The sequence below is a fragment of the Marinobacter suaedae genome (assembly GCF_030519635.1).
GTDB lineage: Bacteria > Pseudomonadota > Gammaproteobacteria > Pseudomonadales > Oleiphilaceae > Marinobacter > Marinobacter suaedae.
In genome coordinates, this window is record NZ_JAUMIS010000002.1 from 285844 (window position 1) to 342969 (window position 57126).

The window sequence follows — 57126 nt, forward strand, 5'->3', positions numbered from 1 at the left end:
AAAGGAGAAAGCTGGCGAACAGTGTGATCAGCACCGAATCTCCATAGCGGCTGATGCCCCGGCTATCCTTCCGTTTTGGTGCCAAGGACAGCTGGCGCCCGGGAACCAGGGCACTGTCCATGCCTCGACGGAGCGCGAGATACCAGAGCGTGCCACAAATAACCAGCTGAACGATCGCCAGCATGGCTGCCCTGGATGAATCAAATTCGAACCTTAATGCTTGATAGATCGCCACTTCCAGCGTGGTGGCCCCGGGGCCGCCTCCGAGGGTCATCACAATTGCGAAGCTGGTGAAGCATAGCGTGAAAACCAGGGTGGCAACGCCGGGCAAAACATTTTTTATGGCGGGCCATTCCAGTGCGCGCCAGAGCCAGAGGGATCCGAGACCCAACTGGCTGGCAATTCGTCGTTGGGGAGCCGGTACGCGATCAAACGCCATGAGCAGGATGCGAGCAGCCATTGGCGCATTGAAGAAGACGTGAGCCAGAACGATACCGTTGAGACCATAGAGTGACCAGCCAGCATCCAAGCCTGCTGCCTGAAGCCACTGGGTAAGCCAGCCCTGGCGGCCGTAGATACCTACCAGGCCGGAAACCGCCACGATAGTCGGAATGACCAGACTCAATTCCATCAGGCGCAGCAGAAGGGAGCGCCCCGGAAATTGGCGGTGGCGAACCAGTGCTCGCGCGACAGGGATTGCCAGCAAGATGCTGAGCAGTGTTGATAGCACAGCTTGCCATACGGTGAAACGAAGGACGTTTCGCAGGTAGGCGCTTTGCCATAAGTCCGGCAATGGCAGGTTCGGCGATTGCCAGAGCAGGGCACCGACGCCGCCGAAGGCCAAAACAAGGATTCCCGCGCCCACCATGAGACCGGGCCAGCGAAGCCAGTTAGGGTTACTCAGGGGTGGGGTGGTTTTCAATTCCAAAGCTCGCATCCGCCAGCGTCAGCGCGTCATGGCATCCAGCCATTCGTCCACCCAGGCCCGCCGGTTTGCGGAGACGGTGGCGGGCTGGAAATACCGTGTGGTGCCGGGATTGATTAGTCTGTCGAAGACCTCTGGCATGGCGTCGCCCAGTTCGATTGCCGGATACATGACATTTTTGAGCGGGATATGAGACTGAAATTCCGGGGTCAGCATAAAGGCCAGGAACTCTCTCGCCAATTCCTTCTGATCCGATGCTGCGACCAGGGCTGCAACCTCCACTTGCAGGTAGTGGCCCTCTTGAAATTTTGCGGCCTGATAGCGATCGGTCTTGTCGATTGCCATATGGTAGGCCGGTGACGTGCTGTAGGAGAGAATCAGGGGGGCCTCACCGTTCATGAACAGCGAAAAATAGCCATCGCTCCAGCTCTTGGTGGTGGTGAGAATCTTGTTACTGAGTAACTGCCACTTCTGCGGCGCCTGTTCGCCGTAGATGTGGCGCATCCAGAGCAGCAAACCCAAACCCGGTGTGCTGGTTCGCGGGTCCTGGATGATGATTTTCAGGTCTTCCGGCGCGTTTATCAGTTCCTCCATGCTTTGAGGTGGCTCGGACAGCTGTTCTGTGTCGTAAACAAAGGCGAAATAACCCCAGTCATAGGGCACGAACAGCTCATCCTGCCATTCAATTGGCAGACTTAAGGGAGCAAGGTCGGTGTTGTGAGGGGCGAGCAGGCCGGTTTTTCGGGCAGCCTCCATGGTCCCGGTGTCCAGGCCGAGCACCAGGTCCGCCTCGGTGGCGTCGCCCTCGAGGCGAAGGCGCTGATGGATGTCGCCACTGCTGCCCAGTGCAATGAAATTCAAATCACACTGACAGGTTTCTTCAAACGCTTTCTCAATGGCCGGGCCGGGCCCCCATTCTGCAACGAAGGATGGGTAGGTATAGATATTCAGGGTAGCTGTCTGAGCGGTGGGCGAATATAAAACTGACGTAGCCAGAACAAGGCTCAGTGCGCGAATGACCATACCTCAAACCCTCCAGATACTTGGTGGGGTATGACCATACAGCGTGTTTCAGCCTTAAAGCGGTACTCAATCCCTTCGCCGGCATGACCCGGATCAGGTTCCGCGGGTATGGTCTCAGCCCTACGTTTAAAGTTCGGGCACCCCGTTGAGAAAAACAAAGTCTAACATGGCTTTAGGGGGAGTGGTGGTTATTCCTCCTGCACTCATATCGGCCCGGCAGGACGAAAAATAGGCAAAGTCGAAGACGGAATAAAAACTTCAAAAAAGTGGTTGACGCGTTCGGCCGAATCCGTAGAATACGCCCACGTTGTCGAGCGGGAATAGCTCAGTTGGTAGAGCACAACCTTGCCAAGGTTGGGGTCGCGAGTTCGAATCTCGTTTCCCGCTCCAATTTTTCTCCGGCCAGACTGGTAGAAAATGAACGGCGACAACCAAGTCTCTCACAGCCCACCTGAGAGCAGCTAAGCCTAAATCCTTCAGGCTTTTCCCCGGCGCGGTGGCAGAGTGGTTATGCAGCGGACTGCAACTCCGTGTACGCCGGTTCGATTCCGACCCGCGCCTCCATTACTTCCCTTTGTAGTGAGTCTTATCAAGCAAGGCTTCATCGAGTGTCGTAACATCCGGCATGAGGTTTAGTAAGGATCCAGCGGCTTCACTCTTCTAATATGGCAATGACGTGGATTAGTGCTTACCTCGTCGCAAGCAGGTGGTGATCCACCAAATCCGCTAGCTCTTCGGTCCTATCCTAAATTCATTTGATATTTCAGGCAGCAGTTCCTCACTTTTCCTTTATTTGCTAAAGTTCGAACCTTTGGTGGCGCCCCTGGCGCTGCGCGCGCTTGCGGGAGAGATCGGTCCATGTAAACAGGGGATCGGCGCCGAAGGAGCAACTGCCCCGGAAACTCTCAGGCAAAAGGACCGCTCGCGTGAAGAACTTTCCGAAGAGTTGCCGGCGACTGCGTCATCCGGCACACCGAAGGAGCAAGCGGGCCACGCTGTTATTGGTGGCGCGTGAATCTCTCAGGTCCCGTGACGGAAGGGGTGCTTTCTGCCTAACTTGAGGACGGCAGAGAGGGAACCCTGGGCGCGTCATGGAGACTTTAATGAAACGTATTGCTGTTATTGGTGGTGGTATCACGGGTATCACTACGGCTTATTCTCTCGCCAAGCGCGGACTCGACGTTACCGTTTACGAAAAACACCGCTACGCCGCGATGGAAACGTCGTTCGCAAACGGTGGCCAGCTGTCTGCCTCGAATGCCGAGGTATGGAACAACTGGGGTACGGTCATGAAAGGCATCAAGTGGATGTCCCGCCGTGACGCCCCGTTGCTGGTAAACCCTAAGCCGTCCTGGCACAAAATGAGCTGGTTTGCAGAATTCATCGCTGCCATTCCCCAGTACGAAAAGAACACCACTGAAACAGCTCGCCTTGCGATTGCGGCACGCGATCATTTGTTTGCCTGGGCAGAGGAAGAGGGCATCGACTTCGATCTCAAGAAGCAAGGCATTCTTCATATTTATCGCAATAAGGAAGGGTTCGATCACGCTGCCAATGTTTCCCGACTTCTTGCCGCGGGTGGACTTGAGCGTCGCCCGGTAACTCCGGAAGAAATGCGCTCTATTGAGCCAACGCTGGCGGGCACCTATTACGGCGGCTTCTACACCGAGAGTGACTCTACGGGTGACATTCACAAGTTCACCAATGGTCTTGCAGATGCCATCAAGCGCTTGGGCGTGAAAACTAACTACGGCCACGATGTGATTGAAGTTAGCGCGGATGAAAAGAACGTCTGGATTACCGCGCACGATGGCACCGAGCAGACCCGCGATACTTTCGATGGCGTGGTTATCTGCGGTGGTGTCGGCAGTCGTGCACTTGCCGCCAAGCTTGGCGACCGCGTCAACATCTATCCGGTTAAGGGTTATTCGATCACTGTCGAGCTTGATGATGAGGCTTCAAAAAAGGCGGCTCCGACGGTTAGTTTGCTTGATGACGAAACCAAGATCGTGACCAGCCGTCTTGGCGATGGTCGATTCCGGGTAGCGGGAACGGCTGAGTTCAGCGGATATAACCGCGACATTCGTGACGACCGAATCCGCCCGCTGACCCGCTGGGTCGAGGAATGCTTCCCCGGAGTTTGTACTCGCAAGGTGGTTCCATGGGCAGGTCTTCGCCCGATGCTGCCTAACATGATGCCCCGGGTAGGCGGTGGCAAGCTGCCGACCGTGTTTTACAACACCGGTCACGGACACCTCGGCTGGACCCTTTCTGCCATCACCGCCCATATGATTGCGGATGAGGTGGAGAAGAAAAAGGCGTAATCCCTTGAGGGATTGAATGTTCGCACCAAGACTCCGGCCCGCCCCTCGGGCCGGAGTGGTTTTGAATCGGTTACTGCCCCTCAGAAGGCGTAAGTGACTGCGCCAAACCCCTTTAAGACCCGGTCATCTGCCACGATTGGGCTGTCAGTGATGTCGTCACCCAGTTCTTCCACCCCCAGATTCAGGACAACGCGCCAGCTTTCGGTGATCTCATAAAAAGCCCTGACGCCAACTTCCGTTGTAAACGTGTTTCCGACATCGTAGCCATTGAGGCCTGCTCTTGACGCACCGGTTGCGACACCGAAATCGTGATTAGCCAGGTCTGCGCTAATCCAATTAATGCCCAATTCCGGTGTCAGGCGCAGGTTGCCAATCTGGAAGCCGCGGGACACGCTGGCGGACGCGGCGCCACCACCAATTCGATCCAGCACATCGTGCTCGTAGCCCAGATTAAACTCCAGCCCATAGGCCCATTCATAAATAAGCCCGAAGCCAGCCATCAGGGTGCTGTCACGATCACCCAGCCCCGCCAGAACCGGGCTGTCTTTCTCTTCATACGCGCCAACCCGATAAGAGGCTGTCAGGGCCAGCCGCAGGTCGTCGCTACCCAGGATGCCGAATCTCAGTTCGGGCCCAATCCATTGCAGACGTTCGCCAAAGTACGTGATGGCAGGGATAGGCTGAATCACGCTGGCATCCGAACCCACGTAGGGGCTGCTGCGACCAATCACGCCGAGACCCAAACCCCATTGCCCGAATTCCCCCAGTACCCGATATAGCTCAATATCCAGATTGGCGGTGCCGGTTTCTTGCAGCGCAAAACTGGCCTGACGGAACGTTGGAGGGCCTTTCGGCTGGTAGTTGTTTGAAAGCCCGACTGGCTCGCGGGGAATGCCAAAAAAATTCCTGTCGAGTGCCCCGTTATTGTTCTCATCCAGGTAAACCAGAACCGCGACTTCTCCAGTTGGTGTATCTGGGATCAGAAAGGTCCTCGCATCCTGAATTGGGTAGCGAACTTCCGTGGCCGGGTTTCGAAAATCGCCAAAGGCGTCCGCATCATCGTATACCTGCAGTACAACCGTGCCTTCGTCCGGCAAGCCGCTCACCGTAACAGAAATGTCTGCACCAGAACTTGCGGACGCAAAGAGCAGGGCGCAGAGCCCGCAAAATCCGGAAAGGTGTTTTGCGCCAGGGGATCCGGTTCGCCTGGCGCAAGGCTTTGCCTGTATGGAGGGCATCTTAGCCAAAATGGAAGAAAGCCAGTTTGTTGCCATCAGGGTCCCGGACATAGGCGCCGTAGAACTGTCCTGGAATCCGCTGACCGGGTTCCCCATCGCAGGTTGCGCCCAGCTCAATGGCTTTCCGGTAGTGCGCGTCAACGGCATCTTTTCCGGGGAGTTGAATCGAAAACATGTTGCCGTTGCCCGGGTGGTTTGGTTCCTGATTGTAGGGGATGCACACGGCCAGCATCGGGGAGCCCATGTTTTTTCCAAGGAACGCGATGCGATCCATGTCGAGCAGAACCTTGGCGCCAATGTCGCTCAGCAGCTCCGTATAAAAGGCCTTCGCACGAGCCATATCACTGACGCCAATGGTGACGTATCCAATCATTTTTATTTTCTCCAGACTATTTACGGGGTTTGTTCTATCTACGAGCGACTTTATAAAAAGATCCCTTCGCAAATAATTCGCGATGAGGGGGCGCTCCAACTAGGATTTTCTAGATCGCGTCAGCAATGTAACAGGAAGAAGACAATGCATAAACGTGCTGCTTTTGTTTTGCTAGCGGTGTTGTTCGCGGGATGCTCGACAATGGGAGAGGATGCTGAAACAGGAGTCGATGAAGCGATGACTGCCGACCTCAATGAAAACGAAGTGGTGTACTGGGTGAATAGTATGAAGAAGGAGTGCGTGGGTGTTGGCCCCATGCAGTGCCTTCAGATTCAGAAAGGAGAAGACCTGGAGCCCGGTGGCTGGTCGTTGTTTTACGACAATATTGCCGGCTTTGAGTACGAGTCCGGTTACATTTACCGCCTCATTGTTCGTGAGGACGAAATACCGCCTGAGCAGCGCCCGGCAGATACCTCGTCCATCCGCTACACACTAGTGAGCGTCCTCGACAAAGAACCAGACACCAAGCTGAGGCTCAATGACCTTTGGGTCCTGGAGCGCGTCGGCGGCGAAACGCTGGTGCTGGAAAACGAACGGATGCGTCCCCGCATGGAATTAAACCTGCGCGACATGGCCGTTATGGGGTTCGATGGCTGCAACAATTATCGAGGAGCCATTCAGCGGGTTGACGCTTCAGAACTGGTATTCGGACCTCTTGCGAGCACCAGGAAAGCCTGTATCGATATGCGCATTCCGGCGCAGTTCGGCGCTAATCTGGACCTTGTTCGCAGCTACACCATTAAAGGCACGCAGCTGTCTTTGAACGATGGCGAGGGTCGTGAGCTCCTTGGCTTCCAGAAAACCGATTAGTCAGGGCGGGGCGACGCTCCTGTACGGCGGGGTTTCGTAGTGGCCTTCACGGAAGACGAACCTGCGTAAAAAATGGATAATGGCCGCCCTGTTTTTCAAACCCCGCCAAATTCTCCAAACCGGGTGCCCTCGCCATGGAAATCAAAGTTAACTTTCTCGACAATCTCAGACTTGAAGCCAAGTTTGACGACTTCACCGTCATTACGGATCAGCCCATTCGCTACAAGGGCGACGGCTCAGCTCCCAGTCCCTTTGATTACTTCCTGGCATCGTCGGCTCTGTGTGCCGCCTACTTCGTGCGGGTGTATTGCCTCGCTCGGGACATCCCGACGGAAAATATCCGCCTGTCCCAGAACAACATCGTTGATCCGGAAAATCGCTATAACCAGATTTTCCGGATCCAGGTGGAGTTGCCAGAGGATATTTCCGAGAAGGATCGGCAGGGAATTCTTCGCTCAATAGATCGCTGCACCGTCAAAAAGGTTGTTCAGACCGGGCCTGATTTCCAGATTGACGTGGTTGAGAGCCTGGATGAAGACGCCCAGGCACTGCTGATGGTTGAGCCAGACGGTGAACACCGCACGTTTATCGAGGGTAAGGACCTGCCGCTGGAGCAGACCATTGCCAACATGACGAAGATTCTCGAAGACCTGGGGATGAAAATCGAGATTGCGTCCTGGCGGAATATTGTTCCCCACGTCTGGTCCCTGCACATCCGGGACGCGGCTTCGCCAATGTGTTTTACCAACGGCAAGGGCGCCACCAAGGAAAGCGCCTTGTGCTCCGCGCTCGGGGAATTCATCGAGCGCCTGAACTGCAACTTCTTTTACAACGACCAGTATTTCGGGGAAGAGATTGCCAATGCTCCGTTTGTTCATTACCCCGACGAACGCTGGTTCCAGCCGGGCCCCGATGACGAACTGCCGGAGGGGATATTGGACGACTACTGTCTGCCGATTTACAACCCGGATGGTGAGTTGGGCGGGTCAAACCTGATCGACACCAATTCAGGCAATACCGAGCGCGGGATCTGTGCGCTTCCGTTCACGCGACGCTCTGACGGTGAGACGGTGTATTTCCCCTCCAACTTGATAGAGAACCTGTTTCTCAGCAACGGCATGAGCGCGGGCAACACGGTGTACGAAGCTCAGGTTCAGTGTCTGTCCGAGATTTTTGAACGCGCCGTGAAGCGTCAGATTATTGAAGAGGAAATCGCACTGCCGGACGTGCCACAGGAGGTGCTGGATAAATACCCCGATCTGGTGGAAGGTATTCGCGCACTGGAGGCCCAAGGATTCCCCGTCTTGGTGAAGGATGCGTCGCTGGGTGGCCAGTTCCCGGTTGCCTGCGTAACGCTTATGAATCCGCGTACGGGCGGTGTGTTTGCCTCGTTCGGGGCGCACCCCAGCATGGCGGTTGCCCTCGAGAGAAGCCTGACTGAATTGCTTCAGGGGCGAAGCTTCGAGGGCCTCAACGATGTTCCGCCGCCCACGTTCAACAGCCTGGCGATTTCGGAACCCAATAACTTCGTGGAGCACTTTATTGATTCCACCGGCGTGGTGTCGTGGCGGTTTTTCAGTGCGAAATCCGACTATGAATTCAGCGAGTGGGATTTCTCCGGGACCAATGAAGAAGAAGCGGAAACCTTGTTCTCTATTCTGAGTGAGCAGGGTAAGGAAGCGTACGTTGCAGTTTACGAAGAGCTGGGGGCGCCCGCCTGCCGGATACTGGTTCCGGGGTATTCCGAAGTTTACCCGGTTGAAGACCTGGTTTGGGACAACACCAACAAGGCACTGGATTACCGGGCTGACATTCTCAATCTGCATTCTCTGGCGGACGATCAGCTGCAAGGGCTGCTCGATCGTCTGGAGGAAAGCCAGATTGACGACTACACCGATATCATCACCCTGATTGGCATTGAGTTTGACGAGAACACCGTGTGGGGGCAGCTGACGGTTCTTGAGCTGAAACTGTTGATTAATCTGGCGCTGAAACAGCATGAGGAAGCACTGGAACGGGTAGAAGCGTTCCTGCAATTCAACGACAACACCGTCGAGCGAGGCCTGTTCTACCAGGCCATGAATGCGATTCTCGAAATCGTCCTCGATGAGGATTTGAAGCTGGAGGATTACGAAGCCAATCTGCGTCGAATGTTTGGTGATGAGAAGCTTGACGCCGCTATTGGCTCTGTGACCGGCGATGTCCGCTTTTACGGGCTGACACCAACCAACCTGCGCCTGGAAGGGCTGGAAAAACACCTCCGGCTGGTTGAGAGCTATAAAAAACTGCACACGGCTCGTGCCAGGCTGGCGGGTGTGAGCCTCTAGGGGCAGAGCTGGCTGGGAGTTGAATGAGGTGGCGGGGCAGGTGTGTGGTCAATAGGAAGGCGGCAAACCTGCTCCAATTCCGAGTCGTCAGAGATTCAGCGATTCCGTCAGCCGCTCATTCAGCGCCTGCCACCGCTTGAGTTTTTCCGGCTCACCAATTCGTTCGTCACCGCCTGACTTGGTGAGCCAGAGACCATTGCCGTTAAAGCTGTAAACGGGTTCCAGATCAGACCGTTGTGACGCAGGTTTGATGTCGTTTATCAGGTTGTCGAGAATCAGCGGATCGCTGTCCGGCTGTTCGTACCAGGCTAGCACCATGTGGGCCTGGTTCAGCTCAAGTGCCTTAACGTAGACGATTCTGAGCTGGTCATCCGGTACCCCCAGGGTTTTGAGGGTCAGGTATTTTGCGATTGAAAAGTCCTCACAATCCCCGCCGTTTGTGGCCAGCAACTCGATAGGCGTGGCCCAGTAGTCTTCCTCGCCCCAGTGGTGAATGTCACTGACAAATTTCACCCGGTTAAAAAAAGTATTCACCAGCTTTAGCTGTCGCTTAACCGGTGCATTCTGGGCGAGGGTGTTCAATCGCTGCCAGTTCTCCAGGCGCTCTGCTGCCTCGTCACCAAATTCTTCCTGTACGTAATTGACTAAACGGGTAGTGATTTCGATGGCACTGGCCAGTGCTGCGAACAGCATAAGCACGGGCAACAGTCTGGCACGGCGGGGCGCTTGCAACGCGGCCGTGCTCATCTCTGGCCTCAGTTACTGTTGTTCCGCAGCCGTTCCCGTAACTGCTCCAGACGGCGCCGGATTTCTTCACGCCGTTGCTGGTCGTTCTGGTTATTGCTCGGCTGTGACGTGGATTGTGTGGGAGGTGGTTGCGAGTTTTGGGTGGATGAGCGAGAGGGCGGCGCACTGTTGTTTGACGCGACAGACAGGCCGGAACGGTTATCGTCTTCAGGGAAAAAGAGGTTTTCGAGTTTTCCAGAACGCTCGATGATTACCCGGTTCGGGTGGACGGAACGCAGGCTGGCGTTCCCGGGCAGCTCATCGCCAACCAGATAGGCGTCCGTATTGCCTTTTGAGTCTTCAATCAGAGCGCTTCCCGGGAACTCGCCATCGGCGGCCAGGACACCACGAAGAAACAGGCGAAGGTTTGTTTTGGGCAGGTTTTCGGTGTCGGCCGCTTTGATTTCACCGTCTTTGGTGGCCGTTCCGAATAGCTCCAGTGAGGCCAGGTTGACTTCCGGTGGTTCACGACGCTCCTGAGACGAGTTCATGCTGTCTTGCCCGGATGGATCGACTATCTCCTGCTGGGTTGATTGCCAGAAACTATATCCTTGCCAGGCGGTCACACCAAGCATGGCGCCACCCGCTAAAATGGCTAACAGGAGCGGGAGTCGTTCGTTTTGTACGGGCATTGATTATCCTGATTTTAATGCGGTGAGCCTGTAAAAGGCTCACAGGTTATCAAACTGCAAACCATAAATCGCAGTATAGTGTATAGAGTTGTTCAGCGGTTCCCATTCCTGTGGTAGCCTTTCTGAATTCTTTGAATCCCATAAGAATTTTATACCGGGAAAGACCTTGACTACAGAAACCGACACCCAGCAGCAGGAGGCTCCTCTCGGCCGTCTTCCTTTCACCTTTGCCAAACGCAACGGTGTCATTCTTACCCGCTCAGAGGAAGGTGAGGCAGTTATACTCGTGCGTCCCGGCGCATCTCATTCTGCGCTGGCCGAGGCCAATCGGGTAAGTGGTGGTCGGGCAAAATTCTCAACGATCGATCCAGATCACTTTGATCACGCCCTCAATGCGGCGTACCAGAACGATTCCGCGGAAGCCATGCAAATGGTGGAGGGTATCGGTGATGATATGGATCTGGCGTCCCTCGCCGAGTCGGTGCCTGAAACCGAGGATCTGCTTGAGCAGGAAGACGATGCCCCTATTATCCGCCTGATCAATGCCATCCTGACCGAGGCGGTGAAATCCAGCGCGTCGGACGTTCACATCGAGACCTACGAAAAGCGCCTGGTCGTTCGTTTCCGGGTTGATGGCGTGCTTCGCGAGGTGGTTCAGCCAAAGCGCGCACTCGCTCCATTGCTGGTCTCGCGCATCAAGGTTATGGCGAAACTCGATATTGCCGAAAAGCGGGTTCCCCAGGACGGGCGTATCGCCTTGCGTGTCGCTGGCCGGGAGGTGGATATCCGGGTATCCACCATGCCCTCATCAAATGGCGAGCGGGTAGTGCTACGTTTGCTGGATAAGCAGGCGGGTGCGATTCGCCTCGAGTCGCTGGGTATGACCGGCGACGATCTGAAAGTCCTGCGTAAACTGATCAAACGACCTTACGGCATCTTGCTGGTCACCGGTCCCACGGGTTCCGGGAAATCCACCACACTGTATGCGTCGCTTCAGGAAATTAATGACCGCACCCGCAACATCCTGACGGTCGAGGATCCCATCGAGTACGACCTGCCGGGTATTGGTCAGACCCAGGTTAACGCCAAGGTGGACATGACCTTCGCCAGAGGACTTCGGGCCATTCTGCGGCAAGATCCGGATGTGGTGATGATCGGTGAGATCCGTGACCTGGAGACCGGTGAAATTGCCGTGCAAGCCAGTCTGACGGGACACCTGGTACTGTCGACCCTGCACACAAACTCCGCCGTTGGCGCGATCACGCGGTTGATGGACATGGGCATTGAACCCTTCCTGATTTCCTCCTCTCTGGTAGGCATCGTCGCCCAGCGCCTGGTTCGGGTACTTTGCAAGGAATGTCGGGAACCCTACACGCCGACCCGTGAGCATTGCGAGTTTTTGCAATTGGATCCGGAGCTTCCCCCGACCATTTACAAATCCAAGGGCTGCGAGCATTGCAATGATCTCGGGTACCGGGGGCGTATTGGTATCTACGAACTGGTAGAAGTGACCGAAGAGATTCGGGCACTCATCCATAGGCGGGCTGGGGAGCTTGAGCTTGAACACGAAGCCCGCCGGCGCGGGCCCAGCATTCACGCCGATGGCGTGAGAAAGATTCTGGATGGTGTGACCACCGTGGAAGAGGTTTTGCGCGTTACCCACCGGAGCCAATAAGCCATGCCCGCATACGAATACAAGGCCCTGGATTCCCGAGGAAAACAAAAGCAGGGTGTGCTGGAAGGTGATGCAGCAAGGGCTGTTCGCCAGCAACTTCGTGAAAAAGGACTCACCCCGCTATCGGTAGAGCCTGCAGCCCAAAAGCAGGCCCGCTCGAACCCTCTCAGTAGCCGGGGTAGTTTGGCAGCGGCTGATCTTGCCCTCGTTACCCGTCAACTGGCAACGCTGATTCAGTCTGGCATCCCTATTGAACAGGCACTGTCGGCTGCGGCTCAGCAATCCACCAAACCGCGCATTCGCAGTATGCTCATTGCCATACGGGCAAAGGTTATGGAGGGCTATAGCCTGGCGGACAGCCTGGGGGAGTTTCCCCGCGCCTTTCCGCGCCTTTACCGCTCTACGGTTGCGGCAGGTGAGCACGCCGGGCACCTGGACCTGGTGTTGAACCGGTTGGCGGATTACACAGAAGGACGCCAGGAAGCCCGGCAGAAAATTCAGCTGGCAGCTATTTACCCCATCATTCTGAGCATCGTGGCGATCGCCATCGTCGTGTTCCTTCTGACATACGTTGTGCCGGACATCATTGACGTATTTCTCAAGCAGGGACAGGAGTTGCCGGCGCTGACGATGGCCATGCTTTCGGTGTCTGAGTTTCTGGCTGACTACGGCATCTACCTTTTGATTTTGCTGATCATTGCCTTCATCGCCTTTCGGGTGGCGCTTCGAAAACCCGCTTTCCGGGAACGTTTTCATAAGAGCCTGCTCCATATGCCTTTGTTCTCGGGCATGGTGAGGGGCGTGAATACGGCCCGGTACGCCAGTACCCTCAGCATTCTGACAACGAGCGGGGTCCCCCTGGTTGAGGCCATGCGCATTGCCGGCGAGGTGCTTTCCAACGATTTCCTCCGGGGGGAACTCCGCTCAGCGGCAAAATCGGTCAGCGAGGGCGGCTCACTGCATCGATCACTGGATCAGACCGGGTATTTCCCGCCCATGATGCTACACATGATTGCCAGCGGAGAGGCCAGCGGAGAGCTCGATGATATGCTGGAGCGGACCGCCAGGATGCAGGAGAACACACTTCAGTCCAAAATAGCGGCCATTGTTGGCCTCTTCGAGCCGCTGATGCTTCTGGTTATGGGCGTGGTGGTTTTGATCATCGTACTGGCCATCATGCTGCCAATACTTAATATGAGTAATCTGGTGGGTTAGGCCTTGCGGAGGCTGACTCAACAGACAGAAAGAGAAAGGACCGTAAACCAATGACGAGTAAAACAGTGATGACCGGAAAAGCAACTGCACGATCAGCCCGACAGCAGGGCTTTACGCTTATTGAAATCATGGTGGTCATGGTCATTCTTGGTCTTCTGGTGGCCATCGTCGCCCCGAACATCATGGGCCGTAGTGACCAGGCCAAAGTAACGGTTGCTGAAACGCAGCTCAGCAATATTGCCAATGCACTGGATCTTTACCGGCTGGATAACAGCCAATACCCCTCCACCCAGCAGGGCCTCGAAGCACTGGTCACCAAACCTAGTGGCAGCCCCGAACCCAAAAACTGGAATCCTGACGGTTACCTGAAGAGCGTGCCGGAAGACCCCTGGGGTGCCGAGTACCAGTACGTGAGCCCGGGCACTGAAGGCCCATACGACCTTTACTCCTACGGTGCAGACGGCCAGGAAGGCGGTGAGGGCGATGCCGCCGACATCACCGTGTGGGAAACCAAGGAATAATCGATTGTGCCGCCGGGGAAACGTCATTACGGCTTCACGTTAATAGAGATACTGGTTGTCCTGGTTGTTGTCGGGCTTCTGGCCTCTCTGGCCGTAATGACACTTGGCGGTGGCTCTCAGCAGAGGGAACTTGAGGGGGAAGTTCGGGAACTGTACCTGTTGATGCAGACGGCGTCCGAACAGGCGATCCTGAATAACGCGGAACTTGGTCTTCAAATCGAGTCAGAGGGATACCAGTTTTTCCTGTATGACGACGAAAAAGATGAATGGACGCCTTCAGATGAACGCCTATTCCGGGCTCGCACCTTTCCCGACTGGATGGTCGTAACCCGGTTCAGCGAAAACGAGGCCTCATCCCTATCTTCCGATAATGACACGATCCAGCCAGATTTGATGTTTTTCTCAAGCGGCGAGTCGACCCCGTTCGAGCTGGAATTTAACATTGGCAGGGATTCGGATTACGTGCACGTACTTGCCTCAGATGGATTCTCCGACGTTGAATGGCGCAAACCGGGCGATGAGGACGAACTGTGAAGCGAGAGGCCGGTTTCACGCTTATCGAAGTTCTCGTGGCCCTGCTGGTATTTGCCCTGATTGCGACCGCAGCCGCCGACGTAGGCAGCCAATACATCAGTAGTTATGAACGGGTGAGGGATAAAACCCTGGCCGCATGGCTTGCTGACAACCGCATCAATCAGTTGCGCCTCCAGGAAGAGCTTCCCGGCGTTTCTGAAAATTCACAAGATCTGGATTATGGTCCCCATCGCTGGCGAGTCACGACGAAAGTGATCGGCACAGGAAATCCCTACTTTCTCCGCGTCGAGGTTGATGTCGAACTCTACCGCGGGGCCGGCGAAGAGCCGAGGCAGGTACACACTTTGTCTGCATTCCTGGGAGGATACTGATGAGTTCCTCCTTCCGTACCGGCTCGCATCAGCTTGGCTTTACCCTGATGGAAGTTCTGATTGCCGTGACCATCACTTCCGTGATCGGGCTTGGCGTCTGGCAGATTTTGAGTGGCATCATGACATCCAGAGAACGAGTCGACGTGCTCGCTGAAAGTTTTGACGACCTCCAGCGGGCCATGCTGATGCTCGAAAGGGACCTGACGCAGGCAGTGAACCGGCCGGCGAGAGACATCTACGGTGATTTCCAGTTCTCGCTCACGAGCCGTGAAGACGACTTCGCTCTGATTTTGACGCGTCAGGGTTGGCGCATCCCTCCCATTGACACAGGAACAACCCGAAGTACGCTGCAACGGGTCGCCTGGGAGTTCACCGGCGACGAACTCCGGCGCCGCTTCTGGCCGCTTGTAGATCAAGGCTACGAAGATAACAGCACAGAAATCCTGCTCTTGGAAGACGTGCTCGCGTTTGACATCCGCTTCCTCGGAGACGAAAACGCCTGGCAATCCGCCTGGCCACCTGACCAGGTACTCGCGAACCTTAATCCAATGGCACGGCCCGATGTTCCGCTGCCGGCAGGCGTAGAGATTACTCTTGAACACGAAAGATTTGGCAAACTCGTTCGCACCTTTGTGCTGCCCGACTTTGAGCCGGAAGCTGCTCAGGCCATGCTGAACCAGACCAATCAGGCGGCGGAGCAGGCGGATGAAGAAACGCCGGAGCCAGAGGAAGGTGCTCCTGAGGGCACGGAGCAGCCAGGTGGAGCCGGGTAATGAGCGTACCGTTGTTTCGCCAGAAAGGTATTGCGTTGATCATGGTGCTGCTTGCCATGGCGCTTGTCGTGATGCTTGCGACCGGAATGACAAAACAGCAGACGATTCGGGTTTTCAAAGCCGGGCACTTTTTGTCACAACAGCAAGGAACCAGCATCGCCCTCGGTGCTGAGGCCTATGCTCGGGTTCAGTTATTTACTGACCATGAGAACGATCAGGAAGACAGCAGTCTGGTCGACACCCCGTTTGAGGATTGGGCGGGGAACTCGGCCATCCTTCCCCTCGATGACGGGCTGGGGGTTGTCCAGGCGCAGATTGACGATTTGGGTGGGCGCATCAACCTGAATGATCTGGTAAACGAGAATGGGGAAGTTGACCTTCTCACGCAACAGCGATTGGAGCGTCTGCTCATTGCACTGGATATAGATTCGATTGAAGTGGCGAAGTTAATCGACTGGATAGACAGCAACGACCAGCCCGTAATTCTTGAAGGCGGGTATGGGGCAGAGGATGGACAGTATCTATCACAGGAGCCCGGATATCGGACAGGAAATCAACCCTTTGCCAACGTCTCAGAACTCCTGTTGATCGAGGGTGTGGAGCCTGAGGATGTTGCTGCTCTCAGGGAACATGTTACCGCGCTGCCGGTAACCGGATTGGGAATCAACGTTAATTTTGCGTCTCCGGAAGTGTTGCAGTCACTCCATGAAGACCTGACCCCAGGTCATATAGCAGATATAGAAGAGGCGCTGGAAGAAAGCCAAGGTTTTGACGACCTTCAGGAATTTCTTGCCCTGAATCCGTTTGCGGGCCTCGGTCTCAACCGACAAGGTCTCTCAGTTCGCACTCATTTTTTTGAGGTTGCCGCGCGGATTACATACGATAACCGTATTGTTTATTTGCACAGTACCATTTATAGAAATGGCGAAGGGGAGATGCAGACGGTTTCCCGTGACTTCGGCAGGAAGATCAAGGATGACGATTTCAAAGATCCCGTGAATTTTTCAGAAGGATAACCATGTCTTATCGCCTTTATGTGCGGCCCGTCGCTCCCCTGGCGGACCTGAGACAGAACCCTGAGGCCCAGCTGTTCAGTTGGGCATTGCTGGATGCCAGTGGCGACACTCAGGCTCGGGGAACCGCTGATACCCGCGAAACCATTGAGCACACACTTGCCCAGAATGCCCTCGACAATGTTCTGCTGGTGGGCCTGCTTCCCGGTGAGGAAGCCTTGTTCTGCGTAGCGGATATTCCCGCCAAGCAAAGCCGCTTCATCCATCAGGCTCTCCCGTTTGCAGTCGAAGAGCAGATTGCGCAGGACATCGACTCGGTGCACCTGGCGCTCGGCAGGCGGAGCGAGGCCGGGTATCGCGTCGCCGCGATTGATGAAGAACGGATGGATCAGTGGGTGGCGCTGTTCACCGGGTGGGATCATTCAAGGCTGGACGCCATTTATCCCGATGCCTCTTTGCTCCCTGTGACGGAGGGTGGCTGGTCTATTTGTCTGGATGGCGAAACCGCGCTTCTGATGAATGAGCGGGAAGAGTGGTTCAGCATGCAGTCGGCCAACCTGGCCATTTTCGCCAAAACACTGGCTCTCCCGCCCACGGAAGACGTGGTCGCCGAAGTGCCGGTGGCGCTCTATGGAAGTGAAGATGACTTCAGTTTCCAGCAAGCGGTGATAGGCGAACTCAAAGCAGAAGGCCGCATTGCGGTCCGTCAGGAAACCCTCGAAGTAACGCCGCTCGAACTGCTGGCGCACAGTCTCCACCATCACCTCTCGCACCCCATCAATCTGTGCCAGGGCAGCTTCAGCCCATCGTCCGGAAAATCCAGTGCCTTCAAGCCCTGGAAGCCTTTGATTGCGGTTGCTGCCGTTTGGTTTGGTATACAGGTGGCCATGGAAGTAGGCATGGGTATCTATCATGAGCAGGAAGCGGACAAACTCAAAGAACAGGCGATGGGCATCTACCGCGAGGCTTTCCCCGGGGATCGGCGAACCCATTCAGGTAACGTTCGCCGAGTTATAGCTGGCCAGTTAAGAACCGCCGGCGCCGAGGGGCCAGAGCTCGATTTCATCACGCTGATGAAATACACCGGCCAGGAATACTCCGAATTGCCGGGCACCAATTCCGTTCAATTCAATTCGGTGAACTTCAGTCGGTCCCGAGGCGAACTGATCGTCGACGTCAGGGCGGACAGCTATGACCGGCTGAGCGCACTGCGAAATGGCCTGTCCAACCAGGGCCTGGAAGCGCAGATTGGATCTGTTGTGAACGAATCCGATGGCGCTCGCGGTCGGCTCACGGTTTCGGGAGGTTAACCCATGTTTAAAAAACTGAAAGAACAGCCGGCCGTAGGCAAGCTCATTGCCCAGTATGATCAGCTGCCTCGCCGGGACCAGCAGGCACTGACGGTTATGGCGATCGCCATTCTGCTGGGGTTGTTGTATTTCATGGTCTGGCGTCCGGTGTCTGACTTCCACGATCGGGCGGTCGCCGATCACGAGAATTCCGCCGACCTTCTCGCCTGGATGGAGGCCAACGAAGCCACCATTATGCGTCTTGGAGGAGCTGACGGCGACACCGGGGAAGCAGCGGTCGCCGTTGCCGATGGTCGCGCCTTGATGGCGCTCGTTACAAGGTCCGCCCGGGAGGCCGGACTGTCGTTGCAGCGCTTTGAACCCAGTGGCCAGAACGCCATTCGGGTCTGGCTTGAAGATGCCGCGTTTGCGGAAGTGGCAGCCTGGCTTGAGCGCCTGAACAGTGGCCATGGCGTTATAGTGGATCAGGCAGCCATGGACCGGTCCCGGGAACCAGGGCGGGTATCGGTTCGACTGACGTTAACCATCTGATGCTGATCGATTGAAGGGGCATCGCTGTAGCCGAGAAAAGGATAATCCAATGCGCAAGAACAGAGCAGACACTCCCACAACAGAGCCTGCCGTTGTTCGGCTGGATGTGACCGCCTCCAACGAGGCTCGCTCCATTCTCTTTCACGCCTATCGGGATGAGCCCACGTTTCAGTACCTTTTCAATCATCGACGCCCCGGATACGAACAGCGGGTGAGGGCGACCATTCGCGAACTGATCGACCTCTACTTCAGCCTTGATCAGGAAGCCGTTGGTGTGATGGTCGACGATGTTCTGGTGGCGGTGGCTTTTATCGGCGATCCCGAACTTCGCATGAACCTGACTGATCAGTTAAGCTGGCGCATTCGCATGGTACTGACCGCCGGTTTTAAGGCCACTCGCCGTTATCTGGATTACCATGAAAAAATTCGGGAAATGCTGCCACAACCCCTCGCTCACCAACTTCCCCTGATGGGAGTCAATCCCAAGTACCAGAACCGTGGCTACGGCCGGCTCCTGCTTAAAGCGGTCGAAAAGCTCTGCGCCGAGAACCCTCGTGGCAGTGGATTGGTTCTCGATACGGGGAATAGCCGGTATCTGCCATTCTATGAATCGGAAGGCTTCCGGAGTCTGGGCAAGATACAGCTGGGGAGTTTCGAGGATCACGTCCTGTTTCGGGAAGTGCATCCGGTCGTGAAGGATGCGACGGCCCAGCAATAACTTTGACTAACAGCAACCAGTACGGGAGAAGTCGTGTCTGACAATCAGCAGTTTGACCTCATTGTTATCGGAGCCGGATCCGGAGGCGTTCGGCTTGCGCGCATGTCCGCTCAGCGTGGCGCGCGAGTGGCCGTTGTCGAGTCCCGGTACCTCGGTGGCACGTGCGTCAATGTGGGATGTGTACCCAAAAAGCTGTTCGTCTACGGTTCCCACGTCCACGACGAGATGGAGGATGCCGCCGGTTATGGTTGGCGCATCCCCATGGAGAATGTTGAGTTTGACTGGCCAACGCTCGTCGCCAACAAGAATACCGAGATCGATCGGCTGAACGGCATTTACGGGCGGATGCTCACGAATGCGGGCGTGTCCATTATTGAGGGGACGGCCCGACTGACAAGTGCAAATACCGTTGTTGTTGGTGACCAGACCTATACAGCGAAATACATTACGATCGCAACCGGGAGCTGGCCGGTGATTCCGGAGATTCCGGGAAAAGACTGCATCCTTACGTCCAACGACATGTTCTATCTGCCCCAGCTGCCGAAACACGCGGTCGTTTGGGGCGGTGGCTACATTGCGGTAGAGTTCGCCGGCATCCTTGCCGGGCTGGGGGTGGAAACGACGCTGATTTATCGCGGTGAACTTTTCCTGCGTGGATTCGACGACGATATTCGCCGGTTCGTACACCAGGAAATGTCCAAGAAGGGCATTAACCTGCGGTTTGGTGTCACGATCGACTCGGTTGAGACTTCGGGCACCCACTACCGGGTGAACCTCAGTGACGGTAACAGTCTGGAAACCGGTCTGGTCATGGCCGCCACGGGCCGCAGGGCGTTAACGGAAGGCCTGGGTCTTGCCGAGCTGGGTGTTCAGTTTGATGACGCTGGCAACATTGCCGTCAATGATCATTTTGAAACTTCGGTTCCGGGCGTTACCGCCCTTGGGGATGTGATTGGAACGCCCCAGCTAACGCCTGTTGCGCTGGGCCAGGGCATGGTGCTATCCCGCCGCCTGTTTGGTGACGGTCAGGGGGAAATGGACTATTTCGCCATTCCAACGGCCGTGTTCTGCCACCCCAACATCGGCACGGTGGGCCTGACCGAGGCCGAGGCAAAAGACGCTGGACATACTCTGCGCATTTTCCGCTCCGAATTTCGGCCCATGCGGCACACCTTGAGCGGACGGGATGAGCGCTGCCTGATGAAGCTGGTTGTCGATGCTGACACGGACCGCGTGCTGGGAGCGCACATGGTAGGACCGGATGCCGGGGAGATCATCCAGGGTATGGCGGTGGCCATCAAAGCGGGCGCAACGAAAGCGCAGTTCGACGCAACCCTGGGCATTCATCCCACCTCGGCGGAAGAGTTTGTCACAATGCGTGAACCGGTCGCCTGACGGCCGCTGAGCGAAACGCGAGTCGCCAGTGGTTCTTAGGCTTCGAGCTCGAACCACTGGCTGAGAACTTTTTCCAGTCGTTCACGCTTTACCGGCTTGGCCAGGTAATCGTTCATTCCGCTCTTCAGACAGTTTTCCCGGGTTTCTGGCAGCACATCCGCCGTCAAGGCGACGATAGGAACACCGTGTTGCCCCACGTCTTTCTCCCAGCTTCGTATTTGCCGGGTCGTTTCGTAACCGTCCATCACCGGCATATGGCAATCCATCAGAATGACGTCGTAGCCAGTGTGATTCCGCCGAATCTTTTCCAGGGCTTCATTGCCGTTGTTCGCGGCGTCGGCTTCGAACCCTAGACGCCTCAGCATAGCGGAAGCCACTTTCTGGTTTACCGGGTTATCCTCGACGACCAGAGCATGAATAAGTTGCCCGTTCGGGGTTGTTGTAGGCCGCACGGGTTGTGGCTTTACAGGTGATGCCAGTTCAAATGGCAGCTCGAAACGGAACGATGAACCCTCGCCGATATTCGTATCGACCTGTATGTGCCCTCCCATCAACTCAACCAGTCGTTGGGTAATCGACAGACCGAGCCCGGTACCGGCGTGTTTGCGGGTATTGCCGTAATCCAGTTGCTGGAAGGAGTTGAAAATATTCGTCAGCTGATCACTGGGTATGCCAGTTCCTGAATCCGTCACCGAACAACTGAAGATCATGTTGCCGGGTTCCTGAACGAAACAGTTTGCCTGAATATTGATGAAGCCATCAGCGGTAAATTTGATGGCATTATCCACCAGCCCTGCCAGAGCTTGTCGCAATCGTGGCGCATCGCCCATGACCATGGCATGAGGTGGCCAGTCACCGTTGAAACTCAGATTCAGCGTGAGCCCCTGCTGCTCGGCGACGAAACGAAAAGTTGAGACGCAATTGCTGATCAGCTTTGGCAGGTCAAACGCCTGGTGATCAAGTTTGATGCTCCCGCCATCAATCTTTGAGTAATCCAGAATATCGCCAATGACTGTGAGCAAGTCTTCGGTGGATTGCCGTGCCGTCGACAGGTAGTCCTGCTGCCGGGCCGTCAGAGATTCATCCTGTATAAGCTCAATCATTCCCAGTACCCCATTAAGGGGGGTACGCAGTTCGTGGCTCATGGTTGCCAGGAATTCAGACTTTGCCTGATTGGCGCTATCTGCTCGATCCCGGGCCGCTTCAGCCGCCGTCAGGTTCTGTTCGTGCAGGCGTCGTAAATCCCCGAGCTGGGCGGCCAGTTCATTGATGTGCTCTTCAATCTGCACCACTTCCCGCGAATTTGGAGCCCGCTTTACAGGCTGCTCGGAGTAGTCGCCCTGAATCAAGCGGGCAACCCGGTCCGACAGCTGGCGAATGGGCGAAAGAATGGTACTCAAATAGTGATGGGCAATGAGCAAGGTAAACAGAAGGACGGCTAGACCGACGGCGATTGATGTCCAGAGAATGTCCTGGCGACGGTGATCGAATACCGCTGTATCTACGCCAACCTCGATCGTTCCCACGCGAAGGGCACCAGCGCCAAAGCCGTACTCAGGCGCAAACCAGACCTGAGTATCGTCGGAATTCAGCTCCAGGGGTTGCTGGAGAATTTCGGCCTCGTAAACCAGGTACTGATCCGAATCGAAAGGCGAATTCAGAGTGCCATTGGAGGCAAAGCCGAGTTGCTCACCCACAACGTCGGTCACACGAATCCAGGTCGCCGAGCTGTGACGCAGGGATTCACTGAGGACGCTTTGCAGTGCTTCATTATTTCCCGCCACCACCGCGTATTCCAGGGCCGGGGAGAGGCTGTCTGCCAGTAACTGGCCGTTGGTGGACAGCTCCCGGCGAGCATCGTCAATTCGCGCCGTCGTGAAAAACACAATCAGGACAAAAAACATCACCGTTGCCGGCAGAGCTCCAAGAATCAGAAGCTTGCGTACCAAAGGTGCCGGCATCGATCTGGTCTTACTGCTCACTCTGTCGTCCTCCCTCGCCATTCAGGGCGTCATTCACGGACTGACGAATGTACTCATTTTCAGGAACCGGAATATTGAGTGACCGTGCGACCTGGTTGTTGACTTCGACCGCAAAGGTTTCCGGGTATGCCGGAGCCGGGAAAGCTCCTGTTTCAAAAAATGTCTGCAAAAACTGGGCCCCAAGATCCGCCATGGTCGGGAAGGGGGCATAGCTGGACGCCAGCGCACCCGCTCTCACATAAGCCTGACTGGGCCCAATGACAATTCGATTGCGGCGGTAGGCGGTCAGCAGGATGTGCTTTATGGTGCGCGGGTTATAAATATCTTCGTCGGGAGTGGCCAGGAGGAAATCACCATAACTGAGCGCACGCACCAGTGCGGGGATCAACTCCTCTTCGCTGGATACAATAAAGAACCTGGCTTTCATGCCATAGTCCATCAGTTGATCAGCAACGGGCTCATAAAGCGCGACCGATTCGGGTGTTGCCAGCAGGGATACGGTGTTGGCATGGGGCAAAATCGCTTTTCCGGTCAACGCCTGTCGAAGTAACGGGACATCAAAATACACGCCGGAGACCTGGCCGAACGACTTGAAGTCATCAAGAAAATCTTTTTCGACCAGCAACGCCAGAATGGCCGCATTACGGTTATCCTGCCAAACCCTGGTGAATGCGGAGGGGCCAACAGCAATAACCGGCGCATTGTTCAGGGAGGAAATACTGGAATCGGTAACGGGATGAAGTACCACAGACTCGCCGAGCCGGGCCCGCAGAAGCTCCTGAACGTGTTGATCGAGAGCCGGGTTGCCCGAGCCGATAAAGTGCACAACCCGCGATGACTCAGTTTGAGCAAGCGTGGAATGGGCCGGTAGCAGGACACTGAGTAGGAAAAGCAACCAGACAAGACAAGCAGAACGGTCACGCTGTCCGCCTGCCTGGGGATGTCTGAATCGTTTTTTACCGTCCTGGGTCACACAGTTTCCCTACATGATGATGCTCAGAATCTTACGCCGGCCTCGACGAAGTACTGGTTATGGTCGTCAATAATGTTGTCGGGGCTGATCCAGGGATCCCGCTCCAGGTAATGCTGGAGTGTTAGAGCCAGCACATAACTGTAGTCGTTCTGGTCAACTTGGCGGGCCAAACGCAAATCCGCCCGCTTGAAGCGCGTGTTTCGGACTTCTTCTGCGAAGTAGAAAGCGGCAGATGAGGTCAGTTGCAACGGGAGTTCCTGAATCCAGGCAACACTTCCCGAATGGCGGGCCGAAAGTCGGCCGAGGAGATCAACGGCTTTCCTGAAAAACCGCTCCGGATCGCCGGTGTAACGTCCTTCCTGATCCAGATAGCCATAGGTGGCTCGAACCATAGTACCGGAAAACTGCAGCGCCGTTTCCAGTTCAACACCTTCCTGTTCCAGCGCAACGTTATTATCGAGATTCCATTCATCAGCGCTTATGAAGCCGCTGATCATGTCCCGAAGATAATCGTTGAAGTAACGCACTTCAACGCTCATGAGAGCACGGTCGAGGTGAAACTGTCCGAAATAACTAACTTCGCGGGAGGTGATTTTTTCCTCTTCCAGGGATTCACCGAGCGTTGAAACGTCTGGGTCCACGAAATCCGCCACCGACAGGCGCAGCCCTTCCAGATCTTCATAGGGCGCACGGACATTGTGGAAACGATAAGACCACTCCTGGTCCTGTTCGAACGCATCGGGGGTGCGAACCGCGCGGGAGAAGACGAATCGCACCGCGTGGTTGTCATCGAGAATAAAGTTGGAGGCCACACGTGGCGAGAAATAACCTTCGTCGGTGGTCGTGGTTTTCTCCCAGTTACCACCGGCATTCAGCGTAAGCCAATCGAACGGAGAATACTCTGCGTTGGCAAAGACACGAGTCTGGTAATTGCTGCCTTTGCCGTTGAAGAAGGTTTCGGATTCGTAGCTGTCCTTACGGTATCCCAAACCCGATACCAGCTTCAGTGAGGAACCCAGAATCAGCGTGTCCTGTATCTCGAATTCCTGCCGCGACTCCCTGGAATTCTCGTTCAGCTCGGCTACGAAGACCTCATCCCCCAGCAGGGCCCGGAGTGGATCCGGGAACTCCTCGTCGGCACTGGAGATAATCCAGTCCTGCCGGCGCTTCTGGTTCTGGAAGCTGGCCTGGACGTAGTAAAAGTGGGCGTTTGAAGTGGCGCCGTTAAACCGGGCCTGCAGGTAGTATTTGTCCTGCTCAATATCGGGATTGGTGATCGCGCCGAAATTGCCGCTCTTCAGGCGATCCTCCTCGTTGGTGCCGTCCAGGACTCCGGTTCGAATCTCCACGGAGTGCAGGTCGCCCAGGTTGACGATTCCGTCCAGGTTCACGTTGTTGACGTCGAAACCGTCGTGAAAGGGCAGTCGCTCTCCACCGTCGACCTGTGCATCGAATCCGTCGGATTTGCGCTTTTCGTAGGACAGGCGCCAGCTACCGTCACGACCGGCATCGCCTACCGAGGTGAATGCCCGCAGATGGCCGCGGGTACCTGCCGAGGTGTAGAGTTCAACGCCAGCGGAATTCTCAGGGGATCGGGTGATAATGTTGATGCTGCCAAGAAACGCGTTGATCCCGTAAGCTGCGGAATTCGGCCCACGACTGACCTCAATTCGCTCTATGTTCTCCAGAGCAACCGGCATGGCAATCCAGTCGACATCGGCAAGACTGGCGCGATAAGCCGTTCGACCATCCACCTGAACCTGAAGCCGCCGTTGTTCGTACTGAGACGTACCATGATAGCTCGTAACCGGGTTGTTACTGCCGTATTCACCAACAACCATGCCTGGCACCAGCCTGAACACCTCCACCAGATTCATGATGCCGAGCTGCCGAATCATGTCGCCATTGATCACGGTTGTTGTGCCGGGAACCTTCAGCTTGGACTGGCGAAGGCGAGTGGTGGTCAGCACCTCCGAGGGCACTGCGAACTCGCCATCGGCAGTAATAAGGCCTGGATAGAGTGGCTCTGAATTTTCGTCAGCCCATGCCGGCGAAGAGGAAAGTCCACAGGCTAATGCGATGAAAAAGATGGAACCCTTTAAACGCGCGGAGCGTGTATTTATTTGGTCAGTCATGCGAATAGTTACAATCTGCCGAACGGAAGCTTGAAATTATTTTTAATGTCCTCGATATCTTAATGAAAGGCAAGGATTTTGTCTTTGGAAATATTGCAAGAAAGCGACAACGCACGGAGTAGCGGAATCCATGAATTGCTGGGAAATACTGGGCATCGAACCAACCGGTGACCACCAACGAATCCGCGAGGCCTACAATCAGCAAATGAAGTTTGCCTCGAAAGAGGAAGCTGAGCGGCTGGAACAGGCTTTTCGTGAAGCGACAGGCGAACAGGCGGCTCCGGACCCTTCTGTCAGCGACAATGCAGTGTCGAACCTCGAGCCCTCGGGTGATCCGGCACCGGTCGGCCTGGAGGAGTCATCCGAAAACCGGGCTTTGAGTGCGACAGAGGAACAGGTTGTCCGTGAAGTGATCATCCAGGTGAAAGCCCTGCTGAATGATCATCGAAGAGCGCAGGACCCCGGTGTGTGGAAGGCAATTCTCTGCGAGCCTCCGGCGGACCAGGCCGCCTTGCGAAGGGAAGTGGCCCAGCGACTTGAATCACAACTGCGCCCCCTGGCGGAGAATGGCAATTTCCCGATTCCGGTTACCCGATTTATCGGTGACTGGTTTGGCTGGTTCAGCCTGGCGGAAACCGCTGAGCAACAGAGCAGCCAGCAGGAAGATGAGACCGAACAGGAAGTGGAGCAGGCCGGACAGCCCCGGCACACGAGCAACTTCTGGCCGGCCGTGATCGGCTGGATTATCGTGCTGGTTGTCCTGACCAGTCTGTTTGGTGGTCTGGGCGGAGGTGGCTAACCGCGTTCCGCCGCATCAATTTTTGCGCGGTATTTTTGCGCGAGCATGGCACCGACAATAACCTGAATCTGGTTGTAGCACATGATTGGTAGCACGATCATGCCAAAGCCAGGGTGGCCGGAAAACAGCACCTTCGCCATCGGCAGTCCCGATGCCAGGCTTTTTTTGGAGCCACAGAACACCACCGCCGCCTCATCCTGAAGACTGAATCCGAAACGGCGCACGAGAAAGCGCGCCAGCACCATAAACAGCCCAAGCAAACCAAGGCACAACGCGACCGTCAGCACGATGGCTTTGACCGGCAGCGTCTCCCAAAGACCGCTTTCCACCGAATGGGAAAAGGCCGAGTATACAATCAGCCAGATCACGCACTGATCATAGCGAGCCATCAAACTCTCGTTTCTGGCCAGATAACCGCCAAGCCAGGGTCGGCAGGCGTGGCCAAGTGCAAAGGGCAGCAACAGTTGCAGCACAATGTCCTTGAGTGCCTCTGCGACCGAAAAATCACCAGTGCCAGATGTGCTTACCAGCAAGAGTAACAGGAAGGGGGTGAGCATCATGCCAAAGACATTGGAGGCTGCTGCGCTGCAGATTGCAGCGGGCACATTGCCTCGGGCCATGGCGGTATAGGCTATGGATGAGGAAACGGCTGATGGCAGTACGCCAAGATAAAGAAAGCCGATCCCCAGATCCTCCGGCATCCAGGAGGGGGCTATTTTGCTCAACTCATTGATAGGAAGAACCATTAGAGGGAAGAGCACGAAGGTGAGGGCAGTGATCACAATATGAAGACGCCAGTGCGTCGCACCCGCAACGATCTGCTCCCTCGATAATGCCGCGCCATGAAAAAAGAACAACAGTGCGACGGCCACGCTCCCGCTCACACTGACCCAATCTGCGGCCTGACCGGTTACTGGCAGGAAAGAGGCTAGCACTATCGCCCCGATCAGCAACAAGGTAAAACGATCCAGCCGCACCCTCATTGCCCGGAGGCTCCACTACGAAGCTTGATCAAGCTCGGCTTTAACAGCTTGTCGGCGAGTTTCTTTGCTTTTGCCGCATCGCCCCGGCGAATGGCGGCCAGGAGCAGCTCATGGTCTTCCTGGGAAGGTTCCGGCAAATCCGGATCCGTTTCCGTACGACGGATGGTTTGAGCAATGGCGCCGGAAAACACGCCGTAGAGCTCGCTAAGTGCTGCGTTGTGGGCCGACCTTACAAGGGCGACGTGAAAGGCTTCGTCATGACGAACTCGTTGATCGATATTCTCCCCGGCTCGCGCCCGAGCATCCAAAGCGTCGGCCATCGCCTGCAGATCCTGGGATGTTCGGCGTTCCGCCGCCAGTGCTGCCGCTCCGGACTCAAGCAGTGTTCGCACTTCCAGTTGATCGGCAAGGGCAGAGGCAGAGATTCGCTTGAGGGCATCGCCATCGTCACGGGTTGCGCGAACGTAAGTGCCATCACCCTGGCGAGTCTCAAGCATGCCGCCATGGGCGAGGACGCGCACCGCTTCACGAACCGTGTTCCGGCTAACACCCAGATTTTCTGCCAGGTCCGACTCCACTGGTAGCTTCTCGCCCAGGCTCCATTGGCCTGTCTCGATCGCCTGTCTAAGCCGGTCGATCGTTGCCTGAACAAGGGAGGCTTTTTTGATAGGTTTCAACATAGAATTATCCAGTGATCGGACGTCCAATCATCCTATGTTTTTGGTTAGAGCGCAAGATTAGCCAATTCGGCGTTCCGGTTGGGGGGCTGTCGCGATTCGATCAGTTTCGATTGGGAAACCGGTAAAAAGAATAATTGTCCGGGTCTACCCGACGGGTAGACCAGCGATACGTAAACGTAAAACCTGGCCAGTTGACGGTATTTTTGCCGCTGGCGTCGAGATACCAGGAATGACAGCCGGAGGACCAGACGCTGCCTTCCAGGCCACTTTGAACTTCCGATACGTACTGGTTCTGTCGGTCCCCCGCGACCTCCATTACCATCCCGGGATTTTTTGCCAGTAGTTTGACGGCGTCCAGCACATAGCTGAACTGGGATTCCAGCATGTAAATAATCGAGTTATGAGCCAGATTCGTGTTGGGGCCGTACAGCATGAAAAAATTTGGAAATCCGTTGACGGTAATTCCCTTGAATGCCGATGCACCGTTTGCCCAGGCTTCATCCAGACTCCTGTCGTTTTTGCCGATGATGGATATAGGCGACAGAAATTCCGATGCCCTGAAGCCAGTTCCGTAAATGATCACGTCAACCGGATAGTGGGCGCCGTCTTTGGTGACCACGCCATACTGATCCATGTGATCAATGTCCTCGGTAACGAGCGTCACATTGGGACGATTCAGGGCGGGATACCAGTCGTTCGAGATTAAGACTCGCTTACAGCCGATTTGATAATCCGGGATGACGTGTTTGAACTTTTCCGGATCGGTCACCTGCTTTCGAGCTTCCCGCTTCCCCTGCCAGGCGTAAATGTCCAGCAGCCGGTTAAGCCGGGTAAACGCCAGCGCGCGACTTTCATTTTTCCAATAGATCAACCAGCGGTACAGGCGGTCCCAGGGTGGCAGGACCTTGAACAAAGCCTGTTCCCAGCGGCGAAAGGGTCGATCCGGTTTGCGGAGCACCCAGGGAGCAGAACGCTGAAACAGCACCAGTGACTTCACTTTGCCAGCGATTTCAGGAACAAACTGGATGGCACTGGCACCGGTGCCAATCACCGCAACCCGCTTGTCCGCAAGATTACATTCATGATTCCAGCGGGCGGAATGAAACTGATCGCCGGAAAAATCGTCCATTCCGGGTATGTTGGGCAGGGCAGGAAGGTTGAGTTGTCCGGTGGCGCTGATCAGCACATCGGCAGACAGGGAGCCGCCATTTTTAAGCTGGATAATCCATTGGCTGCTCTGTCCATCAAATTTTGCCTCGGAAATTTCGCTATCAAATTTCAGGTGCCCTGCAAGGTCATACTTGCGGACGCAATGCCGCAGGTAATCGAGAATCTCGGCCTGCAAGCCGAATTTCCGGCTCCAGTCGTGTTTTGGCTCAAAGGAATAGGAGTACAGGTGGGATTGGATGTCGCATGCGGCACCGGGGTAGGTGTTGTCGCGCCAGGTCCCGCCAATATCGGAGGCCTTCTCCAGAATCTGAAAGTTATGGAAGCCGGCCTTTTTCAGGGTGATGGCCATTCCAAGGCCGCCGAATCCGGTACCAATGATCAGTATGGAGGGTGTATCGCCGCTGCTGGTTTCTGGCATAATCTCTGTTCCGAGTCGTTGTTTTTTGGAACTAACAGAACCGAGTATAAAACACGCCTGCCACACCTGGATTGGCTGCCATGGCAGGCGTTTCCTATAAAGAGAAGAGAATCGGGCAAAAGCCCTGCTATGAAAAGAGGATCACTCCGGGCTGGCGTTCAGGAGATCGGGCTTTTTCAGGGCCTTCTGGAAAAGATCCCGCTCTTCGGCAATCGCCATAGCACAGGCCTCAGCGTGTTCTTCACTCAAGCCTTCCACTTTTTTGGTCAGAAAGACCTGTATTTCCTCTGCCAGTTCAAGAATGCGATCCCGGGCATCCGCCTCGGCTTTGGACGCAAAAAGCATGGTGTCAGGATGTTTTAGTGCCATATCCAGGCCGTCCCTATCGGAAAAATAGACTGCTTGTACCGCCATGGTGATTCCCCGCAGTGAGCTAATTTATCTGTATAAAAATACAGTATACGGAACAAGCAGTAACCCTGACAACCGGGTTGCTAGCTAATTAATAACGGATGAGGGCAGAGCCCCAGGTGAATCCTCCGCCAAATGCCTCAAGGAGTAATACCTGCCCGCGCTGGATACGACCATCGCGAACCGCCACATCCAGAGCAAGCGGGATCGACGCTGCAGACGTGTTGCCGTGTTTGTTAACGGTAACGACAACCTGATCCATGGACATGTTCAGTTTCTTCGCGGTCGCTGAAATGATTCTCAGGTTTGCCTGATGGGGAACCAGCCAGTCGATGTCCGATTTCGCCATCTGGCTGGCCTCAAGGGTTTCATCCACGATTTTACCCAAGGTGTTCACGGCCACTTTGAATACCTCGTTACCCTTCATTTCCACGAAGGCGCGGCCGGCTTTCACCTGTTCGTATTCATGGGAGATACCGCAGGGCACCTGGAGAAGATCCGAGTAACGTCCGTCCGCGTGTAGGTGAGTGGAAAGCACCCCGCATTCATCGCTGGCTTCAAGGACGACGGCACCGGCGCCATCCCCAAATAACACGCAGGTGGTACGGTCATCCCAGTTCAGAATGCGTGAAAATACCTCGGCGCCGATCACCAGGGCCTTTTTGCTGCTTCCTGACCGGATGAACTTCTCTGCTGTCGCCAGAGCGTAGATAAACCCGCTGCAAACAGCCTGGACGTCGAAGGCAGGGCAACCATGAGCGCCGAGCCTGGCCTGAAGAAGACAGGCACAGCTCGGAAAGATTTTGTCCGGTGTAGTGGTTGCTACGATGATCAAATCCAGTTCGTTGGGGCTGATGCCGGCGGCCTCAAGGGCATTCCTGGCTGCCGGTTCGGCGAGATCGACTGTACTTTGCCCATCTGCGGCGATGTGACGCTGCTCAATGCCTGTGCGCTCTCGGATCCACTGATCGGTAGTATCCACCTGCCGTTCGAGGTCTTTGTTAGTGACTATCTTTTCCGGCAGGTAGGAGCCAGTACCGGTAATTCGTGCAAACGTCATTGGTGCGCTACTCATAGTCTGACTGTGTCTTGAGCAGTCATGCTATACCGGTGCCGGCCCGGGTGTTATTAGCGGTTTGTCAAAGAACCCCTTAGTTTGCGAGGCTCGTCTATTATGAATAGTCCGGCAGTTCGTCACTCAGAAAATCGCAGGAGGACAAATCAATGGGCATATCCAGCCATGAACTTCAGAAAGAATTTCCTCAGTTCAGTGACCTGATCAAAGAACTTAAAACCACCGACACTAAGTTTGGCGAAAGCCTGAAACGTTATACAGAACTTGATCAGGAAATTGAGGGGCTCGAACGGCGGGATTCGCCAATAGGTGACGACAAGCTTCATCGTCTGAAGCAACAAAGGGTGGAACTAAAAGATCAACTCTACCAAACGCTGGTGCAGAACGGGGGTTCCATATAAGGGTATTTTTCTACGTGGTTTCAGGTATTTAGTCGTTCGCTTTGCGTCAATACAATAGCCGCATATTGATTAAGGGAGCTCAGACATCCGGTTTGAGCTTTCCGGTCCGGCAGAAACTGGAGGTAAAACGTGAAGCGGGCGGCGACACTCTATAAAGGATGGCGAATGAAGCGCAATTTTGTCCATATGGTCATGACCATGGATCGGCACATGCTGAATGACGTTGGGTTTTCTCCCGATGTGATTCACCAGAGACTCTCAACTCCGTTCTGGAAGTTCTGAGTTTCAAGCTAAGCCCGGGGTTATCTTTCGGTGGCTCTCTCAAGCCCCGGGCTGAAAGTTCTACCCTGCACCCCCGGTCACCTTTCTCGTGCCCCCCGTCTTTCCCTGACGTACACCAGGCTTTCAGCACTTCTTTAAGCACTTTCCGTAACCACACTCCTGTTCACTGTGCGCGCCCACGAAAGCGTGAGCCCGGGAGTATTTCAAACGTCTGTAAATTGAGTTTCCCGGCCAGCATGACTGTATCTTTGCCGAATCCGAGGGGCGGGCACCATGATCAAGCAACAATTGCTATTGCCTGGCGAGACGGTTAAATCTTTCCTTGAAGATGCGTGCCAACTCCAGCTTAACCCGTTCCAGGAGCCGGCAATCCCAAGCCAGGTGGGTTATTTCGGGAACAGAAACACCAGGTTAACCCGCGCACCCCAGCCTTCGGGGCCGTTATCCGGGCTTTCGACGTAATAACGGGGGCCTGCACCGATTTGCATGATCTGATTCCCCGCCTTGAACACCTGGGAAACGAAAACCCCAACGGGAACAGTCCAGTCTTTAGTGTCCCAGTTGTAGGTGGAGTCAGCAGTAAACGTCAGCGTTGTCGCTGTCGGCGTGTTGTAGGAAAAGAAGGGTTGGATGAACGACTGGTTGATATCGGGCCGATCGCTATCACCAGCCACAGACCAGATATGGTTTACCAAGCCACCGTTGGTCCAGGCCCCTGACTGTTTCAGGGCGACAGCTGTGGGCCCAAGCCCCCATTGATCAGTTCCCAGAAGGTCATCGGAAGCCGTCGGCAACAGAAAAACCGGACCCGCACCCCAGATCCAGCCGTTTGATGTTGGTTGGACAGGAGAGAAAAACAGGCTTTGCACCGTATCTCCAATTCCTGACTGACTTCCCGCTCCGGGGAAAATATCGCTCTGATCAACGACCGGTAATATTGTTCTGCTTATCAAATTCCAATCTTCGTTGAGGGAAAACGGGATGACCGGTTGCACGTTGAGCGTGAACCTGTCCCCGCGGTCGCCCGGCCCGATATTCCCGTCAAAATTAGCCTGAAAAGGCACAGAAACCAGGCTGGCGATCGGATTCGACAACTGCTTGGCCAGAGAGGAGGCATCGCCCTGAGCCCACGATGGGCTACTGAGGAGCGCTAGCGTCACAAAACCGAGCGGAAGTTTACAGCCGGCTTTCATGTCTAACCTGTTCATGTGTTGCGGCCCTCAGGGGAGCGGGGAAGCTAAACGCGATCAATCATCAAAGATAGAAGGCGTCAGTCACAGCCGCAAGAAAGAAGGCGCAACCATCAAACAAGATGACGAAGATCCAGGCTCAGAATGGTAGGGCAAACAAGTACAAAAAAGCTTTGTCAGAGTTACCCGACAAAGCTAAAGACGCAAAGCAAAGGTAATAGCTGGCTGTTACACGATCCAGCCGAACAGGAAGTCAAACAAATTGGAAAAGAACCCGGAAATTCCGGGGTTGTCCGTCGAACTTTCACCCTGTTCGTCAGCCAGTTGCGCATCACCGTCCTCACTAGCTCGCTGAGCCTGCGGCGATTCGTTTGTTGCCGGTGCCACCGGGTTGCCGGTTATTGCACCCAGCTTCTCCAGGGAGGACTGGGTTCCGTCGGCCTTCAGTTCATACCGGCTCCGGGACGCAACGCTGACGCTTTTTTGCGATGCAGGAGTTGGCTCAGCGGCCTCAACAGTCGAAACCTGTTTTACATCCTGCTCAGGCTGACTGGGCTTTGACATCTCTGGTTTGGCTACGATCGGTTTCGGTTCAGGGGGCGGGGTAACGGTCGGCTTTTGCTGTGCCTTCGCGACTTTCTGAGGTTTTGGTGCATCTGGTTTCCGTGATGTCAAAGCAGGGGCGGCTTTTACCTCTGGGGTCGCGACGGTCTCAGCCACCGGCGCGGGCCTGGGCTTTGCCACCAGGTCTTTTTTCTTCGGCTCAACTTCGGGTTGCTTGGCGGGTTTTACGGAAGGGGAAGTGGTCGCCGGACTTTTTTTACTAGCTTTGGAGAAACCCAATTCCGCCTGGGCAAGAGCGGGTGATGCGACGTCGTTACCGGAAATGGACGTGCTCGGAGGTACAGAAACGCCAAGAGCCTTGAGCGTTTGGGCATCAAGCACACCGGTTGACGTCAGTCTCTGACTTTGACCCTGAAAGCGGCTGATTGCTGCGCGCAGGGTATTGTCCATCCAGCCATCCGCTTTTCCGATATCGTAACCGGAGCCGTACAGCGCATTCTCAGCCGCGAATATGATCCGGGCATCGCCGCCGTTGGCAAGCGCACTGGCGGAAATTGCCAAAGAAAAAACAACACTGTTTCTGAACATGCCGGAATACAGGCAGCCCATGAGATCCCCTCCCTGGTTATTGTTGTCGAGTCCTATCAACCATGATTAGGAATCCAACATATCAGCATTCCTAACAAAACCCCTTGATCGAGTTAACACAATGGGGCTCGGTTCCAGATTTCAGGCCAGTTATCAGAAAGCTAGTACAGTCCGTTGTTTTAACTCATATTTAGGTCCATTCTCAGGAATTCAGGTGGGCACTGCTGACGATAAAATGGAGGGACCCTGAACGATGGAACCGAGCGCCCCTGCCAGATACTGGAGGAAACCGGAGAACAGACGCCAGTCCCGGGTTCGGGACGGCTGATAGTGGCCACGACAGGCCCAGCCAGAGAGGGAGAACGGCAGGGTCACCCGCGGCACTTACAATTCGTTGGATTCCGACCAGACCCTGAGATCGTCCAGCACCTTGAGGGCACTCCTGCCGAAATCGGTGAGCTGATAACTCACAGTCACCGGGCGGTCACTGATGACCTTTCGGAGCACCATGCCCCGGGATTCAAGCTCCTTCAGCCGTTGGTCAATCATCTTTTTGCTGGCACCGCCAAGCCGCAACCCTGACCCAGATGGCGGACGAGATCCTCACAGCCAGGGGCCACAGCACCCGAATCGTTGAAATTGACGCTGGCTGGAGTGTCGATGCCGAATTGGAGAACCACCAGTGGGCCGACATCATTCTGCTGCAGACCCCGGTTAACTGGATGGGCGTCCCCTGGACCTTCAAAAAGTACATGGATGAGGTGTACACCGCCGGCATGGGCGGTGCCTTGTGCAATGGCGACGGTCGACGCGAAGATGCACCCAAGGAAAATTACGGCGCCGGGGGCACGCTTACGGGCGAAAAGTACATGATCTCTCTGACCTTCAACGCTCCCGAGGAAGCGTTTAACGACGCCAACGAATATCTTTTCCAGGGCAAGAGCGTGGATGATCTATTCTTCCCAATGCACATGAACTTCCGGTTCTTTGGCATGGACGCAATGCCAACCTTCGCCTGCTACGACGTCATGAAGAACGCCGAGCCAGAGCTTGATTTCGAGCGGTTTCAGGCTCATCTCAACGAGCATTTCTGAACCAGACACCTAGCTGCGGCGCAGGGAGCGCGCCCGGTTTCCTCCGGCATCAAGAGGACAAACTTATGAGTGAACAGCACAAAGTCCATTGCGATTGCGGAGCCGTTGAAGTGGCCATGACCGGCGAACCCAGGGGAAAGGCTGAGGCGCACTTTCAGTCTTTCATGTGAACATCGCGCTGGGGATAGGGGATGGATATCCCGGCGTCGTCAAAGGCTTCCTTCATCTGGTGCGTGAGGTCCCAGTAGACGTCCCAGTAGTCGGCGGACTTCACCCAGGGCCGGCAAATGACGTTCACCGAACTGTCAGCAAGTTGATGAACGCGCAGGGTAGGCTGCGGCTTGCCAAGAATGGCCGGGTGATTTTTAACGACACGCTCCATGACCTCCAGGGCCGCGGGGATCGAGTCTTTATAGGAAATACCGAACACCAGATCCACCCGGCGAACCTTGCTGGCCGTGACGTTGGTGATCACATTACCCCAGACATTTTTGTTGGGAATGACGATGATCTGGTTGTCGGGTGTTGCGATGGTCGTTGCCACGATGCTGACGGACTTCACCGTGCCCCCAACGCCACCAACCTCTACGTAGTCGCCCTCGTCGAACGGCTGATTGATCATGATCATCAGGCCACTGGCCAGGTTCCCCAAGGTATCCTGCAGCGCAAAGGCAAGAATGAATGAGGCGCCACCAATCATGGCGAAGATAGGCGCGATGTTGACGCCAAGACCCGCCAGAACCAGCAACAGGCCAAGCGTGAGCACCAGCCAGAACACTACGCCCACAAGGAAGGTTTCGAGCAGCTTCGAAATAGTCGGCACCCGCCCAATCCACTTGCGCGCCGCTGCACTGAACGTACGTGCAACCGCCAGCAGCCCCATCGCTGCCAGAATAACAATACCGATGTCTTTCAGAACCGCGATACCGCCGTCCGTGCGGGTGGCCCAGTCCAGAATGGCGAGAAAAATGGCTTTGGGGCTTGCCAGACTGGTTTCATCCAGAATGATCGCATCCCGATAGGTCCTAAGATCGGCCACCAATTCCGGATCGCCGCCTTTGCGCTCGTACGCATCCACGACCATGGCGTATCGCTCCAGCACAGGCATCCTGGCTTCCGTCATCCGGGCTATCTCCTGATTAACCTCCTTTCTTTGCTCATCCGGCGCCTCAAAAACGCTGACCTTTTTCTCCGCAATGGCTCGAGTTTCCGCCTGAACAATATCTCTCCAGGCAAGGGCCAGAGGTTTGAGCTCGTCTTTGGTCATGGGGACAAGGCGATGGGAGAGAACCTCGACGGCTATCTGAGGACTGGCGAGATCTTCATTCGGAGCCTGGCTTTTGGCACCTTCCTCTTGAGCAAGCACAGGCGCTGCCAGGGTGATCATGCACACGAGGGATAACAGTAAGGCTTGAACGATGCAGAGAGACAGGAAATGGTTCCGCGTCTCCTTGAGACGTTGACCGATGCAGCGCTTCGCAACGCTGCGGGACGGATTCGCGGTATTTCTGAAGGCGGTGCTGTTCGGGATGAAAAGGGCGTCGGTCTGAACACTGCTGCCAAGCGGTGGCATCGAATTCTCCTTTTGGACAACTTCGAAGTCTGACGCCCATAAAGTCTAGTCGATAGTTTATCGGCCGGCCTGAAGCAAGCGCGGTGTATGACCGCCTAAGGAGACGCAACAGGCCCATTAACGTGCCTTTAGTGATCATCATCGCGAATGATTCCGGGCGTAAGGCCCTGACCCGGAACTCTGTCCGGATGATCCCGTTCGTTGAATTTCCTCAGCCCCTCGAACATTCTTGCCCTGGCCTCGGCGGAGACAGTCACCCGGTTAAAGCATTCGGCTTCGATGCGAAGGCCTTCCGACAGTGGTTGCCCAAATCCGCGCACGGCGGCTTCCTTATCATTGCGCATTGCATCCTGGGGCAGGGTGGACATGAACTCCGCCAGCTCCAGGGCGCGTTGCAGGCTCTGTCCCTTGCCAACCACTTCATTCACCAGACCAATCCGGTAGGCCTCGTCGGCATCGATGACTTTGCCGGTCAGGATCAGTTCCATCGCGCGGCCCATACCAACGATACGAGGCAATCTTTGCGTTCCGCCATCGGCCAGGCCAATGTTCCAGCGCCGGCAAGTCACACCGAAAGACGCATGTTCTTCGGCAATCCTCATGTCGGCAAAGCAGGCCCACTCAAGACCGCCCGCGTACGCGACACCGTTAACGGCAGCAATGACCGGCTTGTAGATGTCTGTCCAGCGGGTTGGACCGATGCATCCGGGTGCTTCGCCACGGTTGTGTCTGGCGATGTCTTCCGGCATTACCGGGATGGGAGGGCGACCCGCAAAGGCAGCCTTCAGATCTCCTCCCGCACAGAAGGCCGACTCGCCTGCTCCGGTGAGCACGGCCACCCTGGCTTCGTCATCCACCCGGAACTGATCGAACGCATGACAGAGTTCTTCGGCGGTCTCAATGTCGATGCAATTCCTCACCTCTGGCCGGTTGAAAGTGATCACCCGAACCGGACCGTGCACTTCATACAAAATGTTGGAATAGTTCATAGCGCTGTTCCTTTCTTGTTCTAGTTACCATTAAACGCTTAACCCTGATCCACATCCAGGTGTTCCACGCTGGATACGAGCGAAGAGTGAGCCAAATCTGAGGCAATTACTTGAGGGCGCAGCCCCAAGATTGCACCCGTTTTGCTACCGCTGCCTACCCCTTTGGGGATATGGCGCTGACCTGGGCCGGGGGATAGCCTCTAGCCATCCATGTATTCACCAGGTAGCGCGCGACATGAAGACAAAAGCGGAATGGCAATCTCTGAGCGACAGCCTCACTTTCAGGAACCAGGCCTATGTTGGCGGGCGTTTTCAGCCGGCGGTTTCCGGTGAGACGTTTTCGTCCATCAATCCGGCCAACGAACAGGTCCTCACCGAAGTGGCGAGTTGCGATCAGGATGATGTGGATCTGGCAGTATCGGTCGCCAGGCAAACGTTTAATTCCGGTGCCTGGTCCGGCAAATCCCCCGCCGAGCGTAAGGCGGTATTGCTCCGGCTGGCGGACCTGATGGACCGCCACCGGGATGAGCTGGCGCTCACCGATACCCTCGACATGGGCAAGTCGATCCACGAGACCGTGAATATCGACCTGCCGGATTCCATCGACTGCTTCCGCTGGACCGCTGAGTCCATCGACAAGGTGTACGGTGAAATTGCTCCCACCGGCAACGAAACCCTCGGGCTGATCAGTCATGAACCGGTGGGTGTGGTTGCCGCCATCACTCCCTGGAATTACCCGCTGATGATGGCGAGCTGGAAGCTGGCGCCGGCGCTGGCGGCGGGCAACTCGGTCATTCTCAAGCCGTCTGAGAAAAGCCCTTTGAGTGTACTGCGACTGGCAGAACTGGCGACCGAAGCGGGCCTGCCTGATGGCGTGCTGAACGTGGTTCCAGGGTATGGGCATACCGCAGGTAAGGCGCTGGCCCTGCACAAGGACGTCAACGTACTGGCCTTCACCGGTTCCAGCCGGGTGGGGGGCATGCTGATGGAATACGCGGGGCAGTCCAACCTAAAGAAGGTCTGGCTGGAAGCGGGCGGGAAATCGCCGATGGTGGTTTTCGACGATTACAGCGACATCAGAAAGGCCGCTCAGACCGCCGCCGCGGCTATTTTCTCCAATCAGGGTGAGGTCTGCATCGCGTGCTCGCGGCTGTACCTCCAGCGCTCGATCAAGGATCAATTCCTTGCCGAACTCAAAGAGGCTGCGAAGACCTACCAGGGCGGCGACCCCCTGGATCCGGATACGCGAATGGGAGCGCTGGTCGACAAAGCGCAACTGGATACGGTGTCCCGTTATATCCAGTCTGCGATCGATGACGGTGCAACCGTCCTGACCGGAGGTGTGCCGGATTACCTGGAAGGCCGGGGTTATTTTGTCGAGCCGACCATCATGGATGGCGCCAACAATGACATGCGGTTTGTGCAGGAAGAGATTTTCGGGCCCGTACTCGCGGTCTGCGAGTTCGGCGATGAAGACCAGGCGATTGAGCTGGCCAACGACAATCCCTACGGACTGGGCGCTTCAGTGTGGACCGACAACCTGTCACGGGCCCATCGGGTAAGCCGGAAGATCCAGAGCGGGATGGTCTGGGTGAACGGCTGGGGCGGGGGTGACTCCACCATGCCGTTCGGTGGTGTGAAAGCCTCCGGCAATGGCCGGGACAAGTCGCTGCATTCAATCGAGAAATACACCGATCTGAAAACCGTCTGGATCAGTCTCTAGGGTATTTACACGCAAACCGGCCCGCCAAGGGCCGGTGATCAGTCAATCATCCAGACTGTTCAGGTGTGAAATGAACTGGGTGAATATCTCGGCCTGTGTCGAGGTGTTCAGCCGGTTGTGAATGTTCTTTCGATGCACCTTCACCGTCCCGACACTGATCTTGAGATGATCTGCAATCGCCTGAGAGGAGTACCCTCGCAGTATCAGGTCGGTAATCTCCCGTTCCCGCTGAGTCAGCACCCCGCTGGCAAACGTTCGCAGCGCACGTTTCATGGGGCCATCCGACCGTCCGTATTGCAGATACTCGCGTGACTGGGACAGCCAGAATTGCCGCACGAGCGCGCTGAGGATCGGATAGAAATCGCTCAGGGCTTTGAGTTCATTGCGGGATATGCTGTCCAGTGCGGCCTTGCGGCCCAGTGTCAGGGTGCAGGTCACTTCGTCATCCAGCTGGATGATCAGATTGATTTCATCCACCAGGCCAAAGTCCTGGTAACAGGTCTGGAAATACTCGGTATCCCGGAACGAGTCGGGCATGATATCCGCGAGCCGGACCACCCCAGGGGCAACGCCGGATTTGATGGCATGGAAGAGCGGATCAAGCACATAGGCGTGGTTGATATACAGCTTCAGGGTGTCGCTTTGCTCTTCCGGTGCAGTGGGATACAGCAGGATAGGGCGCAACGATGCCTTGTACGCCATCATGATGAAAGTGTCGTAAAAACAGAGCGTTGAAAGAAACTCTTCAAGCACCGCCGGAAAGTTTCGAAGCCGCTGATGCTCGATCAGAACCGACACATTTTTCTGCCAGCTATCGCTGGCATTGATTCGACTGACTCGTTCTTTCATACCTGTCGGAACTGGCACCTCTTAACGCTGCTGATAAAGGCCATGACTCTGTAGGCTCGACACGCAACCCGATCATTAAGCGCGCAATCATCGCGGCAAATGGTTTGAACATCAACCACTGATTTCGACAACATTCCCTGAACCTGAATCCGATCAGGCAGGGGTAAAAGATGCCGCCCATCTACCCCCAGGGAGATAGTTACAGAGATAGGGCCGTGCTTTAGTGTTGGAACCTGAAATGAGCGAAAGCCTGAGCTGGAGAATCGGAATGACGTTAAAGATTGGCATCCTGGCCACCGGCATCACGCCGGACCCACTCATCAGCGAGTTCGGCTCGTTCGGTGATATGTTCGAGCGCCTGTTCGACCAGGCTGGCCATACCTTTGATTACGTCCATTTCGACGTGCGGGACGGGGAGTTTCCCGAGTCTTCAACCGTCTGCGACGGCTGGATCATCAGCGGGTCCAAGTCCAACGTATACGAAAATCTGCCGTGGATGCAGAAGCTCAAGGTGCTCATCCGTGAAATCTACCAGGCCGACAGGCCCATGCTGGGCATCTGCTTTGGCCACCAGATCATCGCCGACGCTTTTGGTGCCCACGTCCACAGATATCCTGGAGGATGGGGCGTGGGGCTTCACGAGTACTCCTTAACCAAAGACGTGCAGGGGCTGGGCCTGGCAGCCTCCAAGTTCACACTGAGCGTCATGCACCAGGATCAGGTTCTGGAAAAACCGGAGGCGGCTGAAATTGTTGCGGAATCCTCTTTCTGCCCCTTCGCCGTACTCCAGTACGACAACCGCATCCTTACCTTCCAGGCGCATCCGGAATTCGATATCACGTTCGAAACCCGCCTGGTGCAACACCTGCGCGGCCAGTCTGTTCCGGAAAGTGATGCAGACAAGGCACTTGAAGGGCTGACCGTGTCAGGAGCGTCCACCGACTCTCTGGCCATCGCACACTGGATGGCAGGATTCCTTCTCCGCAACCAGACAAAACCGGAAACCGAAAGCTCAAAAGGAGCGGTCGCTCACACCGGTTAAACCAGCGAGGGGTAGTCTCTCGCACGAAGCCGCCTCTTTGAGTTTCGCCATTTCGGTCCAATCGTATCCCGACGAGACCGCTAGTGAGGGCGAATATTCTGGTTCACACGGAACAGGTTCTCAGGGTCGTACTTGTTCTTTACCTCCACCAGTCGCTCGTAGGCAGCACCGTAGGCAAACTCAACCCGGTCCGTCTCATCCTGGGACAAAAAGTTTATGTAAGCGCCACTGCTGGCGTAAGGCTTGGCCGCCTCGAAGAATGCGCGCGCCCACCCCCGGCAGCGATCATCTTCCTCGGGCTTTTCCCAGCGGCCATGCACATTCATCACGTAGTTTGCGTCGCGACTTGAATAGGCCATGGCGTCGGCCGCTACCCGGCCTGTTGCTCCGCCAAGGGAACCTATGAAAATCTCGCAGTGAGGTGAGGGCAGTTTGCTACCGTAATCAATCAACACCTCAAGCACCTCATCCGTCAGTTTCACAAAGTTATGGGACTTCCAGTAATTCCGGGCCCCCTCCGTCAACAGCGGATCGAACGCCTGCTGCCAGTCGGCAAAGGGCTGCACCCCGACATGCTCACCGTGCGCGTCGCCAAATGAACGCAGCGGCTCAATCAGCTTCTGCCCAACGGCGGGATCACCCGCATAGCAAATAGCCAGAGCGACAATACGCTCACCATGGACCGACTCGGGCAGGAAGGGAAGCGGCGGAGCATGGCGCATCACCATCCATACATTGAGCTCATCCGGCATGGTTTCGGTGAATCTCGCAAACTGCGTCAGAACCGACTTGGCCTGGCCAAAGGGAAACACCATCAGCCCACTCAACAAATCCGGTCCCACCGGGTGCAACTTAAACTCGAAGCTGGTAACGATTCCGAAGTTACCTCCACCTCCTCGCAAACCCCAGAACAAATCCGGATTCTCTGAATCACTGGCGAGAATCATGCGCCCATCGGCGGTGACCACGTCAGCGGAAATCAGGTTATCAATAGTCATCCCGAACTTGCGACTAAGCCAGCCGAAGCCACCGCCCAGGGTCAGGCCGGCTACGCCGGTTGTGGAGTTAATACCCAGGGGCGTAGCCAGTCCATGAGACTGGGCCGCTGCGTCAAAATCTGCCAGCGTGCAGCCCGGGCCTACCAGGGCACGCCGGTTATCAGCATCGATCTCAACATCTTTCATTTGCGACAAATCGATCATAAGCCCGTCGTCGCAAACAGCGTTGCCTGCAATGTTGTGGCCACCGCCCTTGACCGACACCAGCATGCGCTGTTCCCGCCCAAAATTAACCGCCGCCACCACATCCTCGGCTGACTTACACCGGGCGATCAGCGCCGGTTTCCGATCAATCATCGCGTTCCAGATCTGGCGCGCATCGTCGTAACCGGAATCCGCCGGTTCGAGCACAGAGCCTCCGAACAGCCCCCTGAAGGCGTCAACGGTTGTTTGTTGTAGTTCAGACATGACCTTCTCCTTCCCCGAAAGGACGTTGGTGTTGATTGTGTACCCATCCTGGGGAAACGCCAGCGAGGCATTAGACTGATTCAGACTTATGGGGGAATCATTAAACGGTTTCCGTCAAATGGACGGGAAACGCGGGAGGCGGTCGTTCTTTTTCAGGCGCAACAAGGACAAATACGCCCCGACCCCTCTTACAACTCGTATTTACTGTGGCGCAAACGACTATTGTTAGTATTAGAGGATGGATTCAGGCGGACGGTTCATCCGCAGGTAATAGGCTGCCACCCTTGGCTTGCGGGTTATTAGGGTGCCTTGAAGGGAAGAGATCGAATCATGCCCATCGCAAACTGCGTCGTGAACGAGGATTCTGGGGGTGCCATCCCGAACCTTGTGGAACTGTGGGCTCAGGCCTCCGGTGTCGATTCGAAGGAAATGACCCTCAATGTGATTCGGGCCGATGCCCAGGTTGGCCGCCATTATAGCGTAATGGCAACCTTATACCTGCCCTCGGCCTGGCCAGAGGACAGGGTGATTTCGCTTCAGACCGGTCTGGCTGTCGCCTTATCCGATGGGCTCGGGCAACCACTGGAGAAGATTCATGTGTTGACACTCATTGTTGGATCCGGCCACGTGGTCGAAGATGGAAAGGTGCAAAACTGGGATTCGTGAGCGCTTTTGCTCTCTGGATCAACCGACCGGGCGTGCCCCGTGAAGCCTGTGCCCATACCGGGTTGCGACGCTGGCGTGTTCCGGGCGGCGAAAAAATTTTCAGCAGAAAGGTGAATGATGAACCCCAAACTGACGTCCGAGATAACCTGTCCGGAGTGCGGGCACCGGGAAGTGGAAACCATGCCAGAAGATGCCTGCCAGTATTTCTATGAATGCAAACACTGCAAAGCACTGATCAAGCCCAAGCAGGGCGATTGTTGTGTGTTTTGCTCCTATGGCGACACCCCGTGCCCGCCCATTCAGCTTGATCAATCCTGCTGCTGATTCGCAGCCTCGAATCATTGACGACGCAAGCCAACGAGTGATTGAAGAGCGTCCGGCTGCACTTGTCAGTGAGATTCCGAGCTTCCTGCAGGGCACATCAGGGCGCTAAATCATTGGCAAAAGGCACGGCCGAACTGAGGAGCAAGCTGTTTTAAACGGATTGGTTTATGAATCCACACAGTGATGAGCGAATCGTCGACTCCTGGGAGAAGAACGCAACCCAGTGGGCTGCGACGGTGCGAAACAGGAAAGTCGAAAGCCGGAAGCTGGTTACCGACAAAGCCATTGTCGAATCCATACTGAGTCATTCACCCGAATCGGTTATGGATGTTGGCTGTGGAGAGGGATGGCTCATCCGAGAGCTTGCGCCGGGGGTACCCCACCTGGCTGGAGTCGATGTGGTGCCTGAACTCATCGAGCTGGCCAGAACGGCTGGTGGAGGAAGCTTTCTGGCCGCCTCATACGAGGAGGTTGCGGCCGGACGGATTGAAGGCGCGTTTGACGTGGTCGTCTGCAATTTTTCCCTCCTCGGCAAGGAGTCGGTAGAGGCCTTGTTTGGTGCTGTACCCGGGTATCTGAAATCAGGTGGGGTATTCATTGTGCAAACGCTGCACCCTGTCGTCGCAAACGATCAGGCCTACGTTGACGGCTGGCGGGAAGGTTCCTGGGATGGCTTTGGGTCAGAATTTGTTGATCCAGCCCCCTGGTATTTCCGAACCCTCGAAAGCTGGGTGGCGCTGTTTTCAGACAACGGCTTAAGGCTGGCTTCGATGAGGGAGCCGCTGCACCCCGACACAGGCAAGCCGGCATCGGTCATCTTTACCGGCGAGGTCATACCCCCATCGAACTTCTGAGGTAGGTGTCGAGAATAAGGAGGCTGCGTGAAGTATTTTGCTTATGGTTCGAATATGTCACTCCCCAGACTGAAACAACGGGTTCCCAGTGCCCAACGCATAGGGATGTTTACCCTTGTTGAGCACTCGCTGCGGTTTCACAAGCACAGCAAAATAGACGGGTCTGCGAAGTGCGACGCACTGTTTACCGGAAATCCGGATGACTCCGTCATTGGCGCCGTGTTCGACATACTGGAGCACGAGAAGGGCAGGCTCGACCTGGTTGAAGGTTTGGGTTTCGGCTATCGGGAAAAGCAGGTAACGGTAACCGATGCGCAGGGGTATTCCCTTGAAGCGTTTACCTATTATGCGACGAGCACAGATTCATCCCTGCTGCCGCACTCCTGGTATGTACACCATGTGGTGCAAGGCGCCATCGAAACCGGGGTTCCCGCCGCATACCTCAATGCCATCACAGCAATCGAAAGTCAGGAGGATCCGGATAGAGGCAGAGACGCCAGGGAGCGAGCCATTCACGGTAAATGATCAAAAAGGAAGGGAAGATTTGCCAGACAGAGCCGACCCCTGCCTGGCAAGAAGGAGCGCGATCAGGCGACCGCGTATCCGAGGATAAGAAGGGTAATGAAGGCCATGGCTGCGCCAATCAGCGCGTACGGAATCTGTGTCAGACCGTGTTGCATCGGTGTACAGCCAGAGCCGGTGGACGACAGAACCGTGGAGTCACTGAAGAAGCAGGCATGGCTGCCAAACGCGGAGGCAGACAGCAAAGCACCTACGGTCAGCGGCATCGACACGCCCATCGCCATGGCCATCGGAATCACGATGGGCAGGGAAACCACGAACACACCCCAGCTGGACCCCGTTGCGAACACAACTGCAGCCATGGACACGAACACCATTGCCGGCAACAGAGCCGGGGAAAGGTACGGCGTGATGGTGTCGATGATGTAGGTGGTCATACCCAGCTGGTCGTTAATCTCCTTGACCATAAAGCCCGCTGCCACCACGGCGATCGGGTGCAACATCACCTTGAAGCCATCCAGCATGGCATCGGCCAGCTGGCCAAAGCTCATCAGGCGCTGCCAGAAATACAGGACCATGGTGAAGCCTGAAGCGACCAGCGCGCCCAGCAGCAGATCAATCTCGTAGTAAATGCTGGCCGTTACCAGCACGGCCATTGGCAGAATGAAGTTCATCATGCCAACCAGCACCGGCGGGCGCTTCACGTGAGAGGTGTCAAAACCGATGGATTCCACGCCATCCGGAATGGGCTGACCCTTCTGAGCACGGAGTTCCGCTGCTTTCATAGGGCCAATATCCTTCAGCTTGCCGGTAGCGACCAGCAGAACCACGATCAGTGCCGCCCAGCCGTAGGCCATGTAAGGAATGGCTTCGATGTAGAGGGACATACCCTGGCCCTCGGCCACCGCACCGTTTTCTTCCAACAGGGCACCGAAGTAAACCGCCCAGGTGGACAGCGGAACCAGAATGCAGACCGGCGCCGCGGTGGAATCCACCAGGAACGCCAGCTTTTCCCGGGAAATGCGGAAGCGGTCGGTGAGGTTTTTCATGGATGCCGATACGGCCAGGGAGTTCAGGTAATCGTCAATGAACACGGCCAGCCCGAGGAAGGATGTGGTCAGCATGGTCCCGCGCTTGGTCTTAACCCGCTTGGCGAGGAATTCACCAAAGCTAAGAACGCTGCCGCCGCGCTCCAGGATGTTGATCAATCCACCCATCATCCCGCACACCAACACAATCCAGGCGATAGTTTCGTTCTGCACCACACCCATGGACAGATCGCCCAGACTGGTGATCAGTGTCGTTGGCTCGAGCAGGAGCAGGCCGGCAATGATACCGGCAAAAATGGATTCCAGAGGCTTCTTGGTCTTGATCGCGACGAGCACGATCAACAATGACGGCAACAAACTCACAAAGCCGTAGGACTCGCCATCGGCATACTGTGAGGACAGATAGGCGAAACCGGCCATGATGGAGCCGTATGCGAGAATGGAGGACAGAGGGCCCTTCTGGCGAGATTCCTCCGCCTGATCTTCGATCGGAGGGTATCCGCTGAGGGTTTGCGAAGCGTCATGTGTCATTTCTGTACCCATGGTTTGTTTTTTTAGGGAATTGCGGCGATTTGCTCGCCGCAGTGACTACAGGTCATGGCGGTGCGTCGGGCCCCGGGGGTGGCCCGTTTTCACGTCCGTACCTTAAACACCCAGTTGGTCGCGCAGGTTGTAGTACCAGGCACCCATTGCCGTGAATGGAATCCTGAACAGGCGACCACCAGGGAAGCTGTATTGGGGCAGGCCAGCGAACACATCAAAGCTCTCAGCCTGACCGCGGATGGCATCGCTGATGACCTTGCCAGCGAGGTGTGAACAGGTCACACCGTGGCCGCTGTAGCCCTGGGCGTAATAGACATTGCTGCCAATTCGCCCGAACTGCGGCAGGCGCATCAGAGTCAGAAGGAAGTTGCCGGTCCAGGCGAAGTCAACCTTGGTTCCCTTCAGTTCAGGGAAGGTCTTCAGCATGTTGGGAACGATCAGAGACTCGATCTTGCTGGGTTCCCGGGCTCCGTAGGTCACGCCACCGCCATAGATGAGGCGTCCGTCACCGGACAGGCGGTAGTAGTCCAGCAGATAGTTGCAGTCCTCGACGCAGTTGTCCTTCGGCAGGAGCTTTTTCTGAACCGATTCAGGCAGCGGTTCGGTGGTAATCACCTGGGTACCGCAGGGCATCGCCTTGGCTTCCAGCTTAGGCAGCAGGCCATTGAGGTAGGCATTGCCAGCCACCAACACGTAATCGGCAGTCACACTGCCCGATTCAGTCTTCACTACGGCCATGGAACCTTCCTGAACCTCCAGCGCCGGCGTACCTTCGTAAATGGTGCCACCCAGCGATTCCAGTGCAGCGGCTTCGCCCAGCACCAGGTTCAGCGGGTGGAAATGTCCACCGGTGTTATCCAGCAATCCGCCGGCATACCGGTCAGAGCCCACATGAGCCTTGATCTGATCGGCATCCAGCAGCTCCAGGCCCTTGTGGCCATGGGCCTCCCACAGCGCTTTCTTTTCCTCGAGTTCCCGGAACTGACGGTTGTTGCAAGCGGCGAAAACACCGCCTTCTTTCAGATCGCACTGGATGTTGTAGTCCTTGACGAAGCGACGAAGAATCCGGCCACCCTCGAAGGCCATTTGCCCCATCTCTTTGCCGACGTTCTGGCCGTAATGCTTCTCGATAAAATCGATGTCACGGCTGTAGCTGTTCACGATCTGGCCACCGTTACGGCCTGAGGCGCCGAAACCGATACGGCTGGCCTCGAGCACGACGACGCGATAGCCGGCTTCCGCCAGGTGCAGGGCGGTGGACATGCCGGTGTAACCGGCACCGATGATGCAGATGTCGGTCTTGATGTGGTCTTTCAGGGATGGGCGCATCCGGGTGTCATTGGCGGAGGCCGCATAGTAGGAACTGGTATGAGAAATCACTGTCACGATGTTGCTCCCGAAACCGCAGGGCATTGTAGAGTTTTCCGAAGGCCCGACAATGCGGTGTCGTACCTTTGGCTGTTATTGTCCACAACGTTACGAGTTCGGAGCGCCGGGCTATATACCCCCCAGGGGATATTTTGCAGGAATCCGGCTGTTTTCTGGCCTTAACAACGAAAAACGCCACCCCGAAGGGTGGCGCTGAAACCTGGATTTAATCAGCTGAGAGCGCTGAAGCAGCGGTCCAGGATATCCATGCTTTCATCGATCAGATCGTCGGAGATGGTCAGTGCCGGCAGGAACCGCACCACATTTCCACGGATACCACAGGAAAGCAGGATCAAGCCCTGACTGGCGGCCTCGGTGATGAGTGCCTTGGTCAGTTCCGGGTCCGGCTTGTTGACGTCGCCATCAACCACCAGCTCCATGGCGATCATGGAACCCAGATTCCGAACATCGCCGATGCGCGCGGGGAACCGCGCCTGCAACTGCTGCAGGCGACCAACCATGCGCTGGCCAATTTCCAGGGCCCGCTCGCACAGCTTTTCTTCCTCGATGACATCCAGCACAGCCAGGGCTGCCGCACAACCAATGGGCGAACCACCGTAGGTGCCACCAAGACCGCCCGGGGCGGGCTGGTCCATGATCTCAGCCTTGCCCACCACGGCGGCAATCGGGAAGCCGCCGGCGATGCCTTTTGCCATGGTCATCAGGTCCGGCTCCACGCCGGAATACTCGGTCGCAAACATGCGGCCGGTCCGTGCGAAACCAGTCTGGATTTCATCGGCGATCAACAGAATACCGTGCTCGTCACAGCGCTTGCGCAGTGCCTGCATGAACTCGGCTGGCGCCGGGTAGAAGCCACCTTCGCCCTGGACAGGTTCGATGATAATGGCAGCAACTCGGCTAGGCTCGATGTCGCACAGGAACAAGTCGTCCAGAGCGGCCAGTGATTCCTCTACGGATACGCCGTGATAAGCGTTGGGGTAGGGCGCGTGGAAAATCTCAGCCGGGAACGGACCAAAACCCGCTTTGTACGGCTTGACCTTGCCGGTCAGCCCCATGGTCAGGTTGGTGCGTCCGTGGAAGCCACCCTTGAACGCAATAACCCCGGAACGACCGGTGTAGGAGCGAGCGATTTTTACGCAATTCTCAACCGCTTCTGCCCCCGTGGTTACGAACATGGCTTTTTTGGGCGTAGAGCCCGGGGCGATCTCGGTCAGCTTCTCAGCCAGTTCAACCGCCGATTCGTAAGGTGTTACCATCAGACAGGTGTGGCTGAAGCGCTCAACCTGGCCCTGTACGGCGGCCTGGACCTTCGGGTGGTTGTGGCCAGTGTTGGTGACGGCAATGCCGGCACCCAGGTCAATGAACCGCTTGCCCTCTACGTCCCAGATTTCAGCATTGCGCGCCTTGTCCACGTAAACAGGGTGAAGGGCACCCTGTCCCTGGGCCATGGCGGCAGCACGACGTTCGTGAAGAGTTTGATTGGACATAAACACAGTCTCCTTAATTCGTCATCAGTGGGTCAGCCAATGCCGCCCATGCACAGGTATTTGATTTCGACAAAGTCATCGATGCCGTAGCGGGAACCCTCGCGTCCGATACCGGACTCCTTCATGCCACCAAACGGTGCCACTTCGGTGGAAATGAGCCCCTCGTTAATCCCAACCATGCCGTATTCGAGCGCTTCTGCCACGCGCCAGACGCGGCCGATGTCACGGCTGTAGAAATAAGCTGCCAGGCCAAAGGGCGTGTCATTGGCCATGGCAATGGCTTCAGACTCTTCGGTGAACCGGAACACCGTCGCCACCGGGCCAAAGATTTCCTCACGGGCAATGGCCATGTTGGGCGTAACGCCGGCCAGAACCGTTGGCGGGTAGAAGTTAGGGTTATCCGGTGTGCTGCCGTGCTCGAATGTGACGCGGGCGCCATCAGCGATAGCATCGTCGACAAGGCCACGTACCTTGGATACAGCCTTGTCGTTGACCAGCGGGCCGATGGTTACGCCATCCGCAAAGCCATCGCCCACGCTCAGGGCCGCGACCGCAGCGTTGAGTTTTTCAACAAACACATCGTGAATACCGGCCTGAACCAGAATCCGGTTGGTGCATACACAGGTCTGGCCGGCATTGCGGAATTTCGATGCCATCAGTCCGGCGATCGCTGCATCCACATCCGCGTCATCAAACACGATGAAGGGGGCGTTGCCACCAAGCTCCAGCGAGACTTTCTTGACGGTATCTGCGCACTGGCGCATCAGCAGCTTGCCAACCGGGGTGGAGCCGGTGAAAGACAGCTTGCGAACGCGTGAATCTTCACACAAGGTACGCCCGACCTCGGGCGCCTGCAGGGTCGTCACGACATTCACCACGCCTGCCGGAATGCCTGCCTGACGGCTCAGTTCCGCCAGAGCCAGCGCACACAGCGGGGTATCCTCGCCAGGTTTGATGACCACGGTGCAGCCAGCCGCCAGGGCCGGTGCGACCTTCCGGGTGATCATGGCGATCGGGAAATTCCACGGCGTGATCGCAGCCACAACACCGATAGGTTGCTTGATGGTCACGATGCGCTTGTCTGGCCCGTGGGCAGGAATGACGTCGCCGTAGATTCGCTTCGCTTCTTCGGCGAACCATTCGACGAAGTTCGCACCGTAGGCCACTTCACCCTTGGCCTCGGCCAGTGGCTTGCCCTGTTCGCTGGTCATGATGCGGGCCAGGTCTTCCTGGTGGCGCATGATCAGGTCGAACCAGCGGCGCAAAAAGCTCCCCCGTTCTTTGGCTGTTAACGCTTGCCACGGGGCCAGCGCAGCCTCGGCGGCGTCAATCGCGTTGCGGGTTTCTTCTGCGCCCAGATCCGGGACATGAGCCAGGGTTTCACCCGTGCTCGGGTTAAACACCGGGAACTTGTGTGCCTTGGCGGCAGAAACCCATTCACCGTTGATAAAGGCAAGCTCCCGGAACAGGCCGGGCTCATTCAGCTTGAGTGACATAAACGACTCCATAAACGACGAAAATTCAGTGTCCTTGGTTTTCCGGGATGGTAAGTTCGGGAGTAAGTGTGATAAATGTCATTCTTTCGATGTAAACGTTGAAGGCCATCAAACAATGAAGAAAGACCTCAAGGTCAGCCTCGGGCAGGTCGGCGACTACGAGATCCGATTGCTTAAAGTGTTCGAGGCGGTGGTGGAAAGCGGCGGGTTCTCGGCCGCCGAGAGCGAACTGAGCATAGGTCGCTCGACCATCAGCACTCATATTGCCAAGCTGGAAGACCGGCTGAACCTGAGACTCTGCCGGCGAGGGCGGGGCGGCTTTTCCCTCACTGAGGAGGGCATCGAGGTCTATGAGCTGATGAAAGGACTGTTTTCGGCGATGGAATCGTTCCGGTCCGGCGTCAACGCCCTGCATGTCCGCCTGACCGGGGAGCTGCGCATCATTGCCAGCGACGCCATCTATATGGACCCGCAATCCAAACTGCCGGAGGCCATTGCCCGGTTTTCAGAGGCGGCACCGGATGTGAACGTCCTGCTGGATGTAAAAGCGCTTAGCGACATCGAGCGCATGGTATTGAATGATGAAGCCGATATCGGACTGATCCCGTTCCATAGGGAACTGACCGGCCTTGAATACACCCAGTTGTACGCCGACCACTTTCACCTGTACTGTAGCCGCGCTCATCCGTTGTATGACACCTTGCCCGAAGAGCTTTCGCTCGAAGCTGTTCTGGCGAGCAAGGTGGTACACGCGGGCATCCATACCAGCCCGGAAGTAGGCGCGCAGCTGGCTGACATGAACAAGGCGGCTATTTCCTATTTTTACGAAGCTCGCCTCGCCATGATCCTGTCTGGGGCCTACATCGGCTTTATGCCGGATACCTATGTCGAGCCTTATGTGGCTGCGGGGGAGTTGAGGGCACTGGCCCCTGAGATTAAACAGTACTCCCTGGGCGTCGCCGCGATCACGCGCACCCACGGACGGACAAACCGGGCACGGGAGCTGTTTCTCAGCATCCTCAATGAGTCCGACTCAAGCGCGCCCATTTGACGGCAGAGGCAGATCCCAGCTAAAGCCGCGAAAGAAATTACGCACAAAACGGAGTATTTAAATCTACACTGAACCAAGGAGTCCTTGCTTTGAGCGGAGCTCCGCAACCGATAGACCTATCGGGTGACCCTATGTCTGTATCCGTATTTGATCTGTTCAAAATAGGGATTGGCCCGTCAAGCTCACACACCGTGGGCCCAATGATCGCGGCCGAAAGATTTGCCAGGCAAATCGAAAGCGAGGGCGCTATTGGGAAGGTGAAACACCTCCAGGTAGACCTGCTTGGCTCGCTGAGCGCTACCGGGATTGGGCATGGTACCGATCTGGCCGTTGTCATGGGCCTGATGGGGCAGCGCCCGGACACCATTGACCCCGGCATCATTCGCCCAACCGTCGATAAACTCAAAGAAAACGAAACGCTTCACCTCCTCGGCCAGCACCCAATCCCGTTCGAATGGAACCGGGACCTGCGCTTTCTTGACGAAACCCTGCCATATCACCCGAACGCCCTTCGTTTTCGTGCCCTTGATGAGCAAAACCGGACCCTGAGCGCCAACACCTTCTATTCAATTGGGGGCGGCTTTGTACTGGAGGAAAGTGAAGCGCGGGAGGGAAGCTCACTGGTACCTGAAACCAAGGTGCCATACGCCTTCAGCCGGTGCACGGAATTACTGGACCTGTGTGAGAAACATCACTTACGAATCAGCCAGCTGGTCATGGAAAACGAGAAGACCTGGCGCTCCGAGCAGGACATTCGCAAAGGACTTGCGACCATCTGGGCGGCCATGAAGGACTGCATTGAAACCGGTCTTACCAGGGAAGGTCCTCTGCCCGGGGGATTAGCCATCGAGCGGCGGGCAAAGGGGCTTTACCGGGCGCTGCAAAGCAGTGAACAGCCCAACGTTATCAGCTCCACCCTGGGTGCGATGGATTGGGTCAATCTCTACGCGTTAGCGGTGAACGAGGAAAACGCCTGTGGTGGACGGATGGTTACTGCCCCCACAAATGGTGCCGCTGGCATCATCCCGGCAGTATTGATGTACTACATGGAGTTTGAGCCCAAGGCCTCCGAAAAACACGTTGTCGACTACTTCCTGGCCGCAACCGCTATTGGTACGCTGTGCAAGGAAAACGCCTCCATTTCCGGGGCCGAGGTAGGGTGCCAGGGCGAAGTCGGCTCGGCCTGCGCCATGGCGGCAGCCGGTTTGTGCGAGGTACTGGGTGGCTCGCCTGAACAGGTAGAAAACGCCGCCGAGATCGGACTGGAACACAATTTGGGCCTGACCTGCGACCCGGTGGGCGGCCTGGTTCAGGTACCCTGTATAGAACGAAACGCAATCGCCGCGGTGAAGGCGATCAATGCCGCACAAATGGCTTTAAGAGGTAGCGGCAAGCACTTCATATCCCTGGATAAAGTGATAAACACAATGCGGGAAACAGGCAAGGACATGCAGGACAAATACAAGGAAACCTCCCGCGGCGGGCTTGCGGTCAACACGACCGAATGCTGACACTCACTACCCCAATCCACGCAATACCCTGAACCGAAAAAGCGAGACAACGTTATGAACGTGATCATCATTGGCGCGGGCATTATGGGAACCACATTCGCCACGCTGGCCAAAGAGATGGCACCGAACCTGGACGTCACGATTCTGGAGAGGCTGGACGGTCCCGGAGCGGGAAATTCCTGGGTCTTCAACAATGCCGGCACCGGGCATGAAGCGAACTGCGAACTGAACTACACACCCGTGGACGAAGAGGTGATTTCCGTTGAAAAGGCGCTGAAAATTCACGCCCAGTTCAATGTCGCCAAGCAATTCTGGGCTTACCTTGTCGAAAAAGGCGCCATCAAAGATCCGTCAACGTTTATCAACCGCACCAAACACTGCACCATCGTTTCCGAAACGGCCATTAACGAACTGCGCCTTCGATTCAAGGAAATGTCGGCCCATCACTTCTTTGAGGAGATGCGCTATTCAGAGGATTTCGACGAGATTAAGAGCTGGATTCCTTACACCATGGAACACCGGCCTCGCCATGAAAAAATGGCCGCTACCAGCATCGAAACCGGCACCGACGTGAATTTCGGCGCGCTCACTGAACAAATGGCAACGTACGCTGAAAACGAGCTTGGGGTAAAAATCGAATACGGCACCCATGTGAGGCGCGTGCACCGCAGCCCTTCGGGGAGCTGGCTTATTGAGACCGACAGCAGGGGAGAGTCGGTGCAGTACAAGGCTGATGTCCTGTTTGTGGGGGCAGGCGGAGGCGCCTTCCCACTGCTGAAGAAAAGCCATCAGCCATTTGGACGCAGATTTACAGGATTCCCCGTGGGTGGCCGGTTCCTGCAGGCGCCGATTACCGCCGAGCAGGCCGAACATTACTGCGCAAAAACCTATGGCAAGGCGAAAGTCGGTGCCCCCCCCATGTCTGTGCCGCACTTGGACTTGCGGGTCGCTAACGGCCGGCATTATCTGCTGTTTGGGCCATTTGCCTCGTTCAAGCCCGTCCTTGAGAAAGGACGCGGCTTTTTCGATTACCTCAAATCGATGCGCCTCCACGACATTCCGGGCCTGCTGAACGTCACCTTCGAACACTTTCCCCTGGTCAAATACCTGGTATCCGAAACCTTCAAGGGCGAAAAAAGCATGCTGGAGGAGCTGGAAAATTTCGCGCCCGGCATCAGCAAACAGTTTGACTGGAAGCCAGTTGAAGCCGGCCAGCGGGTTCAGATCATCAAGGACGGGGACCTCCAGATGGGCACCGAGATCATCGTGTCCAGCGACAAAAGCTACGGGACATTATTGGGCGCCTCACCGGGCGCTTCTGTTTCGCCGGAGGTAATGCTGCGCGCGCTCGAACGCATGCTGCCCCAGTTTGTATTGAAAGACGACGCAAAGAAAAAGCTGCACGAGATATTTCCTGAGGCCGACCTGGACACGCTCATCAACAACCCGGCCCGATACAGGAAGATCCGGGATGCGGTCAACGAACGGCTTGGAATAACGGTAGCGGCGACCGAAGCGGAGGCAGCGACGTCCTGACGCTCGCAAACCTTTTCGACACACCCGGAACCAGGTCAGGGAAGAGCACTAACTCAAGAATGGACAACCATGAATAAACCGGGCCATGCGGCCATCCTTTGCTTGCTCGCATTGACAGGCTGCGGGTCTACCAACAACGTACCGCCGTCGGGCATCGAATTCAGGCTCGACGGCTGCCCACCACTTCTGAACTGTGCTTCCAGCGAGTCTGATGTGAGCCGGTATCAGGTGGACCCCATCGAACTCACCGAACCATTGACGCCTTCATCCTGGCAACGCATCCAGGAAGTTGCGCTGGCGTTGCCGGGAGCGTCGCTTCAGGAGTCCCGGTACGGATACCTACGCATCACCTGTTACAGCGAACTGTTCGGATTTCCGGATTACCTGGAGATTCTCGCCAGCCAGGATCAAAAAACTCTCAACGTTCGGTCCCAGTCGCTGCTCGGCATCTACGATATGGGCGTTAACCGAAAGCGGGTGAACCTGCTGAGAGAGAGCCTCTCCAATAGAGGACTGGCCGCAGAATAGATCCTGCACACGGAGAGAGTCGCTGCGATTAGCGTTCTCAGCCTGAATAAAGCTCACTCGTATCTGAACTGCCTCCACCCCCGGAAAAGGGGAATAGCGATCTGCGATAGGAGCGCCGTACCCCAGATCAGGTTGCCGATCACCGAAGGCACGTGGGGCACAATATAAAAGCAACTTATGGCAATAACTATTCCTGTGAGACGCACGTCGCCGCGCCCAAACTCCGAGGCAACCCGGTGCTCGACGACAGACCTGAGTACCCAGAGCATGGCAATGTAACCCGCCAACCCAAAACATCCGATGGCTGCATATTTGGTCGGGTAGGGCTCCCAGAACCCCACCTTCACCTCGGCAGCCAGCGCAACGCCAACCATAACGCCGCAGAGCATCAGCGCAAGATGCCCGAGCCACCATTTGACCAGCGTAGCTGGCCTTTCGTCCCTGGTTTTACCGTTGCCGATGAAGTCAAAGTAAAGCCAGCACATCACGAACATCGCGATGCCACCCCATACGAAATTGAACAAAACGTCGGGTGAAACTTTATAAATACCTTTTTCCGAGAGGGTCACCACCAGTTTAAAAAAACCCTCGCCAAGCACGATCAAGGTCAGTAACGAAAAACGCTCCGCCATATGCCCCTGACGCGGAAAGAAACGGGGAAAGCGGAGAACAGAGATTCCGGGAACCATATAAACCACCTGGGTGGCTACCATCGCAGCGGCAAAAACCCAGAAGCAGTAGGGCTTTGGCAGGAACGCCGTGCTTCCGAAAATAACGGCGAATATTGAGAAGTTTCTGATTTGCTCTGCGCACATTGGACACATCGTCCCGTTGGCACGCCCTGATCTGAAGTAAAGAAAGGCAAGCAACACGCGGTTCACCGCAAAACCGAGCGCAAAGTAGGTCCAGCCCTTGCTTTCGATGGCCGGGATGGCCGCTGCCATGAACATCACCGTACAAATCATCACCGACATAATGATCCGGTGCCAGATGTCGGTGCTCACATAGATAGAGTTGAAAATACTGAGCTCACCCCACGCATACCAGAGCGCCACAAAAAGCCCGGTAAAGATCAGAAAACCATCTACATCCAGGTTTTCGGACAAGTAGTTTCCAAGGAGAAATATGGTGACCACATGAATCAGGTCGTAAAACAATTCAGTCCAGTGAACGTGATCATTCGGCTGCCCAAGGTCCTTGTGATGCTGCGGCTTTCGCCACATCGGGTG

53 protein-coding genes, 2 tRNA genes and 2 riboswitches (2 of these 57 cut by a window edge) are annotated in these 57126 nt (G+C 56.0%); of the genes, 29 read left to right on the plus strand and 26 right to left on the minus strand.

Features of this window, described 5'->3' with window-relative positions; genetic code table 11:
• Positions 1-928: the 5' portion of a thiamine/thiamine pyrophosphate ABC transporter permease gene (gene thiP / locus QVZ43_RS10150; protein ID WP_302909844.1), read on the minus strand. 731 nt of this gene lie to the left of the window's left edge; the window shows 928 of its 1659 coding nt (coding positions 1-928); the start codon lies at positions 926-928; its stop codon lies off the left edge, out of view.
• Positions 929-946: 18 nt separating this feature from the next.
• Positions 947-1948, minus strand: a complete 1002-nt coding sequence (gene thiB, locus QVZ43_RS10155) for a thiamine ABC transporter substrate binding subunit (RefSeq protein WP_302909845.1) — start codon at positions 1946-1948, stop codon at positions 947-949.
• A gap of 53 nt (positions 1949-2001) precedes the next feature.
• Positions 2002-2103: riboswitch (TPP riboswitch) on the minus strand.
• Between the two features lie 159 nt (positions 2104-2262).
• Between thiB and QVZ43_RS10160 the strand changes: the two genes are divergently transcribed.
• The 3 genes from QVZ43_RS10160 to QVZ43_RS10170 all read left to right on the plus strand — a co-directional run bounded on the left by QVZ43_RS10160 (position 2263) and on the right by QVZ43_RS10170 (position 4272).
• Positions 2263-2338, plus strand: a tRNA-Gly gene (locus QVZ43_RS10160).
• 100 nt (positions 2339-2438) lie between these two features.
• Positions 2439-2512 (plus strand) — tRNA-Cys (locus tag QVZ43_RS10165).
• 268 nt (positions 2513-2780) lie between these two features.
• A riboswitch (glycine riboswitch) is annotated at positions 2781-2879 on the plus strand.
• A gap of 172 nt (positions 2880-3051) precedes the next feature.
• The gene (locus QVZ43_RS10170; RefSeq protein ID WP_223793677.1) at positions 3052-4272 is read left to right on the plus strand and encodes a D-amino acid dehydrogenase; all 1221 of its coding nucleotides are present in this window, start codon (positions 3052-3054) and stop codon (positions 4270-4272) included.
• An 80-nt stretch (positions 4273-4352) separates the two neighbouring features.
• On the opposite strand, the gene QVZ43_RS10175 is transcribed toward QVZ43_RS10170, so the two are convergent.
• Positions 4353-5606: a MipA/OmpV family protein gene (locus QVZ43_RS10175; RefSeq protein ID WP_338140893.1), complete on the minus strand. Its 1254-nt coding sequence runs from the start codon at positions 5604-5606 to the stop codon at positions 4353-4355.
• Positions 5512-5883 carry a VOC family protein gene (locus tag QVZ43_RS10180; protein ID WP_223793676.1) on the minus strand — a complete coding sequence of 124 codons (372 nt, stop codon included), beginning with the start codon at positions 5881-5883 and terminating at the stop codon, positions 5512-5514. Before QVZ43_RS10180 ends, QVZ43_RS10175 begins: the two co-directional genes overlap by 95 nt.
• Before the next feature lie 237 nt (positions 5884-6120).
• On the opposite strand from QVZ43_RS10180, the gene QVZ43_RS10185 reads away from it, so the two are divergent.
• Both QVZ43_RS10185 and QVZ43_RS10190 read left to right on the plus strand, forming a co-directional pair.
• Positions 6121-6753, plus strand: coding sequence for a DUF4377 domain-containing protein (locus tag QVZ43_RS10185; RefSeq protein ID WP_302909847.1), 633 nt, complete (start codon positions 6121-6123; stop codon positions 6751-6753).
• A gap of 134 nt (positions 6754-6887) precedes the next feature.
• Entirely contained in the window at positions 6888-9080 is a 2193-nt protein-coding gene (locus tag QVZ43_RS10190; RefSeq protein ID WP_302909848.1) for an OsmC domain/YcaO domain-containing protein, read from the plus strand.
• Between the two features lie 87 nt (positions 9081-9167).
• On the opposite strand, the gene QVZ43_RS10195 is transcribed toward QVZ43_RS10190, so the two are convergent.
• Both QVZ43_RS10195 and QVZ43_RS10200 read right to left on the minus strand, forming a co-directional pair.
• Positions 9168-9827 (minus strand): transglutaminase-like cysteine peptidase, encoded by a 660-nt coding sequence (locus tag QVZ43_RS10195; RefSeq protein WP_302909849.1) that lies wholly within the window; start codon positions 9825-9827, stop codon positions 9168-9170.
• Positions 9828-9835: 8 nt separating this feature from the next.
• Positions 9836-10498 carry a type II secretion system protein N gene (locus QVZ43_RS10200; protein ID WP_302909850.1) on the minus strand — a complete coding sequence of 221 codons (663 nt, stop codon included), beginning with the start codon at positions 10496-10498 and terminating at the stop codon, positions 9836-9838.
• A 166-nt stretch (positions 10499-10664) separates the two neighbouring features.
• Between QVZ43_RS10200 and gspE the strand changes: the two genes are divergently transcribed.
• From gspE to gorA, 11 genes are read left to right on the plus strand one after another with little or no spacing between them, the layout of a single operon-like run.
• Entirely contained in the window at positions 10665-12173 is a 1509-nt protein-coding gene (gene gspE, locus QVZ43_RS10205) for a type II secretion system ATPase GspE (protein ID WP_223793671.1), read from the plus strand.
• Positions 12174-12176: 3 nt separating this feature from the next.
• A complete protein-coding gene (gene gspF, locus QVZ43_RS10210; protein WP_302909851.1) occupies positions 12177-13388 on the plus strand; it encodes a type II secretion system inner membrane protein GspF in 1212 nt (403 codons plus the stop codon).
• Between the two features lie 50 nt (positions 13389-13438).
• Positions 13439-13909 (plus strand): type II secretion system major pseudopilin GspG, encoded by a 471-nt coding sequence (gspG, locus tag QVZ43_RS10215; RefSeq protein WP_302909852.1) that lies wholly within the window; start codon positions 13439-13441, stop codon positions 13907-13909.
• A 6-nt stretch (positions 13910-13915) separates the two neighbouring features.
• Positions 13916-14443, plus strand: a complete 528-nt coding sequence (gene gspH, locus QVZ43_RS10220) for a type II secretion system minor pseudopilin GspH (protein WP_223793669.1) — start codon at positions 13916-13918, stop codon at positions 14441-14443.
• The gene (gene gspI, locus QVZ43_RS10225) at positions 14440-14814 is read left to right on the plus strand and encodes a type II secretion system minor pseudopilin GspI (protein WP_302909853.1); all 375 of its coding nucleotides are present in this window, start codon (positions 14440-14442) and stop codon (positions 14812-14814) included. The genes gspH and gspI overlap by 4 nt, the downstream gene beginning before the upstream one ends.
• The gene (gene gspJ / locus QVZ43_RS10230) at positions 14814-15587 is read left to right on the plus strand and encodes a type II secretion system minor pseudopilin GspJ (protein WP_223793667.1); all 774 of its coding nucleotides are present in this window, start codon (positions 14814-14816) and stop codon (positions 15585-15587) included. Before gspI ends, gspJ begins: the two co-directional genes overlap by 1 nt.
• Entirely contained in the window at positions 15587-16603 is a 1017-nt protein-coding gene (gene gspK, locus QVZ43_RS10235) for a type II secretion system minor pseudopilin GspK (RefSeq protein WP_302909854.1), read from the plus strand. Before gspJ ends, gspK begins: the two co-directional genes overlap by 1 nt.
• A gap of 2 nt (positions 16604-16605) precedes the next feature.
• Positions 16606-17910 (plus strand): type II secretion system protein GspL, encoded by a 1305-nt coding sequence (gspL, locus tag QVZ43_RS10240; protein WP_302909855.1) that lies wholly within the window; start codon positions 16606-16608, stop codon positions 17908-17910.
• A 3-nt stretch (positions 17911-17913) separates the two neighbouring features.
• The gene (gene gspM, locus QVZ43_RS10245; RefSeq protein ID WP_223793664.1) at positions 17914-18441 is read left to right on the plus strand and encodes a type II secretion system protein GspM; all 528 of its coding nucleotides are present in this window, start codon (positions 17914-17916) and stop codon (positions 18439-18441) included.
• A gap of 49 nt (positions 18442-18490) precedes the next feature.
• Positions 18491-19159, plus strand: coding sequence for a GNAT family N-acetyltransferase (locus tag QVZ43_RS10250; protein WP_223793663.1), 669 nt, complete (start codon positions 18491-18493; stop codon positions 19157-19159).
• 33 nt (positions 19160-19192) lie between these two features.
• Complete coding sequence (gorA, locus tag QVZ43_RS10255; RefSeq protein WP_302909856.1) at positions 19193-20554, plus strand: glutathione-disulfide reductase; 1362 nt, start codon at positions 19193-19195, stop codon at positions 20552-20554.
• Positions 20555-20589: 35 nt separating this feature from the next.
• Here gorA and QVZ43_RS10260 read toward each other — a convergent pair whose 3' ends face one another.
• From QVZ43_RS10260 to QVZ43_RS10270, 3 genes are all read right to left on the minus strand, one after another.
• Positions 20590-22536 carry a HAMP domain-containing hybrid sensor histidine kinase/response regulator gene (locus QVZ43_RS10260; RefSeq protein ID WP_302909857.1) on the minus strand — a complete coding sequence of 649 codons (1947 nt, stop codon included), beginning with the start codon at positions 22534-22536 and terminating at the stop codon, positions 20590-20592.
• Complete coding sequence (locus tag QVZ43_RS10265) at positions 22526-23362, minus strand: ABC transporter substrate-binding protein (RefSeq protein WP_302909858.1); 837 nt, start codon at positions 23360-23362, stop codon at positions 22526-22528. The genes QVZ43_RS10260 and QVZ43_RS10265 overlap by 11 nt, the downstream gene beginning before the upstream one ends.
• A gap of 170 nt (positions 23363-23532) precedes the next feature.
• Positions 23533-25491 (minus strand): TonB-dependent receptor plug domain-containing protein, encoded by a 1959-nt coding sequence (locus QVZ43_RS10270; RefSeq protein ID WP_302909859.1) that lies wholly within the window; start codon positions 25489-25491, stop codon positions 23533-23535.
• A gap of 283 nt (positions 25492-25774) precedes the next feature.
• On the opposite strand from QVZ43_RS10270, the gene QVZ43_RS10275 reads away from it, so the two are divergent.
• Complete coding sequence (locus QVZ43_RS10275; protein ID WP_302909860.1) at positions 25775-26443, plus strand: J domain-containing protein; 669 nt, start codon at positions 25775-25777, stop codon at positions 26441-26443.
• On the opposite strand, the gene QVZ43_RS10280 is transcribed toward QVZ43_RS10275, so the two are convergent.
• The 5 genes from QVZ43_RS10280 to QVZ43_RS10300 form a co-directional block, all read right to left on the minus strand.
• Positions 26440-27426, minus strand: coding sequence for a bile acid:sodium symporter family protein (locus tag QVZ43_RS10280; RefSeq protein WP_302909861.1), 987 nt, complete (start codon positions 27424-27426; stop codon positions 26440-26442). The genes QVZ43_RS10275 and QVZ43_RS10280 overlap by 4 nt on opposite strands.
• Entirely contained in the window at positions 27423-28106 is a 684-nt protein-coding gene (locus QVZ43_RS10285; RefSeq protein ID WP_302909862.1) for a FadR/GntR family transcriptional regulator, read from the minus strand. The genes QVZ43_RS10280 and QVZ43_RS10285 overlap by 4 nt, the downstream gene beginning before the upstream one ends.
• A gap of 100 nt (positions 28107-28206) precedes the next feature.
• Positions 28207-29694, minus strand: a complete 1488-nt coding sequence (locus QVZ43_RS10290; protein WP_302909863.1) for a flavin-containing monooxygenase — start codon at positions 29692-29694, stop codon at positions 28207-28209.
• A 141-nt stretch (positions 29695-29835) separates the two neighbouring features.
• Positions 29836-30108: a YebG family protein gene (locus QVZ43_RS10295; RefSeq protein ID WP_302909864.1), complete on the minus strand. Its 273-nt coding sequence runs from the start codon at positions 30106-30108 to the stop codon at positions 29836-29838.
• Positions 30109-30196: 88 nt separating this feature from the next.
• Positions 30197-31165 (minus strand): beta-ketoacyl-ACP synthase III, encoded by a 969-nt coding sequence (locus QVZ43_RS10300; RefSeq protein ID WP_302910647.1) that lies wholly within the window; start codon positions 31163-31165, stop codon positions 30197-30199.
• Positions 31166-31329: 164 nt separating this feature from the next.
• Between QVZ43_RS10300 and QVZ43_RS10305 the strand changes: the two genes are divergently transcribed.
• Positions 31330-31581, plus strand: coding sequence for an HP1242/YdcH family protein (locus QVZ43_RS10305; RefSeq protein ID WP_302909865.1), 252 nt, complete (start codon positions 31330-31332; stop codon positions 31579-31581).
• A 668-nt stretch (positions 31582-32249) separates the two neighbouring features.
• On the opposite strand, the gene QVZ43_RS10310 is transcribed toward QVZ43_RS10305, so the two are convergent.
• From QVZ43_RS10310 to QVZ43_RS10320, 3 genes are all read right to left on the minus strand, one after another.
• A complete protein-coding gene (locus QVZ43_RS10310) occupies positions 32250-32732 on the minus strand; it encodes a hypothetical protein (protein WP_302909866.1) in 483 nt (160 codons plus the stop codon).
• A 549-nt stretch (positions 32733-33281) separates the two neighbouring features.
• Positions 33282-34226 (minus strand): peptidoglycan-binding domain-containing protein, encoded by a 945-nt coding sequence (locus QVZ43_RS10315; RefSeq protein WP_302909867.1) that lies wholly within the window; start codon positions 34224-34226, stop codon positions 33282-33284.
• Positions 34227-34589: 363 nt separating this feature from the next.
• A complete protein-coding gene (locus QVZ43_RS10320; RefSeq protein WP_420890910.1) occupies positions 34590-34754 on the minus strand; it encodes a winged helix-turn-helix transcriptional regulator in 165 nt (54 codons plus the stop codon).
• 38 nt (positions 34755-34792) lie between these two features.
• Here QVZ43_RS10320 and QVZ43_RS10325 point away from each other — a divergent pair, with 38 nt between their 5' ends.
• Positions 34793-35299: an NAD(P)H-dependent oxidoreductase gene (locus tag QVZ43_RS10325; RefSeq protein WP_302909869.1), complete on the plus strand. Its 507-nt coding sequence runs from the start codon at positions 34793-34795 to the stop codon at positions 35297-35299.
• Positions 35300-35453: 154 nt separating this feature from the next.
• Here QVZ43_RS10325 and QVZ43_RS10330 read toward each other — a convergent pair whose 3' ends face one another.
• Positions 35454-36872 carry a mechanosensitive ion channel family protein gene (locus QVZ43_RS10330; protein ID WP_302909870.1) on the minus strand — a complete coding sequence of 473 codons (1419 nt, stop codon included), beginning with the start codon at positions 36870-36872 and terminating at the stop codon, positions 35454-35456.
• 128 nt (positions 36873-37000) lie between these two features.
• Positions 37001-37861 (minus strand): enoyl-CoA hydratase-related protein, encoded by an 861-nt coding sequence (locus tag QVZ43_RS10335; RefSeq protein WP_302909871.1) that lies wholly within the window; start codon positions 37859-37861, stop codon positions 37001-37003.
• A gap of 235 nt (positions 37862-38096) precedes the next feature.
• Here QVZ43_RS10335 and QVZ43_RS10340 point away from each other — a divergent pair, with 235 nt between their 5' ends.
• The gene (locus tag QVZ43_RS10340; protein WP_302909872.1) at positions 38097-39584 is read left to right on the plus strand and encodes an aldehyde dehydrogenase; all 1488 of its coding nucleotides are present in this window, start codon (positions 38097-38099) and stop codon (positions 39582-39584) included.
• A 42-nt stretch (positions 39585-39626) separates the two neighbouring features.
• Here the strand turns inward: QVZ43_RS10340 and QVZ43_RS10345 are convergent, their stop codons facing one another.
• Positions 39627-40433: a helix-turn-helix domain-containing protein gene (locus QVZ43_RS10345; RefSeq protein ID WP_223793645.1), complete on the minus strand. Its 807-nt coding sequence runs from the start codon at positions 40431-40433 to the stop codon at positions 39627-39629.
• 268 nt (positions 40434-40701) lie between these two features.
• Between QVZ43_RS10345 and QVZ43_RS10350 the strand changes: the two genes are divergently transcribed.
• Positions 40702-41475, plus strand: coding sequence for a glutamine amidotransferase-related protein (locus QVZ43_RS10350; protein WP_302909873.1), 774 nt, complete (start codon positions 40702-40704; stop codon positions 41473-41475).
• Positions 41476-41555: 80 nt separating this feature from the next.
• Here QVZ43_RS10350 and QVZ43_RS10355 read toward each other — a convergent pair whose 3' ends face one another.
• Positions 41556-42941, minus strand: a complete 1386-nt coding sequence (locus tag QVZ43_RS10355; protein WP_302909874.1) for an FAD-binding oxidoreductase — start codon at positions 42939-42941, stop codon at positions 41556-41558.
• 330 nt (positions 42942-43271) lie between these two features.
• Here QVZ43_RS10355 and QVZ43_RS10360 point away from each other — a divergent pair, with 330 nt between their 5' ends.
• The 4 genes from QVZ43_RS10360 (at position 43272) to QVZ43_RS10375 (ending at position 45310) form a co-directional block, all read left to right on the plus strand.
• Positions 43272-43607 carry a hypothetical protein gene (locus QVZ43_RS10360; RefSeq protein ID WP_223793642.1) on the plus strand — a complete coding sequence of 112 codons (336 nt, stop codon included), beginning with the start codon at positions 43272-43274 and terminating at the stop codon, positions 43605-43607.
• Between the two features lie 114 nt (positions 43608-43721).
• Positions 43722-43931 (plus strand): GDCCVxC domain-containing (seleno)protein, encoded by a 210-nt coding sequence (locus QVZ43_RS10365; RefSeq protein ID WP_223793641.1) that lies wholly within the window; start codon positions 43722-43724, stop codon positions 43929-43931.
• 167 nt (positions 43932-44098) lie between these two features.
• A complete protein-coding gene (locus QVZ43_RS10370) occupies positions 44099-44785 on the plus strand; it encodes a class I SAM-dependent methyltransferase (RefSeq protein WP_302909875.1) in 687 nt (228 codons plus the stop codon).
• A gap of 27 nt (positions 44786-44812) precedes the next feature.
• Positions 44813-45310: a gamma-glutamylcyclotransferase family protein gene (locus QVZ43_RS10375; protein WP_302909876.1), complete on the plus strand. Its 498-nt coding sequence runs from the start codon at positions 44813-44815 to the stop codon at positions 45308-45310.
• Positions 45311-45372: 62 nt separating this feature from the next.
• Here QVZ43_RS10375 and QVZ43_RS10380 read toward each other — a convergent pair whose 3' ends face one another.
• From QVZ43_RS10380 to QVZ43_RS10395, 4 genes are all read right to left on the minus strand, one after another.
• Positions 45373-46887, minus strand: a complete 1515-nt coding sequence (locus QVZ43_RS10380; RefSeq protein WP_223793638.1) for a Na+/H+ antiporter NhaC family protein — start codon at positions 46885-46887, stop codon at positions 45373-45375.
• A gap of 114 nt (positions 46888-47001) precedes the next feature.
• The gene (locus tag QVZ43_RS10385; protein ID WP_420890925.1) at positions 47002-48276 is read right to left on the minus strand and encodes an NAD(P)/FAD-dependent oxidoreductase; all 1275 of its coding nucleotides are present in this window, start codon (positions 48274-48276) and stop codon (positions 47002-47004) included.
• 221 nt (positions 48277-48497) lie between these two features.
• The gene (gene gabT, locus QVZ43_RS10390; RefSeq protein ID WP_302909877.1) at positions 48498-49781 is read right to left on the minus strand and encodes a 4-aminobutyrate--2-oxoglutarate transaminase; all 1284 of its coding nucleotides are present in this window, start codon (positions 49779-49781) and stop codon (positions 48498-48500) included.
• 26 nt (positions 49782-49807) lie between these two features.
• On the minus strand, positions 49808-51271 hold the full coding sequence (locus QVZ43_RS10395; protein ID WP_302909878.1) for an NAD-dependent succinate-semialdehyde dehydrogenase: 1464 nt from the start codon (positions 51269-51271) through the stop codon (positions 49808-49810).
• 115 nt (positions 51272-51386) lie between these two features.
• Here QVZ43_RS10395 and QVZ43_RS10400 point away from each other — a divergent pair, with 115 nt between their 5' ends.
• The 4 genes from QVZ43_RS10400 to QVZ43_RS10415 all read left to right on the plus strand — a co-directional run bounded on the left by QVZ43_RS10400 (position 51387) and on the right by QVZ43_RS10415 (position 55897).
• A complete protein-coding gene (locus QVZ43_RS10400) occupies positions 51387-52322 on the plus strand; it encodes a LysR family transcriptional regulator (RefSeq protein ID WP_302909879.1) in 936 nt (311 codons plus the stop codon).
• Between the two features lie 131 nt (positions 52323-52453).
• Positions 52454-53833 carry an L-serine ammonia-lyase gene (locus QVZ43_RS10405; RefSeq protein WP_302909880.1) on the plus strand — a complete coding sequence of 460 codons (1380 nt, stop codon included), beginning with the start codon at positions 52454-52456 and terminating at the stop codon, positions 53831-53833.
• Positions 53834-53887: 54 nt separating this feature from the next.
• Positions 53888-55369 (plus strand): malate:quinone oxidoreductase, encoded by a 1482-nt coding sequence (locus QVZ43_RS10410; RefSeq protein WP_302909881.1) that lies wholly within the window; start codon positions 53888-53890, stop codon positions 55367-55369.
• A gap of 69 nt (positions 55370-55438) precedes the next feature.
• Positions 55439-55897, plus strand: a complete 459-nt coding sequence (locus tag QVZ43_RS10415; RefSeq protein WP_302909882.1) for a DUF1499 domain-containing protein — start codon at positions 55439-55441, stop codon at positions 55895-55897.
• A 53-nt stretch (positions 55898-55950) separates the two neighbouring features.
• On the opposite strand, the gene QVZ43_RS10420 is transcribed toward QVZ43_RS10415, so the two are convergent.
• A protein-coding gene (locus QVZ43_RS10420; RefSeq protein ID WP_302909883.1) for a low temperature requirement protein A crosses the window boundary here: on the minus strand, positions 55951-57126 show its 3' portion. 15 nt of this gene lie beyond the right edge of the window; the window shows 1176 of its 1191 coding nt (coding positions 16-1191); the start codon falls outside the window, past its right edge; the stop codon is at positions 55951-55953.

Bases quoted from the DNA above. Each gene is read 5' to 3' on its own strand.
- thiB (WP_302909845.1), bottom strand. From the start codon at position 1,948: ATGGTCATTCGCGCACTGAGCCTTGTTCTGGCTACGTCAGTTTTATAT.
- QVZ43_RS10170 (WP_223793677.1), top strand. From the start codon at position 3,052: ATGAAACGTATTGCTGTTATTGGTGGTGGTATCACGGGTATCACTACG.
- QVZ43_RS10175 (WP_338140893.1), bottom strand. From the start codon at position 5,606: ATGGGGAACCCGGTCAGCGGATTCCAGGACAGTTCTACGGCGCCTATG.
- QVZ43_RS10180 (WP_223793676.1), bottom strand. From the start codon at position 5,883: ATGATTGGATACGTCACCATTGGCGTCAGTGATATGGCTCGTGCGAAG.
- QVZ43_RS10185 (WP_302909847.1), top strand. From the start codon at position 6,121: ATGACTGCCGACCTCAATGAAAACGAAGTGGTGTACTGGGTGAATAGT.
- QVZ43_RS10190 (WP_302909848.1), top strand. From the start codon at position 6,888: ATGGAAATCAAAGTTAACTTTCTCGACAATCTCAGACTTGAAGCCAAG.
- QVZ43_RS10195 (WP_302909849.1), bottom strand. From the start codon at position 9,827: ATGAGCACGGCCGCGTTGCAAGCGCCCCGCCGTGCCAGACTGTTGCCC.
- QVZ43_RS10200 (WP_302909850.1), bottom strand. From the start codon at position 10,498: ATGCCCGTACAAAACGAACGACTCCCGCTCCTGTTAGCCATTTTAGCG.
- gspF (WP_302909851.1), top strand. From the start codon at position 12,177: ATGCCCGCATACGAATACAAGGCCCTGGATTCCCGAGGAAAACAAAAG.
- gspG (WP_302909852.1), top strand. From the start codon at position 13,439: ATGACGAGTAAAACAGTGATGACCGGAAAAGCAACTGCACGATCAGCC.
- gspJ (WP_223793667.1), top strand. From the start codon at position 14,814: ATGAGTTCCTCCTTCCGTACCGGCTCGCATCAGCTTGGCTTTACCCTG.
- gspK (WP_302909854.1), top strand. From the start codon at position 15,587: ATGAGCGTACCGTTGTTTCGCCAGAAAGGTATTGCGTTGATCATGGTG.
- gspL (WP_302909855.1), top strand. From the start codon at position 16,606: ATGTCTTATCGCCTTTATGTGCGGCCCGTCGCTCCCCTGGCGGACCTG.
- gspM (WP_223793664.1), top strand. From the start codon at position 17,914: ATGTTTAAAAAACTGAAAGAACAGCCGGCCGTAGGCAAGCTCATTGCC.
- QVZ43_RS10250 (WP_223793663.1), top strand. From the start codon at position 18,491: ATGCGCAAGAACAGAGCAGACACTCCCACAACAGAGCCTGCCGTTGTT.
- QVZ43_RS10275 (WP_302909860.1), top strand. From the start codon at position 25,775: ATGAATTGCTGGGAAATACTGGGCATCGAACCAACCGGTGACCACCAA.
- QVZ43_RS10280 (WP_302909861.1), bottom strand. From the start codon at position 27,426: ATGAGGGTGCGGCTGGATCGTTTTACCTTGTTGCTGATCGGGGCGATA.
- QVZ43_RS10285 (WP_302909862.1), bottom strand. From the start codon at position 28,106: ATGTTGAAACCTATCAAAAAAGCCTCCCTTGTTCAGGCAACGATCGAC.
- QVZ43_RS10290 (WP_302909863.1), bottom strand. From the start codon at position 29,694: ATGCCAGAAACCAGCAGCGGCGATACACCCTCCATACTGATCATTGGT.
- QVZ43_RS10295 (WP_302909864.1), bottom strand. From the start codon at position 30,108: ATGGCGGTACAAGCAGTCTATTTTTCCGATAGGGACGGCCTGGATATG.
- QVZ43_RS10300 (WP_302910647.1), bottom strand. From the start codon at position 31,165: ATGACGTTTGCACGAATTACCGGTACTGGCTCCTACCTGCCGGAAAAG.
- QVZ43_RS10305 (WP_302909865.1), top strand. From the start codon at position 31,330: ATGGGCATATCCAGCCATGAACTTCAGAAAGAATTTCCTCAGTTCAGT.
- QVZ43_RS10315 (WP_302909867.1), bottom strand. From the start codon at position 34,226: ATGGGCTGCCTGTATTCCGGCATGTTCAGAAACAGTGTTGTTTTTTCT.
- QVZ43_RS10320 (WP_420890910.1), bottom strand. From the start codon at position 34,754: ATGATTGACCAACGGCTGAAGGAGCTTGAATCCCGGGGCATGGTGCTC.
- QVZ43_RS10325 (WP_302909869.1), top strand. From the start codon at position 34,793: ATGGCGGACGAGATCCTCACAGCCAGGGGCCACAGCACCCGAATCGTT.
- QVZ43_RS10330 (WP_302909870.1), bottom strand. From the start codon at position 36,872: ATGCCACCGCTTGGCAGCAGTGTTCAGACCGACGCCCTTTTCATCCCG.
- QVZ43_RS10335 (WP_302909871.1), bottom strand. From the start codon at position 37,861: ATGAACTATTCCAACATTTTGTATGAAGTGCACGGTCCGGTTCGGGTG.
- QVZ43_RS10340 (WP_302909872.1), top strand. From the start codon at position 38,097: ATGAAGACAAAAGCGGAATGGCAATCTCTGAGCGACAGCCTCACTTTC.
- QVZ43_RS10345 (WP_223793645.1), bottom strand. From the start codon at position 40,433: ATGAAAGAACGAGTCAGTCGAATCAATGCCAGCGATAGCTGGCAGAAA.
- QVZ43_RS10350 (WP_302909873.1), top strand. From the start codon at position 40,702: ATGACGTTAAAGATTGGCATCCTGGCCACCGGCATCACGCCGGACCCA.
- QVZ43_RS10355 (WP_302909874.1), bottom strand. From the start codon at position 42,941: ATGTCTGAACTACAACAAACAACCGTTGACGCCTTCAGGGGGCTGTTC.
- QVZ43_RS10360 (WP_223793642.1), top strand. From the start codon at position 43,272: ATGCCCATCGCAAACTGCGTCGTGAACGAGGATTCTGGGGGTGCCATC.
- QVZ43_RS10365 (WP_223793641.1), top strand. From the start codon at position 43,722: ATGATGAACCCCAAACTGACGTCCGAGATAACCTGTCCGGAGTGCGGG.
- QVZ43_RS10370 (WP_302909875.1), top strand. From the start codon at position 44,099: ATGAATCCACACAGTGATGAGCGAATCGTCGACTCCTGGGAGAAGAAC.
- QVZ43_RS10380 (WP_223793638.1), bottom strand. From the start codon at position 46,887: ATGACACATGACGCTTCGCAAACCCTCAGCGGATACCCTCCGATCGAA.
- QVZ43_RS10395 (WP_302909878.1), bottom strand. From the start codon at position 51,271: ATGTCACTCAAGCTGAATGAGCCCGGCCTGTTCCGGGAGCTTGCCTTT.
- QVZ43_RS10400 (WP_302909879.1), top strand. From the start codon at position 51,387: ATGAAGAAAGACCTCAAGGTCAGCCTCGGGCAGGTCGGCGACTACGAG.
- QVZ43_RS10405 (WP_302909880.1), top strand. From the start codon at position 52,454: ATGTCTGTATCCGTATTTGATCTGTTCAAAATAGGGATTGGCCCGTCA.
- QVZ43_RS10410 (WP_302909881.1), top strand. From the start codon at position 53,888: ATGAACGTGATCATCATTGGCGCGGGCATTATGGGAACCACATTCGCC.
- QVZ43_RS10415 (WP_302909882.1), top strand. From the start codon at position 55,439: ATGAATAAACCGGGCCATGCGGCCATCCTTTGCTTGCTCGCATTGACA.